At 65.2% G+C, this 43,148-nt stretch carries 30 protein-coding genes and 1 pseudogene; 10 read left to right on the plus strand and 21 right to left on the minus strand.

What is annotated here, in order from left to right; all coding sequences use genetic code 11:
* A pseudogene (locus tag V5A20_RS02480) lies at window positions 1-354 on the minus strand (hypothetical protein); the annotation flags it as partial.
* A gap of 466 nt (window positions 355-820) precedes the next feature.
* Between V5A20_RS02480 and V5A20_RS02485 the strand changes: the two are divergent.
* Complete coding sequence (locus tag V5A20_RS02485; protein WP_332326644.1) at window positions 821-4,549, plus strand: multifunctional oxoglutarate decarboxylase/oxoglutarate dehydrogenase thiamine pyrophosphate-binding subunit/dihydrolipoyllysine-residue succinyltransferase subunit; 3,729 nt, start codon at window positions 821-823, stop codon at window positions 4,547-4,549.
* Between the two features lie 180 nt (window positions 4,550-4,729).
* Here the strand turns inward: V5A20_RS02485 and rpsU are convergent, their stop codons facing one another.
* Window positions 4,730-4,942 (minus strand): 30S ribosomal protein S21, encoded by a 213-nt coding sequence (rpsU, locus tag V5A20_RS02490; RefSeq protein WP_013061703.1) that lies wholly within the window; start codon window positions 4,940-4,942, stop codon window positions 4,730-4,732.
* 133 nt (window positions 4,943-5,075) lie between these two features.
* On the opposite strand from rpsU, the gene rdgB reads away from it, so the two are divergent.
* Window positions 5,076-5,687 carry an RdgB/HAM1 family non-canonical purine NTP pyrophosphatase gene (gene rdgB / locus V5A20_RS02495; protein WP_332314667.1) on the plus strand — a complete coding sequence of 204 codons (612 nt, stop codon included), beginning with the start codon at window positions 5,076-5,078 and terminating at the stop codon, window positions 5,685-5,687.
* Between the two features lie 45 nt (window positions 5,688-5,732).
* A complete protein-coding gene (gene dtd / locus V5A20_RS02500) occupies window positions 5,733-6,185 on the plus strand; it encodes a D-aminoacyl-tRNA deacylase (RefSeq protein ID WP_332314666.1) in 453 nt (150 codons plus the stop codon).
* Window positions 6,186-6,217: 32 nt separating this feature from the next.
* Here dtd and V5A20_RS02505 read toward each other — a convergent pair whose 3' ends face one another.
* On the minus strand, window positions 6,218-7,696 hold the full coding sequence (locus V5A20_RS02505) for a glutamate synthase subunit beta (protein WP_332326645.1): 1,479 nt from the start codon (window positions 7,694-7,696) through the stop codon (window positions 6,218-6,220).
* A 158-nt stretch (window positions 7,697-7,854) separates the two neighbouring features.
* The gene (gltB, locus tag V5A20_RS02510) at window positions 7,855-12,426 is read right to left on the minus strand and encodes a glutamate synthase large subunit (protein ID WP_332326646.1); all 4,572 of its coding nucleotides are present in this window, start codon (window positions 12,424-12,426) and stop codon (window positions 7,855-7,857) included.
* Window positions 12,427-12,672: 246 nt separating this feature from the next.
* Between gltB and V5A20_RS02515 the strand changes: the two genes are divergently transcribed.
* From V5A20_RS02515 to V5A20_RS02525, 3 genes are all read left to right on the plus strand, one after another.
* The gene (locus V5A20_RS02515) at window positions 12,673-14,304 is read left to right on the plus strand and encodes an amidohydrolase (RefSeq protein WP_332314663.1); all 1,632 of its coding nucleotides are present in this window, start codon (window positions 12,673-12,675) and stop codon (window positions 14,302-14,304) included.
* A 118-nt stretch (window positions 14,305-14,422) separates the two neighbouring features.
* Entirely contained in the window at window positions 14,423-14,932 is a 510-nt protein-coding gene (gene moaC / locus V5A20_RS02520; RefSeq protein ID WP_332314662.1) for a cyclic pyranopterin monophosphate synthase MoaC, read from the plus strand.
* A 73-nt stretch (window positions 14,933-15,005) separates the two neighbouring features.
* The gene (locus V5A20_RS02525; protein WP_332314661.1) at window positions 15,006-15,608 is read left to right on the plus strand and encodes a hypothetical protein; all 603 of its coding nucleotides are present in this window, start codon (window positions 15,006-15,008) and stop codon (window positions 15,606-15,608) included.
* Between the two features lie 27 nt (window positions 15,609-15,635).
* Here V5A20_RS02525 and V5A20_RS02530 read toward each other — a convergent pair whose 3' ends face one another.
* From V5A20_RS02530 to uvrB, 7 genes are all read right to left on the minus strand, one after another.
* A complete protein-coding gene (locus tag V5A20_RS02530; protein WP_332314660.1) occupies window positions 15,636-16,586 on the minus strand; it encodes a hypothetical protein in 951 nt (316 codons plus the stop codon).
* Window positions 16,587-16,645: 59 nt separating this feature from the next.
* The gene (locus tag V5A20_RS02535) at window positions 16,646-17,113 is read right to left on the minus strand and encodes a hypothetical protein (RefSeq protein ID WP_332326647.1); all 468 of its coding nucleotides are present in this window, start codon (window positions 17,111-17,113) and stop codon (window positions 16,646-16,648) included.
* 72 nt (window positions 17,114-17,185) lie between these two features.
* Window positions 17,186-17,974 (minus strand): PspA/IM30 family protein, encoded by a 789-nt coding sequence (locus V5A20_RS02540; protein WP_332314658.1) that lies wholly within the window; start codon window positions 17,972-17,974, stop codon window positions 17,186-17,188.
* A gap of 67 nt (window positions 17,975-18,041) precedes the next feature.
* Window positions 18,042-19,409, minus strand: a complete 1,368-nt coding sequence (locus V5A20_RS02545; protein WP_332314657.1) for a thymidine phosphorylase — start codon at window positions 19,407-19,409, stop codon at window positions 18,042-18,044.
* 147 nt (window positions 19,410-19,556) lie between these two features.
* The gene (gene rpmE, locus V5A20_RS02550; protein ID WP_332314656.1) at window positions 19,557-19,811 is read right to left on the minus strand and encodes a 50S ribosomal protein L31; all 255 of its coding nucleotides are present in this window, start codon (window positions 19,809-19,811) and stop codon (window positions 19,557-19,559) included.
* 133 nt (window positions 19,812-19,944) lie between these two features.
* On the minus strand, window positions 19,945-22,401 hold the full coding sequence (locus tag V5A20_RS02555; RefSeq protein ID WP_332326648.1) for a glycoside hydrolase family 31 protein: 2,457 nt from the start codon (window positions 22,399-22,401) through the stop codon (window positions 19,945-19,947).
* A 230-nt stretch (window positions 22,402-22,631) separates the two neighbouring features.
* Window positions 22,632-24,707 carry an excinuclease ABC subunit UvrB gene (gene uvrB, locus V5A20_RS02560; RefSeq protein ID WP_332314654.1) on the minus strand — a complete coding sequence of 692 codons (2,076 nt, stop codon included), beginning with the start codon at window positions 24,705-24,707 and terminating at the stop codon, window positions 22,632-22,634.
* Window positions 24,708-25,033: 326 nt separating this feature from the next.
* On the opposite strand from uvrB, the gene V5A20_RS02565 reads away from it, so the two are divergent.
* The gene (locus tag V5A20_RS02565; RefSeq protein WP_332326649.1) at window positions 25,034-25,387 is read left to right on the plus strand and encodes a hypothetical protein; all 354 of its coding nucleotides are present in this window, start codon (window positions 25,034-25,036) and stop codon (window positions 25,385-25,387) included.
* A 19-nt stretch (window positions 25,388-25,406) separates the two neighbouring features.
* Here V5A20_RS02565 and V5A20_RS02570 read toward each other — a convergent pair whose 3' ends face one another.
* From V5A20_RS02570 to V5A20_RS02605, 8 genes are all read right to left on the minus strand, one after another.
* Window positions 25,407-27,242 (minus strand): FG-GAP repeat domain-containing protein, encoded by a 1,836-nt coding sequence (locus V5A20_RS02570; protein ID WP_332326650.1) that lies wholly within the window; start codon window positions 27,240-27,242, stop codon window positions 25,407-25,409.
* Between the two features lie 47 nt (window positions 27,243-27,289).
* On the minus strand, window positions 27,290-28,369 hold the full coding sequence (locus V5A20_RS02575; RefSeq protein ID WP_332314651.1) for a YncE family protein: 1,080 nt from the start codon (window positions 28,367-28,369) through the stop codon (window positions 27,290-27,292).
* Window positions 28,370-28,447: 78 nt separating this feature from the next.
* Entirely contained in the window at window positions 28,448-30,838 is a 2,391-nt protein-coding gene (locus V5A20_RS02580) for a choice-of-anchor B family protein (protein WP_332326651.1), read from the minus strand.
* A 244-nt stretch (window positions 30,839-31,082) separates the two neighbouring features.
* Window positions 31,083-31,928 (minus strand): acetyl-CoA carboxylase, carboxyltransferase subunit beta, encoded by an 846-nt coding sequence (accD, locus tag V5A20_RS02585; protein WP_332314649.1) that lies wholly within the window; start codon window positions 31,926-31,928, stop codon window positions 31,083-31,085.
* Between the two features lie 113 nt (window positions 31,929-32,041).
* Window positions 32,042-32,746, minus strand: coding sequence for a tRNA (adenosine(37)-N6)-threonylcarbamoyltransferase complex dimerization subunit type 1 TsaB (tsaB, locus tag V5A20_RS02590; RefSeq protein ID WP_332326652.1), 705 nt, complete (start codon window positions 32,744-32,746; stop codon window positions 32,042-32,044).
* Window positions 32,747-32,788: 42 nt separating this feature from the next.
* Entirely contained in the window at window positions 32,789-33,553 is a 765-nt protein-coding gene (locus tag V5A20_RS02595) for a 3-oxoacyl-ACP reductase (RefSeq protein WP_332314647.1), read from the minus strand.
* 206 nt (window positions 33,554-33,759) lie between these two features.
* Complete coding sequence (locus V5A20_RS02600) at window positions 33,760-34,365, minus strand: DUF1684 domain-containing protein (RefSeq protein ID WP_332326653.1); 606 nt, start codon at window positions 34,363-34,365, stop codon at window positions 33,760-33,762.
* A gap of 35 nt (window positions 34,366-34,400) precedes the next feature.
* The gene (locus V5A20_RS02605; RefSeq protein WP_332314645.1) at window positions 34,401-34,892 is read right to left on the minus strand and encodes a DUF411 domain-containing protein; all 492 of its coding nucleotides are present in this window, start codon (window positions 34,890-34,892) and stop codon (window positions 34,401-34,403) included.
* Between the two features lie 504 nt (window positions 34,893-35,396).
* On the opposite strand from V5A20_RS02605, the gene V5A20_RS02610 reads away from it, so the two are divergent.
* Window positions 35,397-37,520 (plus strand): elongation factor G, encoded by a 2,124-nt coding sequence (locus V5A20_RS02610; RefSeq protein ID WP_332314644.1) that lies wholly within the window; start codon window positions 35,397-35,399, stop codon window positions 37,518-37,520.
* An 8-nt stretch (window positions 37,521-37,528) separates the two neighbouring features.
* Here the strand turns inward: V5A20_RS02610 and V5A20_RS02615 are convergent, their stop codons facing one another.
* Complete coding sequence (locus V5A20_RS02615; protein ID WP_332314643.1) at window positions 37,529-39,043, minus strand: aminotransferase class V-fold PLP-dependent enzyme; 1,515 nt, start codon at window positions 39,041-39,043, stop codon at window positions 37,529-37,531.
* A 162-nt stretch (window positions 39,044-39,205) separates the two neighbouring features.
* Between V5A20_RS02615 and V5A20_RS02620 the strand changes: the two genes are divergently transcribed.
* On the plus strand, window positions 39,206-40,006 hold the full coding sequence (locus V5A20_RS02620) for a hypothetical protein (RefSeq protein ID WP_332314642.1): 801 nt from the start codon (window positions 39,206-39,208) through the stop codon (window positions 40,004-40,006).
* 45 nt (window positions 40,007-40,051) lie between these two features.
* Here the strand turns inward: V5A20_RS02620 and rpoN are convergent, their stop codons facing one another.
* On the minus strand, window positions 40,052-41,569 hold the full coding sequence (gene rpoN, locus V5A20_RS02625; protein ID WP_332314641.1) for an RNA polymerase factor sigma-54: 1,518 nt from the start codon (window positions 41,567-41,569) through the stop codon (window positions 40,052-40,054).
* 293 nt (window positions 41,570-41,862) lie between these two features.
* On the opposite strand from rpoN, the gene ruvB reads away from it, so the two are divergent.
* On the plus strand, window positions 41,863-42,897 hold the full coding sequence (ruvB, locus tag V5A20_RS02630) for a Holliday junction branch migration DNA helicase RuvB (RefSeq protein ID WP_332314640.1): 1,035 nt from the start codon (window positions 41,863-41,865) through the stop codon (window positions 42,895-42,897).
* Window positions 42,898-43,148: the final 251 nt, after the last annotated feature.

The raw sequence follows: 43,148 nt of genomic DNA on the forward strand, positions 1-43,148 counted from the left end.
GTCGTACGTCCCAAGCTGCCATTCCACGAGGCCAGCGTTGTTCAAATTATTGGCCGCCTGCTCCCTCGCCCCCGCTGTTTGGGCCTGCTGTGCCGCCTGAAGGAAAGTCTGACGTGCCTCTTGCAACGTCTCCTCGCGGTAGCACACCACACCAATGTTTCCAGTCATGGCCGCCGCGCGCTTGGGAATTCCTGCCTCACGATACGTGGCCCGGGCCTGCCGGTATGCCGCCTGCGCCGCCGCAAAGTCCTGCTCCTCTCGAAGGGAATCGCCAGCGGCCGCCAGGGAGTCGGCCCGTGCGTGGAGGGTTGCGCTGTCCAGCACCTGTCCCTGCGCCGGCCTGAGACAGAGCATTCCCACCGCCATTCCTATCCAGAAACAGAGGATGCCCTTCCAAACGCGACTTCGCATCGCAAGTAGGCCCAAGTCGATAACGGTGTCTATGCGAAGCGTACCAATGTGGTGATCCGCTTGCTATCTTGCAACCGGCCTCGGGCTGAACCAGGGCAATCGCATGAGCGCAAATCGTCGCTCCAAGCTTGACTTGGAGCCCATCTGACGAATGTAGAAGCCTCCCCAGGCAGTCGGATGGGTCCCACACGAGCGAAGCGACTGATGCAATAAATCAAGTTTGGGACGACAAACGAGAGTGCTTTTTTGTGCCTCCACTGCCAGAACGCAGATGTCTGAGCATCAGTCTGAAGCTGTTGGCTATTGATGCGATTGCCCTGCGGGCTGAACCCTCCCCACGGATCCATCGTTATGCACAGGTCCACCTGTCACTCGCACCATTCCTTATCAACCGACCCCTCGTTTCACCGTGAGCAGCCTCGGATTCAACACGGGCTACATCGAAGAGCTGTACAAAGAGTACCAGGAGGACCCCGACAGTGTCAGTGAGAGCTGGCGGGAGTTCTTCGCGGACTACGACCCGGACGCGTCGTTCGTCCCAGCCCCCCAGACGACCACCGGCGACGGGGAGGCCACCTCTCCTCCCGAACAGCCCCCCAAGCCCGAGCCGGAGGCCCGCGAGGCACCGCCCGAATCTCCCCCGCCCCGTCCGGACGCGGACGACGGCGTCGTGGAGCCCCTGCGCCCCGCCTCCGCCCCGGCGGTCGACGAGGACACGGCCGACGTGACGGCCATGACCGGTCCCTCGGCCAAGGTCGTCGAGAACATGGAGGACAGCCTCGGCATCCCGACAGCCACCTCCGCGCGGACGATTCCGGTGAAGCTGTTGGACGAGAATCGCACCCTTCTGAACGACTATCAGAAGCAGGTCGGGGGCGAGAAGGTCTCCTACACCCACATCATCGCCTACGCGATGGTGCAGGCAATGCAGGAATACCCCGACATGAACACCACTTTTCGGCGGAACGAGGACGGCACGCCGGAGCACGTCAAGCCCGACCAAATCAATCTCGGGCTCGCCATCGACGTGGAGCGACGGGGCGAGCGCACACTGCTGGTCCCCAACCTCAAGGACGCGGGCAGCCTCAACTTCGCCGAATTCCTCGGCACCTACAACAACGTCGTCGGCCGGGCCCTGGATGGGGATCTCAACCTGTCCGACTTTCAGGGCACCACGGCCACCCTTACCAACCCGGGCATGATCGGGACGTCGATGAGCGTGGCGCGCCTGATGCCCGGACAGGGGGTCATTATGGGGGCCGGGGCCATCGACTTCCCGCCCGAGTACCGCGGGTACGACCCCGAGGTCGCGAGCAAGGCTGGGGTCTCTCCGGTCATGACGTTGACCTCTACCTACGACCACCGCGTCATCCAGGGGGCCACCAGCGGGGCCTTCCTCAATCACATTGAGGAGCTCCTGATGGGCGACCACGACTTCTACCAGCGGATCTTCTCCGGCCTGGGCGTGCCCTACCAGCCGTTCCGGATGGCCACCGACTCCACGCCACAGCTCGGGCGGTCCCAGCCACAGGACGAGCTCGACATGACGGAGAAGCAGGCGGCGGTCCTACAGCTGATCCGCGCCTACCGGGTCCGCGGCCACCTGCAGGCCGACATCAACCCGCTCGGGTACGAGTGGCAATACCACGAGGAGCTCGACCCCGCCACCTACGGCCTTACGGTCTGGGACCTGGATCGGAAGTTTATCACCGGCGGCCTCGGGGGCGAAGACAAGCTTCCCCTGCGCGACATCCTGTCCATCCTGCGGAAGGCCTATACCAGCAAGGTCGGGACGGCCTTTATGCACATCTCCGACCCGGAGGAAAAGACGTGGATCCAAGACCGGATCGAGCCGATGCGGGACGCCGGTCCGCCGTCGGAGGACGAGCGCCATCGGATTGTGCAGAAGCTCAACGCGGCGGAGGCGTTCGAGCGCTTTCTGCACACCAAGTACGTCGGCCACAAACGCTTTTCCTTGGAGGGGTCGGAAACCATGATTCCCCTTATCGACACCCTCCTCTCCGACGCCGCCGACGCGGGCGTGAAGGACGTGGTGATGGGCATGGCCCACCGCGGCCGCCTCAACGTGCTGGCCAACATTATCGGCAAGCCCTACGAGGAGATCTTCTCCAAATTCGAGGGCAACATCGACCCGAACACGACCCAGGGCTCGGGCGACGTGAAGTACCACCTGGGGGCCGGGGGCCACGTGACCTCGCCCAACGGAAATGAGATTCGGGTGTCGCTGGCCTCGAACCCGAGCCACCTGGAGGCCGTCAACCCGGTCGTAGAAGGCATGTCCCGCGCCAAGCAGAACCTGTTGCGCGACGAGCACCCCGAGGCGGCAGAGGACGACTACCACGACGCCGTGATGCCGCTCCTGATTCACGGCGACGCCGGGTTTGCCGGACAGGGCGTGGTGGCGGAGACCCTGAACCTCAGTAAGCTGCGCGGCTACACCACCGGCGGCACCGTCCATCTGGTCATCAACAACCAGATCGGCTTCACGACGCCCCCGGGCGACGCGCGGAGCTCCACCTACGCGACCGACCTGGCCCGGGCCATCGAGGCGCCCATCTTCCACGTCAACGGCGACGACCCCGAAACCTGCGTCCGCATCGCGCGGCTGGCGTTCGAGTACCGCCAGCGCTTCAACAAGGACGTAGTCATCGACATGATGTGCTACCGCGTCCACGGGCACAACGAGGGCGACGAGCCCACCTTCACGCAGCCGCTGCTCTACGAGAAAATTGAGAAGAAGCGCTCCCCGCGCAAGCTCTACACCGAGATGCTGCTCCGCCGCGGCGAGATCGAGCCGGACGAGGCCGAGCAGATGCTCGACGACTACCGGGGCCGGCTGCAGGAAGCCTTCGAACGAACCAAAGACCTGGAGGAGAAGGACGCCGAGGAGGCCTTGGAAAAGCGGGTGCAACGCACGGCCGACGATCGTCTGCCCGACGTGGACACCACGGCCAAGCGCGAGCACCTGGAACGGGTCGTGGAAGTCCTCACGAATTTCCCCGACGACGTCAACGTGCACCGCAAGCTGGAGCGGCTGTTCGGAAAGCGCGACGACCTCTTCTACGATCAGGAGCGCATCGACTGGGCCTTCTCCGAAACCCTGGCGTTCGGGTCGCTTCTGCAGGAGGGCACGCGCGTTCGACTGAGCGGACAGGACTCGCGTCGCGCCACCTTCAGCCAGCGGCACGCCGTTCTCATTGACCAGGAGACCGGCGAGGAGTACACGCCGCTCAACAACCTGTCGGACGATCAGGAACGGCTCCTCATCTACGACAGCCTCCTCTCGGAGTACGCCGTGGCCGGGTTCGAATACGGCTACTCGGTGGTGGACAAGAATGCTCTGACCTGCTGGGAGGCCCAGTTTGGGGACTTCGCGAACGGGGCGGAGATCGTGTGGGACCAGTTCGTGAGTGCCGCCGAGGAGAAGTGGGGCCAGACCTCCGGCCTCGTGGCCCTGCTGCCCCACGCCTATGAAGGCCAGGGTCCCGAGCACTCCTCGGCCCGCCTGGAACGCTTCCTACAGCTCTGTGCGGAGCAGAACATGATTGTCGCCAACTTCTCCACGCCGGCCAACTACTTCCACGCCCTGCGCCGGCAGGTAAAGCGCGATGTCAAGAAGCCGCTCATCGTCATGACGCCCAAGAGCCTGCTGCGACATCCGCAGTGTGTCTCCACGCCCGATGAACTCGTGGATGGGGGCGTGCAGGAGCTCATTCCGGCCGACACGGATCCTGCAAGCACCACGCGCCACATCCTGTGCAGCGGCAAGGTGTACTACGACCTCGTGGGGGCACTCGACGAACACGATCGGCACGACGAAATTGCCGTCACGCGACTGGAGCAGTTTTATCCCTTCCCGGAGGCGGAGATGGAGAAGGAATTGGAGCGCTACGCCGAGGCCGACGAGACGGTATGGGTACAAGAGGAGCCCCAGAACATGGGGGCTTGGTCGTTCGTGCAGCCGCGCTTCCAGGAGCTTCTGGAGGGGATTCACGGGCCCTGCGAGCAGCGCATTCAGTACGTGGGCCGCTCCGCCAGCGCCAGTCCTGCCACCGGCTCGGCCAAGGTGCACGACCGAGAACAGGAACGGCTGGTTGAGGATGCCCTCGACCTCTAGCCCCCTGCGTTCAACTGCGAAGGTCCCACTCTCAGCGACGAAGGCCCCACTCGGCAGGGTGGGGCTTTTGGGTTGTGGGGGACGCTGCAGAGAAAAAGGGACGGACCCAGACGGGTCCGTCCCTGACAACGACGTCCGACGCCGTTTCATTGGCGTCGGCGGCCAAATGTGCGGCGCACTCTACTTGCGCTTCCGGTTGTCGCCGCGCTTCCGCTGGCGGTGACGCCGTCGGCGCGACCGCTTCTCTTCGAGCCGCTTCTCTTCCGAGGGCTTCATGTACGTCATGTTCTGCCGATACTCCTGCAGTACGCGGCTCCGGTTCACCTGACGCCGGAAACGCTTGAGCGCGCGATCGATGTCTTCATTGTTTCGGACTTTTACACCAACAGCCAAGGTAGATCCCTCCGTAGGGAGTTTGGTTCTGAAATAGAACGGACAGTGATTAAAATGCGCAGTGGAAACGCGACTGTGAGAGGCATGTTTCTTCTTCGCGTGCTGGTGTCAACCTGCCCAATTTGTTGCCCTCATGACAACCCCCTCTCCCCTGGTGCTGGCGACCGGAAACGCCGGCAAGGTCGACGAACTTCGCGCCCTGCTCAGCGATCTTAATCGGACGCTCCTTCCGGCCAGCGAACTCGACGTCCCCCTTACCGTGACCGAGGACGCCGAGACCCTCACGGGCAACGCCCGAAAGAAGGCCCGGGCGTACCACGACCATACCGGCCACGCCGCCCTCGCCGACGATACGGGACTGGAGGTGGCGGCGCTCGACGGAGGCCCCGGGGTTCACACCGCCCGGTTCGCCGGGGCCGACGCCACCCCCGAAGACAACAAGCAGAAACTGTTGACGGTCATGGACGGGGTGGACGACCGACGCGCTCGGTTTCGCACCGTGGTGGCCCTCCTCGACGCGGACGGGACCGCTCACACCTTCGAAGGCCGCTGTGAGGGCACCATCACGACTGCCCCTCACGGCGACGGGGGCTTCGGGTACGATCCGCTCTTCCGCCCGGACGGCTACGACCAGACGTTCGCGGAAATGCCAGCGGAGACCAAAAACGAGACGAGCCACCGCCGAGAGGCCCTCGACGCCCTCCGCGCCTTCCTCTCGCGCCAGACGCCCGAGCCGGGCCCCTAACCGTTCCTCTTCCTGCTTTCCTCCACACTTTGCGCCGAACCCTGTATGGTTGCCCTCGTCCAGCGCGTCTCCGATGCTGCCGTCGAGATCGACGGCGACCCCGTCGGCACCATCGGAAGCGGACTGCTCATCCTGCTCGGTGTGCACGAGGAGGACACCCGCACCGAAAGCACATGGTGCGCCAAAAAGTGCGCACGTCTGCGTGTTTTTCCCGACGCCGACGGCAAGATGGACGAGTCGCTCCTCGACACTGGGGGCGACGCCCTGGTGGTGCCCCAGTTCACGCTCTACGGCGACACGAGCGCGGGCAACCGTCCCTCATTTACCGAGGCCGCATCGCCCGATCGGGCCGACCGGCTGTACAACCACTTCGTCCAGGAGCTCGAAGGACACCTTGGACGAAGCGTCCCCACGGGGGAGTTTGGGGCCATGATGGACGTCCGGCTCACGAACGACGGGCCGGTGACCCTCTGGGTGGAGCGACGGGCGGACGGCTAACCTGCCCCCGACACGGAGGCGGCAACAGGCGATCACTGTCCGAGGGGCGGATTGGACGTTTGCAGACTCGCCGGGAGCTCCGTGGCACCGGTGAGATGGCGGTCGACCTGGCGAGCCACGTCGCGCCCCTCCCCGATGGCCCACACCACGAGCGACGCCCCCCTTCGGGCGTCCCCCGCGGCGAAGACGCCCTCCACATCCGTCATCAGGCGGTCGTCCGTCGCGAAGGTGCCGTCGTCGGCCCGCTCAACGCCAAGGGACGCAAAGGGATTGTTGTCCGGCCCCGTAAACCCAATCGCCACGAGCACGAGGTCGGCGGGGATGCGGAGATCCGGGTCACGCACTGTCTTGCCGGCACGACGGCCGTTCTCGTAGGCCCACTCCACCCGCTCGGCCTGAAGCTCATCCACCCGGCCGTCGCCGTCGAGGTCGACCAAGGCCTGCGTGTTGACCGCAAACTCCTCCGCACCCCCCTCTTCTTGGGCGTAGGTCTTGGTGTACACCTGGGCGGCCTCCGGCCAGGGATTGTCCGCCGCCCGCTCGTCGGAGCGCCGCTCGTTGATGCCGATCTGGACCACTTGGTTTGCGCCCTGTCGGTGCGCCGTCGCCACACAGTCCGCCCCCGTGTCCCCCCCGCCCAGAACCACGACGTTCTTGTGTTTCGCCGTCACGCCTTCAGGGCCTCCGGCTCCCTGTTGGCGGCGGTTTTCCTGCGGAAGGAAGGTCATGGCCGGCAGCACACCGTCGAGGTCGGTGCCCGGGACCGGCAGCGAGCGGGGCTCCTGTGCCCCCAGGGCGAGGCAGACCGCGTCGTGGCCCGCATGCACCCGCTCCGCTGCGAGATCCGTCCCCACTTCTGTGTCGGTCACAAACTGCACGCCCTCCTGCCCAAGCTGATCGACCCGTTGCTCCACACGACGCTTCGCAAATTTGAAGTCCGGAATGCCGTATGTCATGAGTCCGCCGACGGCCTCGTCCCGCTCGTAGACCGTCACCCGGTGCCCGGCCCGATTCAACTGCTGCGCGGCGGCGAGGCCGGCCGGCCCGCTCCCCACTACGGCCACCTGGAAGCCGGTCCGCTCGGTGGGCGGCTCCGGCTGGATCCAGCCCTCCTCCCACCCCTTGTCCACGATGGCCCGCTCGATGCTTTTGATGGCCACGGCATCGTCATTGACGGCCAGGACGCACGCGTCCTCGCAGGGGGCTGGGCACGTGTATCCCGTAAACTCCGGAAAGTTGTTCGTGGCGTGGAGCTGCTGTAGGGCCTCCTTCCAGTCGCTCCGGTGCACCAGATCGTTCCACTCCGGGATACGGTTGCCGATGGGACACCCGCTCATGCAGGTGGGCACACCGCAGTCGACGCACCGTTCCCCCTGATCCTGCAGGGCCTCGGGGCTCCACTCCGGCGCCCAGATCTCGTGGAAGTCGGCCGTGCGCTCCGTGGCCGGCCGCTTGCCGATGGGGTGGCGCGCGTGCTTCCGGTATCCGTCGGGGTGGTGCTCTCTGGGCATGGTACAGACTGGATCGGTGAGGAAATTTCCGCGCGTGGAGGCCAAATACGAAGTATCCTGCCGGCAATTCAGCGAAGCGTATTGCGTGATGCGTATTGCGCAAACAGTTCTCTGCTCTCGCAGCGCTGGATACGTAATACGAAATACGCAATACGCACTCAGGCAGCGATGGGAGCAGGCTCCTCTGGGGATGGCGGCACGGACACCCGGATATCCTCCCCTTCCTGCAAGTGCTTCTCCACCTGTCGGGCGAAGGCTTCGGGCATGACCTTGCGGAACTGGCCGACGGACGCCTCCCAGTCTTCCAGTACGCGACTCGCCTTGGCACTGCCCGTTTGATGCAGGTGCTTTTCCACGAGGCGGCGCACAAGCCGCCGGTCTCGCTCGTCGGTCAGCGCTTCGACCCGGACCATCTCGGGATTAACCGTTTCCGCAAAGGTGCCGTCCTCATCAAGCACGTAGGCCTCTCCGCCGCTCATTCCGGCCCCAAAGTTGCGCCCCGTGCGTCCGAGGACGACCACCACACCACCGGTCATGTACTCGCAGCCGTGGTCGCCCACGCCCTCCACGACCGCCTGCACGCCCGAATTGCGGACCGCGAAGCGCTCGCCTGCTTGGCCGTTGAAGTAGGCCTCCCCACGTGTCGCGCCGTAGAGAGCCACGTTGCCCAGGATGATGTTCTCGTCCGCCTGGAAGCCCGCGGTCTCAGGGGTGCGCAGGACAAGCCGTCCGCCGGACAGCCCTTTGCCTACGTAGTCATTGGCCTCTCCGACGAGCCGAAGGGTAATCCCCGAGGCCAAGAATGCCCCAAAGCTCTGTCCGGCGACGCCCTCAAAGTCCACCTCAATGGTGCCGTCCGGGAGCCCGTCGGGCCCGTACCGGCCGGTGACCTCGGAGCTGAGCATGGCCCCGACCGTCCGGTTGCTGTTGCGGATGTCGCGGGCAACCTGGACGGGGGTTTGGTGCTCGAGGGCCGGACGCGCTTCGTCGATGAGGGCGCGATCGAGCGTGTCGTCCAGCCCGTGGTCCTGCTCCGTCGTCTTCCGCGGATCGTCGTCGCTGGACGGGCGGTGCAAAATTGGCCCCAGGTCCAAGCGGCGGGCCTTCGGGTGGTCGGTGTCGCCCTGGCGGAGCAGATCGGTGCGGCCCACCATCTCGTCGACGGTGCGCACCCCAAGGTCCGCCATGATCTCACGCAGCTCCGCCGCCACGAAGTGCATGTAGCGCATCACGTGCTCGGGTTCGCCCACGAACTTCTCGCGCAGCTCCGGGTCCTGGGTGGCGATGCCGACCGAGCAGGTATTGCAGTGGCATTTGCGCAGCATGATGCAACCCAAGCACACGAGCGCCGCGGTGCCAAAGCCAAATTCCTCTCCGCCCAGCAGCGCCGCCACGGCCACATCGCGACCCGTTTTGAGGCCGCCGTCCACCCGGAGGCGAATGCGGGAGCGCAGGTCGTTTTCGAGAAGCACCTGCTGCGCCTCCGACACGCCCAGCTCCCACGGGAGCCCGGCTGACTTGATGGAGGTCTTCGGCGACGCTCCGGTCCCGCCAGACTGCCCACTGATGAGGAGGGCGTCGGCCTTCGCCTTGGACACGCCCGCGGCGATGACCCCAATCCCGGCCCCCGCGACGAGCTTCACATGCACGTCGGCGGCCGCATTCGCGCTCTTGAGGTCGTGGATGAGCTGGGCGAGATCCTCGATCGAATAGATGTCGTGGTGGGGCGGCGGCGAAATCAGAGACACCCCTGGGGTCGTGTAGCGGGTGTCGGCGATGAGCTCGTTGACCTTTTCCCCGGGCAGGTGGCCGCCCTCCCCCGGCTTCGAGCCCTGCGCCATCTTGATCTCAATGTCGTCGGCACTGTTGAGGTAGGTACTCGTGACCCCGAAGCGCCCGCTGGCCACCTGCTTGATCGCACACTCGCGCTCAGTGCCGAAGCGGTCGACCTGCTCGCCGCCCTCCCCGGTGCTGGCCCGCCCACCAATCCGGTTCATCGCGACGGCGAGCGTCTCGTGGGCCTCCGGGCTGAGAGAGCCAAACGACATGGAGGCCGTGAAGAAGCGCTGGACGATGGACTCGGCGGGCTCCACCTCGGAGAGCGGAATGGCCCCGTCGGGGTCCGTGTCGAAGTCGAGAAGGCCCCGGAGCGTCTGATGGCGGTTCGCCTGCTCGTTCACGAGGGCCGCAAACTGGTCGTAGCTCGCGCGGTCGTTTTGCCGCACCGCATGTTGGAGCCTGCCGATCGTCTGCGGGTTCCACTGATGGTGCTCCCCATCCCGCCGCCAGTAGAGCTCTCCGCCGCTCTCCAGATCCGTCGTGCCCGGCAGGGACTCCCCAAATGCCGTCCGGTGCCGGTCTCGGAGGTCGGCCTCCAGCTCTTCGATGCCCGCGCCCTCGATGCGAGAGGTAGTGCCGAAGAAGTACTCCTCCACAAACTCGGAATCGAGGCCCACCGCCTCGAAGACCTGCGCCCCCTTGTAGCTTTCGAGGGTAGAGATGCCCATTTTGGCCATCACCTTGAGGAGCCCTTGCTCAAGGGCGCCGACGTATCGCTCGAGGGCCGTCTCGGGATCCGGGACTGCGTCGCTGCGGCTCGCCCAATCGCGCACGGTGGCGTAGGCGAGGTAGGGGTGCACAGCGTCGGCCCCGTAGCCGAGCAGCGTGCAGACGTGGTGCACCGCACAGGGCTGGCCGCTCTCCAGCACGAGCGCCGCGTGCGTCCGGCGCCCCGCCCGAATCAGATCGTGATGCACGGCCCCCACGACGAGAAGGCTCGGCGCAGGACAGCGGTCTGGCCCTGTCGATCGGTCCGAGAGGTGGAGAATTTCGTAGCCCGCCTCCACGGCCTGGCGCGCGTCCCGCCGAATGCGTTCGATCGCCGCCGACAAGGCCGTCTCCGTCTCGAACGTCGTGTCAATCGTCGTCGATTGGATGCCGTTCGTGTCAATGTGGTGGAGGGCCTCCAGCTCCGCGTCGCCGAGGATGGGCGAATCAAGATGGACCTGCCGACAGTGGTCCGGTCCCTCCGTCAGCAGGTTCCCTTTGTGCCCGATGTGGCTTTCGAGCGAGGTGACCAACTCTTCGCGGATGTAGTCGAGCGGTGGGTTTGAGACCTGCGCGAAGAGCTGCTTGAAATAGGTAAAGAGCGTTTTGCTCTGGTCCGAGAGAACGGCGGGCGGGGTGTCGTTCCCCATCGCCCCCACTGGGTCTTTGCCGTCTTCCACCATCGGCTGCACGAGGCGGCGCACGTGCTCTCGCGTATAGCCAAAGGCCCGCTGCCGCCGGGGCAGGACTTCGGGATCGCCGTTCAGGGACAATGTCGTCTCCGGCACGGGCGTCCCCCGCGAGGTGTGAGCGGGAACGAGCGTCTGGAGCCGGACGCGCATCTCGTCGAGCCACCGCTCGTACTTTTCGTCGGTCAACCGCCCAAACACCTCGTCCTCCGGCACGATGCGCTCCGCCGCCGCGTCCGCGAGGAAAAGCTGGCCGGGCTGAAGGCGATTCTTCTGGGCCACCCGGCCGGGCGGCAGGTCTACCACCCCCGCTTCGCTGGCCATAACGAGCCGATCGTCGTGGGTCACCCAGTAGCGACACGGACGTAGGCCGTTGCGGTCGAGCACCGCCGCGACACTGTCCCCGTCGGTAAAGGCCGCAAGGAGCGGCCCGTCCCACGGCTCGATGAGGGTCGAGTGGTATTCGTACCAGGCGCGCCGCTCCGGGCTCATCCGGGCGTCTTTGGTCCACGCCTCCGGGATGAGCATCCGCAGGGCGTGGGGCAGGGAGCGGCCGCTCTCCACGAGGAGTTCAAGCACGTTGTCGAGCACCGCCGTGTCGCTCTGTGCCTCCGTGGTAATGGGCCGGATCCGCTCCAGGTCTTCCCCGAAGGCGTCGGTGCGGAGGTCCGCTTCGCGGGCCCGCATCCAATTCAGATTGCCGCGGAGCGTGTTGACCTCTCCATTGTGGACGACGGTGCGGTAGGGATGGGCAAGGCGCCATGCCCCCAATGTGTTCGTGGAGAAACGCGAGTGGACGAGGGCCAGGGTCGACCGCACCCGTTCGTCGGTCAACTCCGGATAGTAGGAGGCAACCTGCGCGTTGGTCAAGAGGCCCTTGTACACCACCCGCCGCCGGTCCAACGAGCACACGTAGAACGTTTCGCGATCCTCCAGGTCGCTGTCGGCCACCGCGTTCTCAAGAAGGCGGCGCAGGATGTAAAGCTGTGCGTCGAGCCTCTCCGGGGAGACGGGGTGGGTGGGCTGCACAAAGAGCTGCCACACGTCCGGCTCGGTGGCACGGGCCGTCGGCCCCAAGTCCGAGGCATCGGTCGGCACGGAGCGCCAGGCGACAGGGTCGAGTCCTTCGGCCCGCACCCGCTGATCGATAAAATCGCGAAGTGCTTCCTGTACGTGCCGGTCCCTCGGGAGAAAAAACTGGCCGACGCCGTAGGAGTCGGCGGTCCCGAGGCCGGACACGACGTCTTGATAGAATGCATGCGGCTTCTGGATCAAGAGGCCGGCCCCGTCGCCCGTGTTCTCTTCGGCCCCACGGGCCCCGCGGTGGTCGAGGCGTCGCAGCAGGCCGAGGGCCTGTTTCACCATTGCGTGGCTCTGCGTGCCGTTGAGGTCCATAAGGACCCCAACGCCGCAGTTGGATCGTTCCCGTCGCGGGCCTAGCGCCGCACGATCTGGGGAGGACACGAGAGATGGGGGTGGGAGGGGGGAGCCCATGTTCGTGGTGTGGGTCGTGCCGCAATGGAAACTGCAGGTTTAGACCGGACAGCCGCCCGGAATCGCCAGTTTTTCGGAGTCTGTGTAAAGGGACTCGTTATATCGATGAAGGACCCGTGAGTATCAAATTACAATTTTGTGCAAAGCGCTTCCGGTCACTACTTCTTTACGAAAAGCGCTTTTACAAAGGGGGACAAGTTCACGTCCTCACTCTGTAACGCCTTTTTATCTTCCTCCTCTCTTGGGATGACGTCTTCCGAGCTCCTCATTACGAACGCCACCGTGTATCCAGTCGACAGCGGACCAAGCCCCGCCACGGCCTTGGCCATCCGCGACGGGCGGTTCGTGGCGGTCGGGTCTCCCTCCGAAGCGTCGGCGGCCGTTCCTGCAGCACGCTGCGTTGATGCGGGGGGGCGCCCCATCGTCCCGGGCTTCATCGACGCACACGCCCATCTCCAGGAATTGGGGCTGGCCCTTCGTCGTGTCGATCTCACGAAGAGCTCTTCCCCGGATGCCGTGGTCGAGCGGCTCCAGACATACGTCGCCGAGCACGAGCTCTCCGCCCATGCCTGGCTGCGGGGACACGGTTGGGACCAGACCGGGTGGAGCCCCCCTCGCTTTCCCCACCGCAGGGCCCTGGACGCCGCATTCCCGGAGCGGCCCGTGTGGCTCACGCGTACGGACGTGCACGCGGGATGGGCCAACACAGCCGCCCTGGAGGCCACTGTGGGGCTCGACCGCCTCCACGAGATGAGCGACCCAGACGGGGGGCACATCCACCGCGACGAGACCGGTACGCCCACGGGGGTACTGATCGACGCTGCGATGGCTCTCGTTACAGACCCCCTTCCCTCCCCGAGCGATGTGGAACAAGGGCGGGCCCTCTCCACGGCTCTTCGCCACACTGCCCAACACGGCGTCACCAGCCTGCACGATGCGGGAGTCGGGCTTGCCACCCTCCGTCGCGTCCAGGCCCTTATCGAGGACGACCAGTTTCCCCTTCGGCTATACGCCATGATTAACGGACGCGGAGAGACATTCAAGCACTTCTGTGAACGGGGTCCATTTCACCATTCATCCGGGCGCCTCGACGTCGAGTCCGTGAAGTTTTTCGCCGACGGGGCGCTCGGCAGCCGCGGGGCCGCCCTACTCGAGGACTACGCCGACGCGCCGGGCAATCGCGGCTTTCTCCTCCACAAAGACGACGCGTTTCGGGAAAACGTGCGCGCAGCCCACGAGTGTGGGTTTCAGGTAAACACCCATGCCATCGGCGACCGGGCCAACCGGCAGGTGCTGAACGCGTACGAAGAGGTGACGCTGCAAAGTGCTCACCCGCTCCGCCGCCCCCGCATCGAGCACGCCCAGATTGTGGCCCCCGAGGACCGTCCCCGCTTCGGCCGCCTCGGCGCCATCGCCTCCGTGCAGCCGGCCTTCGCGCCGAGTGACCAAGACTGGGCCCCGGCGCGCCTCGGGCCGGACCGCATTGAGGACGCCTACGCGTGGCGGAGTTTGAGCGACGCCGGCGCTGCACTCGCCTTCGGGTCCGACGCCCCGGTCGAGCCCCTCGATCCCATTCGGGCCTTCCACGCTGCCGTCACGCGCCAGGACGCCAACGGGGCCCCGAGCGGAGGATGGCACCCCAGCGAGGGACTTGCCCGAAGCACAGCCCTTCGTGCCCACACGCAAGGCCCCGCCTACGCTGCGTTTCAGGAGGATGAGGTCGGATCCATATCCGTAGGCAAACGCGCCGACTTTGTGGTATTGTCTCAGGACCTCATGACCGTGCCGGCCGATCGCCTTCTCGACACGGAGGTCGTGGCGACGTATCTTGGGGGGACCCCGGTGCACAGGCAGACGAACTGGCCAGATGCACAATAGCGCGCCCCGGTCCTTCGTTTTGAAACCAAGCGGCCCCCTTCCGATTCGAAGGGGCGGAGATGATGTCCCCCGCTACCCGTCGCACGTTTACACTTACTCCCCTTTTGCCGACTGACCCATGGCTGACCCCTCTACGCTTACCCATCCCGACCCCGAAGGAGGCGTCCGCATGATGGACGTATCTCAGAAGTCGGATTCCGCTCGCACCGCCGTTGCTGCTGGACGGGTCCACCTCGGGGAAGAGGCGTTCCGACGCGTCCGGGAGCACGACATCGAAAAGGGTGATGTCCTGACCACCGCTCAGATCGCCGGGATCATGGGCGCCAAGCAGACCGATAAGCTCATCCCCCTCTGCCACGACGTCACCATCAACGGCGTGGAGGTCGACTTTACCTTCAGCGAGGAGGCGCAGGCGATCGACATCCGGGCCTTCACCAAGTCCTTCGGGGTAACGGGGGTGGAGATGGAGGCCCTCACGGCGGTCTCAGTGTCCGCACTCACGATCTACGACATGTGCAAGTCGGTCACCAAGGACATCCGCATCGGCGACGTGCACCTGCGCGCCAAGACCGGAGGGCAGAGCGGGAATTGGAAGAGCAACCCTGCCCCCACATCCTCCGACTCGTAGCCTTTCGCCCGGCTCGGTCCGCCTGCAGGTGCTCTTCCCCCTGCAGTCTCCTTCTGTCGCCTGCCGCCCCCCCATGTCTTCCGATGCCCCTGATGCCTCCCTCGACCGCGTCGCCCGCTTCACCTCGTTCGCCACGGTAGGCACCCTTGGCCTCACGCAGGACCTCACCCACGCCGTGCTCGACAGCATAGGCGACATGGAGGGGGCCGATCCCGAACTGGTCGCCGAAGAGACGCTCTGTCTCGTGGCCACGGCGACGGCCCGGGCCGCGGAGGTGGGGCTTGAGGACGAGCCCGACCGTGCGCCCACAATGATCGAGACGCTCCTCGACTTGCCCTTTACCTACCGAAACTATCTTCTTGGCAAGGCGATGGTGGCCGAGGAGCGCCCGGAGCTTTCGGAGGTGGCCGAGGACGTTCGCGCCCGGCTGCAGGACAAGCGGGCGTTCTATGCGACTCACCTGCCGGAGGGCCAGTTTCCGGGACCGCATGCCCTCGGGGACAAGATGGAGCTGTGGATGGGCCGGGTGAGTCCGCCGAAGCTGCCAGAGACCCCACAGGAACGCTTGGACGCGCTGGGGCTTGTGGATCCAACCGTCGCCCACCTCAAGCTCGTGCTCGCCTACGGGCGTCGGGGCGTGCCGCCCCTTGGGGCCGAAGCGGAATCGACGGGGTAGGACTGCCCCCCCCGCGCGACCGCGCCGCTACTCCCGGACCCCAGATTGCGACGGCCGTTGTGTCGTTGCGTCGTCGGAGTCGGACACAGACACGTCGTCCCGCTCAGGCAAATCGAGGGGCCCGTCCGTGGCTGCGTCCAATTCTGCATCGAGTGCATCGAGCTCTTCCGTCTCCTCCTCGTCGAGATAGTCGGCCGGCGCGGCAAATACATCTTCGATCTCACGAATGGAGCTCTGCGTCTCTTCCACCTCTTGGAGCAGGGTGTCGAGCTGCGCCGTTACCTCTTCAGGGTTCTGCAGCGTCCACGACTGCTCGTGGATGTACCGCACCACGTCCTCGATCGTACTGAGCTGCGCGCCGAGGATCTCTAGGTTCTCGTGGGCCTTGCGGAAGCGCGCCAGCCGACGCTCCAGCACTTTCAGCCGTCGCTGCTTCACGGCCCGCACCCGCTCGGCGTCGTCGGCCATGTCTTTCTTCAGCGCGTCAATGGACTCGAGGATCTGCACCTCCGTGGTGCTGTCCATGAAATCCCGGTATCGTTCTCGCTGGTGAAGCAGGTCGAGGTACGAGTCGAGGAGGCCATCGATCTTGTCGACGTGGCTCCCCAGAATGCCCTGCGAGGCGTAGCTGAGCTTCTGATAGTTCGCCTCGATCTGCTCCTTCAGCTTCCGCAGCTTGGCGTAGCGGCGCTGGCTCTGGTTGCGGAGCTGACTGAAAATCTCCCGCTGGGACGGCGCCTGGTGCTTTTCGGAGCGCTTTTCGGCACGCACGTACCGCTGAAACCGGTTGTGACGGGGCATTACCCCCAGGTATACGAGCTCGGCCCCGCCCCCGAGCAGAAGGAGAAGCTCCGGAAGCCACCCGGGCAGGATGCCAATCACCCCGAGGCCCGCCGCCACGGCCACGACCGTGATCAAAAACACCAGATTCCAGGTGTTGAACAGCGCCTCCTTTGTGTAATTGATGTCGTCCTCCATAGCGGTAGGATTGTGTTGTCCCCTGGCAAAAAAGGGGCGGGTGCGACCGAAGGGGGGCACTACGAAGACTCGTCGGCACGGAGATCGCCCATGCGACCAATGGTTTTGTCGGGCCCCTCCGCATGTGGCTCGTCCGCGCCGGACGACGATTCGTCGACGGAGGGGCCCTCGGGATCGGTCCCCAACATGTCGCCCTCCTCCGCCTTCATCCGGCGAACGAGCTGCTCGGCGCGCTCCTCGCGCAGGGCCTCGTCGGCGTCGCGCAGGTCGTCGTCTTCGACCGACGCCTCGTCGAGGGCCAGCTCAAAGCGCGCCTGGTCCTCCACCGTCGAGCGACGAAGCGAATCGACGAGGGACTCCGTCTCGTCTAGCAGTCGCATGGCGCCCTGTTGCATGCGCTGCACCACACGTTGCACCCCGCTCCCGCTCTGCTGCTTCAGTTGGTTGAGGGTCGCCTGGAGCCGCTTCTTGGCACGAAGGTGCTTCTTCTCCGTCTCTTTGAGGCGCTGGAATTCCTCATCGGTCATGGCAGTGTCGAATTTCGAGTGTCGAGTTGAGGCGTGCGAATTCGCGGTTCAACATTCACAACTCGAATTTGGCTACTCGGACTTGTTGCGCTGCTTGCCGATGGTTTTGGACGGCTCCTCGATCTCCTCATCCTGGGGAACGTCGATCGTCTCTTCCTCGGCGGACTCTTGTTGCGGCGCCCCCTCCTCTTCCGCCAGGCCCATCTCCGTTTTGAACTCGTCAACGACCTGCTGTGCCCGCAGCTCTTCGGCGTCCTCTTCAATCTGCAGGGCCTCCGTGTCCACCGAGTCAAGCGCCATCTCCATCCGGGCCTCGTTCTTGGCGGACTCCTGGTCGAGGCGACGCACCATTTCGTCGTGGGTCTGATCCAGGCCCGACACCTCAAACTGCTCCATCGTGTCGGCAATTTCGGCCTGCCACTGCGCCCGTTCGTGCTGCCGGAGCGCATCTTTGGCTTCCTGAATCTTCTGTTCCTTCTCGCGCATGAACGCCTTTTTCACTTTCAGGGCCTTCTCGTAGGCCCGCTCGGCCCCTTTGAGCTGTTCCTGGGTCCGCTCCAGGCTCTCCTTCTGATCCTCCAGCCGCTTCGCATATTTCTTGGCAATGTCCTCGCGGTCGGACTTGAGGGCGGTGCGGATGCGGTTGGAGAGCTGCTCCACACGGTCTTGAGTCTTTTCGACCTCCTTCTCGAGCATAATCTTGTTCGCCTTCACCGTGGCGATGTTTTCGTTCATCTCCGGCACCTGGTCGTTGAGCTCCCGGATGTTCTGCTCGAGGATTGTCCGTGGATCTTCCATCGCCGACACGGCACCGCCAAAGAGGGACTTGACTGCACGTGTAAATCGGGACCAAATAGACATGGCAGGGGAATCAGTGTCGAAGGATCGGCGAACGCACGCTTCATATACTTTGCACGGAGGCGGATTGTTACACCGGATCCGCGTGCGGTTCTGACAGGGACGTCCAGCCCTGCGTGTCGTAGCGGGCCTTCAGGGCTGGCGCAGTGGACGGCGGGGCATCGGCAAAGGCATAAGCGTCGCGGACGGCAGCCCGCACCGCGTCGAGGTCCGGGCTTCCGCTGGCGTGCAGCCGCGCCAGCACGGCGCCCGGCTCGACCGGATCGCCCGGCTTTTTGAGGCGGGTAAGGCCCGCGACGGGATCGACCGGCGCCGCCTTCGTCTGGCGTCCCGCCCCGAGTTCCACCGTTGCCTGCCCGACGGAAAGGGCGTCGAGGTCCGCCACGTACCCGTGTGCCCGCGGCGGGGCCGTGACCTCGGCCACCGGCGCGCTGTTGGGCCGGATCTCGGGGTCCTCAACGACGGACGGGTCGCCGCCCTGGGCCTCAACCAGGCGCCGAAATCGGTCGAGGGCGGCCCCGTTCTCGATCGCCTCTCGGGCCCGTGCCCGCCCCTCCTCGGGCGTCTCCGCCTCTCCCCCCAGGGCAATCATCTCGCCGGCCAGCCCGCGGACGATCTTCATGAGGGTCGTGTCGGCGTGCTCCCCGCGCAGACAGGCGATGGCCTCCCGGATTTCCGGCCAGTTGCCCACCGCCCGGCCTAGGGGAACGTCCATGTTCGTCATGACCGCCGCGACCGGCATGTCGTGCTCGGCCCCGATGGCGACCAACGTCTCGGCCAGGGTCCGCGCCTCGGCGTCCGTCTTCATAAACGCGCCCCGCCCGCACTTCACGTCGAGCACGAGGGCATCGTTGCCCTCCGCAAGCTTCTTGCTCATGATGGAGGCGGCGATGAGGGGAATCGAGTCGACCGTGGCCGTGACGTCGCGGAGGGCGTAGATTTTCTTGTCGGCCGGGGCCACCTCCCCGGTCTGCCCCGCAATGACGCCCCGCACGTCCGCCACCTGGCGCCGGTACTGGTCAACGCTCAGGTCGGTGCGGAAGTCGGGAATGGACTCGAGCTTGTCGATGGTGCCGCCGGTATGGCCGAGCCCACGCCCGCTGAGCTTGGCCACCGGCACGCCGCAACTGGCGACGAGCGGCACGAGGATCGGGGACACCTTGTCCCCCACCCCGCCCGTCGAGTGCTTCCCAACCTTGGTGCCGGGCACGTCCGAGAGATCGATGCGCGTGCCGGACGCCAGCATGGCCTCCGTGAGCGCCGCGGCCTCGCGCGCCGACAGGCCGTTGAGGTAGGCCGCCATCAGGAACGCGCTCATCTGATAGTCCGGCACCGCCCCTTCCGTATAGCCGTCGACGAGGGCCGTTAAATCGTCGTCCGATAGCGCGTCGCCATCGCGCTTGGTCGCGATCAAGGAAACGGGGTTCACATTGCTCATGCCGGTCGGGTGCGGTTGATGGGGGGACGCGGGGGCGGTGCCCGCCCAGAGATGACCGCCCGGACTTCGACCGCCTCTCCCTCGAAAAACGAAAAGGCCACCCGTTCGCACAGGTGACCTCCACTGGTAGAAAATGGGGACGACAACCTACTCGTCGGCGTCCTCCTCAGGCTCTTCGTCTTCTCCCTCGTCGTCCTCGTTCAGCCCATACCGGCGGTTAAACTTCTCGACGCGGCCCGCCGTGTCGACAAACTGGCGGCGGCCGGTGTAGAAGGGATGGTTGGTCGAGTCAACCTCGGTCTCGTGCGTGTCGTCCTCCATCGTGGACCGGGTCGTGATCTCGGAGCCGTCCGCGAGCTGGACGGTCACTTCGCTGTACTCGGGATGCAGGCCGTCTTTCATGGCGTTGCGGGCTGGATCAGTCGTGTATTCGCGGTTTTAGGAAGTCGAGTCAGCTACACGACGCGCATTGCTGGAAGTTTCGGGGTCCGGCCGTCGCGCCGCGTGAAGAAGCGGCGAGGGCCGGCCCGGTCGCTCAGAAGTGCCCGATGGGCCCCACATCGTCCACGACGAGTCGGTGCGACTCGTGGATTGGGCCCTGGAAGCGGATCGTGAGCACGTTTGCCTTCGGGTCGTAGCGCCACCCCTGTCCCGCTGCCGACGAGAGTCGCTCCGGCAACGGCGCGCCATTCACGTGCACCCGGGCTGGGGCCCGCGGCACCCGATGCACGTGGACACGGACCGTTCGCGCCTCGGGCTGTCCTCCGTAGGTGCCCACCGCGGCCCCTACCGACACCGACAGGTCTGCCGTGCCGTCGTCCTGCGGCCGAAGTTGCTGCGTGAGGTCGGTGACCGCGTACGCCCCGTCCTGGTAGTTGAGCGTCCGGCCGTCGTCCTCGTACAGCGAAAAGAAGCCGGCGCGGCCGGAGTCCGGATAGACCGCCAGGGCCAGCGTATCGGGCGGCTGCGCCTCCGTGTGCGGCGCCACGGGACGCATCGGCACAATGGCGCCCCCCTTCACGAAGAGCGGGATCTGGGCGAGCGGGGCGTCGACGGTGACGGTGCGCCCCCCTTCCACCGCCGCGTCCGTCCAGTAGTGGATCCAGGTGCCCTCCGGGAGTGGCACGGCACGGCTGCGGGCGCTGTCCCGCAGTACGGGGGCCACGAGGAGCGACTCGCCGAGCAGGTACGAATGCTCCACCTCGTGCAGTCGCTCGTCGGACGGGTCCGCGAAGAAGAGCGGGCGGGTGAGCGGGATCCCGGTGCGGTGGTTCTGCCAGGCGAGCGTGTAAAGATACGGCATGAGCCGGTAGCGCAGGCGCACCATCTCCCGCACGATGTTTTCCACTCCCTCCCCGTAGCGCCACGGCTCGGTCGGTGTGTCGCTGCCATGTGGGCGCATGGTGGGCGACAGGGCCCCCTGCTGCATCCACCGCGCATAGAGTTCCGGCGACGTCTTCCCCGTAAAGCCGCCAAGGTCCGACCCGTACAGGCCGAAGCCCGCGAGGCCGACGTTCAACTGAAACGGAATCTGCAGCCGGAACGCCTCAAAGCTCGACGCCACGTCGCCGCTCCAGAGGGTCGGGTTGTAGCGCTGCGTGCCGGCGGAGGCCGAGCGCGTCAGGTTGAAGACGCGCTGGTTGTCGCGCCAGTCGTGCCATCCGTTGAAGAGCGTCTGCGCCCAGAGGTGGTTGTAGACGTTGTGAACCTTGTTGCGAGGCCCGAGGTGGTGCTGCATGTCGGCGGGATGGCGCTCCGGCTCGCCCAGGTCCGTCCAGAAGCCCGCCATTTCCGACCCCATAAACGGCGGGTGCTGGCGCCACCACCAGTCCCGCACCGCGGGATCCGTCACGTCGAGCAGGGCCACGTCGCACGCGTCGCAGGACCACCAGTCGGCCATCACGTAGGGCGAGCCGTCCGGGCGCTGGCCCACAAAATTGCTGTCGAGCGCCGGTTCGAACAGACGCGACGGGCGGGTGATGTAGGACTCGGTGATGGTGACGGTCTTGACGCCCCGGTCACGCAGGTCCCCGATCATGTCGAAGGGCTCCGGGAACGCCTTTCGGTTCCACCGGAGGTCCCCCATGTGCTCGAACCAGTCGAGGTCGAGGATGACGGCGTCGACGGGAACCTGCTTGCGGCGCAGCGTGTCGACCACCCCGCGGGCCTGGGCCTCGGTTTCGTAGCCAAACTTCGACTGGATGTAGCCGAGGGACCACTTGGGCGGCATCGGCTGTCGGCCCGTGAGCCACGTGTACTGCCGGAGCTGCTCGGGGATGGACGCCTCCCCAACCACGTAGTATGTGATCTCGCCGCCGGGGGTCACGTACTTCATTCGCGTGGAGTCGGCCGCGCCGAGCATGAACCGGGCCGGATACGGGTTGTCGACGAACAGCCCATAGCCGCCCGTCGTGGTGAGGAACGGCACGTTGATCTTCATGGGCAGCTGCGGCTCGCTGTAGCCGTAGTGGGCCTGGTTCTGCATGCGCAGGGTATCGCCGCGGAGGCCGAACGGGACCCGTTCACCGGTGCCGTAGAGGCGGGTGTCGGGCGTAAGGGAAAACCGGATCGAGCGGGCCGTGTCACGAGCGACGAAGCCGGAGTCGACCTCGGCCACCAATTCCCTCCCCGCCCCGTCCGTAAACCGGAGCCGCAGGGGGCGCTTCTGCACCGCAACGGTCATCTGCGGAGAACGGACCCAGAGGGCATCCGGGCCCATGTGAACCGTTGGTTCAATCTCTGGCTCGGGCGACTGCACGACCGCGAAGGAGCTGTCAGGCGTCCGTCCGGGCGGCAACCAGTCGACCCGCACGACGGACGAGCGGTAGAACGTGATGTGCGCGGTCGCCCCCTCTCCTTCCACAACGACGCTCGCCCCGTCGGTTCGGTGGTCCATATACGCGCCGGGACGGACGCCCTGTGGGACGGCCGGCTGGGACAGGGCCGGGGCCCCGAGGACAAGGCTCGCGAGAAACCAGACAAGATGCTTCATCGGGGGGGACGACTGGACGTGAGGGAATGCCCCTCCACACCGACCTCAGTGTACACAACACACGCCACAGAGTGAAGCGCACCGACGTGTCGTGCTCCCGCCGTGGCAGAAGCCCGGTCGCAAACGATGCGAACCAGCGAAGGCCGAGTACGCCCGGTCTCCCGAGGGACGAGGACCTGAAGGTGAAGCTCGGGGGATCATACGGCCCCGATTCAACGGCCTCGATCGTTCTATTCTCCACCGCCTTCGAGCTCCGCCTCCAGTTCCTCGATGCTGTCCCGCAGCTCCGCGGCGCGCTCGAAGTCCAGGTTCTCAGCGGCCTCTTCCATTTCTTCTCGCATCTGCTCGACCAGGTCCCGCTTCTGGTCGTCCGACATGTACTCCACCACCGGATCGGCCACCTCGCTGGAGAGCTGGTCTGGGCTGCCGTAGTGGTGCCGGGAGCCGGAGTCCTCCCCGTCGCTCTTCTCGTCGGCGATGGCCGTGCCCATCTTGATCTCATCGGGCGACTTTTTGATGGGCTCGGGCGTAACGTCGTGCTCCTCGTTGTACTCGAGTTGCCGCTCCCGACGCCGCTTCGTCTCGTTGATCATCTTCTCCATGGCCTCCGTGATCTCGTCGGCGTAGAGGATAACCTGCCCGTCGACGTTGCGGGCGGCACGGCCGGCGGTCTGGATCAACGAGGTCTCCGACCGCAGAAAGCCCTGCTGATCGGCATCGAGGATGGCTACGAGCGACACCTCCGGAAGGTCGAGTCCCTCTCGAAGCAGGTTCACACCCACCAGCACGTCGTACTCCCCGAGACGGAGGCCCCGGATGATGTCCACGCGTTCGAGGGCGTCGATGTCGGAGTGCATCCAGCGCACGTCCACGCCGTAGCTGTCGAGGTAGTCGGCCAGGTCCTCCGTCATGCGCTTCGTGAGGGTCGTCACGAGCACGCGCTCGTCTCGCTCGGCCCGCTTGCGGATCTCCTCCATCAGATCGTCCACCTGGGTCTCGGTCGGGCGAACATCAATCTCCGGATCCGGGATCCCGGTGGGACGCACGACCTGCTCCACGAACACGCCGCCACTCTGCTCCAGCTCATAATCGGCGGGCGTGGCGCTCATGTAGATGGTCTGCGGCGTCAACTCCTCAAATTCCTCGAAGGTAAGGGGCCGGTTGTCGAGGGCTGACGGGAGTCGAAAGCCGTGCTCCACCAGCTTCAGCTTGCGCTGGCGGTCGCCGTTGTACATGGCCCGCACCTGCGGAATCGTAACGTGGCTCTCGTCCACCACCAGCAAAAAGTCGTCGGGGAAGTAGTCGAGCAGGCAGTACGGCCGTTCGCCCGGCTCGCGGCCCGTCAGGTGGCGGCTGTAGTTCTCGATGCCGGAGCAGTAGCCGACCTCCTGCATCATCTCGAGGTCGAACATCGTCCGCTGCTCGAGGCGTTGCGCCTCCACCATTTTGCCCTCCTCTCGGAGCACCGCCAGCCGCCAGCGCAATTCTTCCTTGATGTCCTCGATGGCCCGTTCCAGCCGATCTTCGGGCGTGACGAAAATCTGTGCCGGGTACAGCGTGAACTGGGGCACCTCTTCCAGCTCCCGTCCACTCTCCGGCTCAAACAGGGCCAGGCGGTCGATCTCATCGCCCCAAAACTCGATTCGGAGGGCGATTTCCTCCCGGTAGGCCGGGAAAATATCCACCACGTCGCCCCGAACGCGGAAGGTCCCCGGCGTAAATTCGATGTCGTTGCGCTCGTAAAACAGGTCGATAAAGCGACGCAGCAGGTCGTTGCGCTCCACCTCCAGCCCCCGCTCCAGTGGCAGAATTTCTTTTCGAAACTCCGCCGGCGAGCCGAGGCCGTAGATGCAGGAGACGCTGGCCACCACAATCACGTCGTCCCGCCCGCTGATGAGCTCGGAGGTGGCCCGGAGCCGAAGCCGCTCGATGCGGTCATTAATGGCCACGTCCTTCTCGATGTAGGTATCATTCGGGACGATGTACGACTCCGGCTGGTAGTAATCGTAGTACGAGATGAAGTACTCGACGGCATTCTCCGGGAAGAACTGCTTCAGCTCCCCGTAGAGTTGGGCCGCCAGGGTCTTGTTGTGGCTCATGACGAGGGTGGGCTTGTTCACCTCCTCAATCACGTTCGCCACGCTGAAGGTTTTGCCCGTCCCGGTGGCCCCCAGTAGGGTCTGGTGCTCATCGCCCCTGCGCACCCCGTCCACGAGCTCTCGGATCGCCTGGGGCTGATCCCCCATGGGCTCGAAGTCGGATTCGAGCTGAAACTGATCCGTGCGGTCGTCGAGGACCTCGGTCATGTTCGTAGCGCGTCTGTTTTGAGAGCACCATAGAGAAGTTCTTGAATCCGCTCGCGTCGGTTGGGTTGCGACTCCGTTGTGGAAAATGTCCCCGTCGTCATTGCCCCCGCTCAGATTGCCGGGCGCGGAGCCCAAAGGGATTTCAATGAAGGATGACGGCACGTTCCAGAACTCATCGCTGAATCTTGACTGGGTTCTGACACAAGGGGGTAAGCAGACCCTTATTTTTTGGAAGCGGTTCCAGTTGGCTCAAGGCCAACAGGTTGGCACCTCCGGTCGGACTCGTCTTCATCATCCTACTCTCGTCCAACATGCTTACATCGACGGTGTCTTCTCAGTCTGGCGAGGCCTCTTCCACTTCCAGTGACTCGTTTTCGCCCGCACGGTTGCCCCTCGACGATCCCCCGTCGGATCTCGAAGAGGCCGTTGACCAGTTGCGGGGTCGGCCCGACGAGGAGCTGCGACGCGCCCACAAGCACCACCGGCGCGCCCTGAAGGCTCTGCAGGAGGGGGCGTACGAGGCCCTTTCTGACGATACGCGGGAGCGGCTCACGCACCAGTTTCGCTCCGGCCTTCACGCTTTGAACAAGGCATTGGACGAGCCGCAAGCGCCCGAGGCAGACGCGGATGAACCCTCATCCTCGTTTTCGTTTCGAGACGTGCTTACGGGACTCTGGTAGCGGGGGCCGTCGTGCTCTCTTACTGGCCGCCTCCGGACGGGGGCTGGAAGAGCACAAGCCCGCCGCGTTTGCCCCCCACGACGAGGTCCGGCAGCCCATTTCCACTCAGGTCGCCCACGGCGGGGGTGGCATTTCGGGGAATGCCGTCAAGGTCGATCGGGGTGGCCGCCGCAAAGTCTGGGGGATCGCTCCTGCCCTGGTTGCGGAGCAGGAGCAGGCCGTCGTCCGTTCCGACGAGCAGGTCCAGACGCCCCTCGCCGGTCGCGTCATAAAGCGTGGGGGCAACTCGCCCGTCCAGCTCCGCGAGGACAGTCCCCTCCGACGCGAAGTCCGGATCCGTCTCCGTTCCCGTGTTGCGGTACAGCGTGAGGATGCCACTCGACGTTCCTGTCACAAGGTCCAGGACTCCGTTGCCGGTCACATCGCCCAGGGCAGGGACCACGTTGCTTCCGCCCGACAGCTTGTCCAGGGCACCGTGGGCCGCATCGAAGGTCCCGTCCCCCTCATTCTCGTGGTAGGAGAGGCCTCCTTGCCAGGTCCCGAGGATAAGGTCGTCGGACCCATCGCCGTTCAGATCACCGAGGGCCGGAGCGTAGTGGTACGCGTCCGGCAGGTCCAGCGGTGATCTTTTTTGAAGCCGGCCCGCCTCATCGGTCGGCGTCAGTGGGTACACGAGAGAGGTCTCCCCCTTCCCGGGGTCGATTTTGTTCGCCACGAGCACGTCGGTCCGCCCATCGCCCTGAATGTCCCCGAGTGCCACGGTGCTCTCACTCCCCACGTCGAGCCCCCCGGCGAACTGGCGTGTCCGGAGCTGATATCCGTCCGCCGTGTGCTCGTAAAAGTAAAAGTTGTCGGCAAGGCTCGTGTTGGAATCGTTGGAGCCCCCGAGCACCCCGACAAACAGATCCGGACGTCCGTTGCCCGACCAGTCGGTGAAGGCAGGGGCGTTGTACCCGCTGGTCAGGAGCGGATTCGATGTCGGAAAGCGCTCCGGCTCGCCGCTCAGGACGGGATTCCCGCAGGATCCGGTGTTCTCGATCAGGAGGAGCCCGGGCTCGAAGAAGTCGCCCCAAAACAGATCGGAGTCGCCGTCGTCGTCCACATCGGCGAAGGTGAGCGTGTTGGCCCCGTGGAGGGACGGGCCGCTCTTTTGCCCCGTCTCCCCGACAATTTTGATGCCCTCGAACCTGTCCGTCACGTGGGCAAACTGAGGCATGCCCTCCGTTTTGGTCGACTCATAGTGCGTGATGGTCCCGTCGAGTCGCCCCAGAAAGAGGTCCAGCCGGCCATCGCAGCCGAGATCGGTGACGTTCGGGATGTTCTGGCGGTCCGAAAAGATCGGCTCGCCTTCGACCGTGCGCAGGGTATCGGCGTGCAGTTCGAACGCCGGCGCCGTGGACGTGCCCACGTTTCGGTAGGCGCGGAGGTGACTGTAGGGCTCCTCGGTCAACAGATCGGGCACCCCGTCCTGATCGAGGTCCGCAAACCGGTACCACTCCCCGATCTCAAGGTCCCGGTAGTGGTCGGTGCGCCAGACGAGGCGCGAGGAGTCTCCCTCGGTGACGTGCTCGAAGAAGGCAAGCTGGCCGGGGCGCTCCTGTACGAAGAGATCCGAATCGTCGTCCCCGTCGACGTCGACGAACTGGGGACGCGGCGTGTTGAAGCCGCCGTAAAACGGATGCGGAATGGAGGCTCCTTCCGCGTTGATCACTTCGAGGGACGGCGACACCACACGCTGGTAGTCGTCCGGGAACGAGGCCGATGGGGCCTCCGACGACACCGACTGCGAAGACCCGGCACAGCCCACCAGGAGAATCCCAGCGAGGCCGACAACAAAGGCGAGAACACGTCGCATCAAATACACAGGGCTGTCACGTCAGCGGAGCGAGGGGGCCCGGACTGCTAGGAGCCGACGGCCTGTGCCCCACCAAGGGTCCCGATGCCGGTGGGATAGGTCCCCACCTCGATCACCTTCACGATCTCGTTGGTTTGCGTGTCAATCACCGTCACCGTGCCCGCGTCGGGGTTCTCGCCGCGGGGCTCGTAGGTGCCCTCCCGGTTGTTGTTCGACACGAAGAGATGCCGCCCGTCGGCCGAAAGCACCGTGCCGTGGGGCTGCGCGAGGCCATCGCCCCGAATGGTCGCCTGCACCGATGCGTTGTCGACGTCAACGACACTGATGGAGTGGGACATCTTGTTGGGCACGTAGGCCAGGCCGCTCTGCCGGCCAATGACGGGATGCCATGGCTGACGCCCCACAGTGAGGGTATCAGTCACCGAGAGGGCGGGGGCCTCACTCGCATCGAACACCAGGAGCTGCCCCGTTTTCTGCCCCCCCGCGATGAGGGTCGAGCCATCGGCCGTCGCCGCAAACTGGACCGGCGTCTGGGTCGTCCCGTCCAGCCGGGTCAGCTGCGTTTCTCGCGTGTCCGTGTCCACGCCCATCAGCTGGTTGGTGCCCAGGCTCGCGATGAAGGCATGCTCCCCATTCGGCGTCACGGCCAGGGGGTGAGGCCGCGGAAAGAAGGTGCCGACCCGTTCTATGACCCTCATGTTGGACCGCTGGATCATGCCCAAACTCTTCGGGGGATTCACGGCACTCATCGAGCGGCCCGCATACAACACGTCCTTCGATGGGTCAAGGGCCAACAGCCCCGGCACTTCGAAGTCATCAAGGCGCGCGACGACTTCGTTTTGCCGGTTCATCTTGAGGATCGTGTTTGCCCCGATCAGACTCACGTACCAGTGACTCCCGTCGGGCTCGGCCACGACGTGATGCGGCTTCGCATTCTCCGAGAACCCCTGATCCTTGAGGTCAACGGTCGTCTCGACGGCCATCGCCTCCATGTCGATCACCGAGACGGTGGCCTCTCCCTGATTGCACACGTACAGCTTCGGGCTCTGCGCCTGCCCCCACGCCGGAAGCGCAATGCTCAGGAGCACACCGACGAGGAGAACCGAAAGGAAACGACGCACAATCATGCGTGGAAACGTTGGTTCAGCAGAATCAGGCCGATAGGATCCGCCCGTCGTGTCCTCTCGCGGGCGCTGCTGGTCTCGTTACAGCTCCTGCTGTGACTCCTCCAGTACGAACAGGCCTTCGCCGATGCTCGACACGATGATAATACCGCTCTCGAAGTACGGATAGTTGCTCCAAGAGCCCTGAAAGCCAGCCTCATTTTCGTCGTACGGCTGCGTGTCGAAGTGGGCAACCTCTTCCGGATTTTCCCGATCACTGATGTCGAGGATGCGCAGCCCGCTCTTGTAGTTGGACTGGTACATCGTCGACCCCTTCACGTACAGGTTGTGATCGATGGACTTCTCCGGAAGACTGAGCTGGTTGACGAGCTTCGGGTTGTCGAGATCCTGCAGGTCCCACACTAGCGTACGGGTGTTTTCGGCCTTCCCCTGCGCCTCGTCCAGCTCGTCGTTCTGGTAGAAGTAGCGCTGCTCCTCGTCAAACCAGCCCTGGTGGACGTAGCCGTAGTCCGGGTACGAGGCCGTCGAGAGGGCCACGGTGCTGTCCTTGTCCGTCACATCCGCGACGCTGATGGCCGTCTCGTTGAGTCCAATGCAGATTTCTCGCCCCTGGTACTCGGCGTCCGGCCCCTCATAGACGACGCACTGGGCGTCGTGGGTGTAGCCGGTGCCGGAGCGGCCCGTGGACGGATCGGCGAAGCATCCCTCAAAGGTCGGGTTCAGCGGGTCCTCGATGTCAATCATGTGGAGCCCGCCGCCGCAGGTCTCTCCTCCCCCACTGCTGCCTACGGCGTAGGCGTAACCCGTCTGCTCATTAATCACAACATTGTGGACACTGTTGACCCGGTCGTAAAGGACGTCGTGGTCGAAGGTGACAGGCATCTGCTCCGCGTTCACGTCCCGCAGACGCGTGAGGTCGAATACCTGCATGCCGTGGTCCTTGGCGTTGTCAGCCACCACGAATGCATGGTCCTTGTACACCTTTACGTCCCGCCAGGAATTGATGCGGGCCCCGTCCGTGAGCGGCAGTTCGCCCACGTACTGCGGGTTGGTGGGGTCGCTCACGTCCACAAAGGCGGTCCCGTCGGTGCGGCCCACGAGCGCGTACTCTGTGCCCGTCTCCGGGTCCGTCCAGCCCCAAATGTCGTTCAGGCTGATCCCGCGCTCGCCCCCAATGGCCTGAATGGGGAGAAAGGACTTCATGTCGACGCCCTCACAGGAGAACTGGGCAACGGTGCCGTCCGAGCAGTCTCGTTCCTCTCCCGTCATGGCGCTGAGGACCTGCCCCGTGGAGGGGGCGATGGGGGCCGTCTGCGTCCACTCGCCGGACGCGATGGAGTAGAGCCCCATCGTACCGGCCCCGTGGTCGTCCCCCGGCAGTCCCGCCGCCAGCACAGATTTGCTGCCCGCAAGCGTGGCGCCCAGCCCATTGCCCGTTTCTGCCTCTTGATGCGTCACCCGCGTCGCGCCGGTCCAAGAGTTGTCGGCATGGCCGTAGCGGTACAGCGCTCCAGTCTGATCCGAGGCACCCGGGGCGCCCACCCAGAGGTCGGCCCCGTCGTAGGCGAAAGAGGTGCCGAACAGATGACGCGACGCACCATCAAAGGGAAGAAGCCGCCCATCCACGGCCCAACGCTCCGCCTCCGCGTCGAACGAGAGGGCGTATGCCAGGCCCGTCGCATCGTAGGCACGGGGGGCCCCAACGAGCACCTGGTCCCCAGCGGCCTCGATCGCAGACCCAAATCGGGCACTGCCGCTCAGTTCTCCGGGCGTGATGGTCTGGAGTTCCGCCCAGCCTTCCGCGCCGTCGTGAAAGGCGACGACGGCACCTCCGTCATGCTGCGGGGCCGTGGCCAGCAGGTGATCGCCCGACGCGAGCAGGGCACTCGCAAACCCTGCGTCCGCCCCCACCTCCTCGCTCCGGAGCGTCGCAGTTTCTTGCCAGGACCCATCCTGTCGCCCAAAGACATGCACTGCACCCGTCGCGACAGTGTCCTGCTCCGTCATCGACACGGTCGCGGAGGTCCCCACGAACAGACGGTCGTCGTGCAGCACCACGCTCTGCCCAAAGTCCGAGGTGCTATCGGCCACGGTGAGGCGTGCGCTCTGCGTCCAGCCGTCTTCCCCCGGTTCAAACACGTAGACGGCATTCGCCGACGGGGCGCCGACGGCGACCTGACGGCCGGAGGCGTCAAGGGCCGCGCCGAAGCTGTCCCCGACGTCTCCGTCATCGGCCTCGAAGAAAGCGGATTCGGACCAGGCGTCGCCGTCCTCTTCGTAGACGTAGACCCGACCGGGAGTGTGGATGTTCTGGGATTCACCGACGTACACGCGATCGGCCTCCACGTCGAGGGCACGGCTAAAGCCGTTGAGTTGCGCGCTCGACGCAGTCGGAGTCGTCTGGGCGGAGGCAGGCAGCCCCCACGCCACGAGACAGAATGCGAGCGTAAGGAAAGAGGAGATTCGTTTCATGGGGGTTGGGGAAAGTGTCCGCAGGATTGCAAAGCGAGAGTTAACGCGAGACAGCATCCTATGATAACTGTCCGCACTGAAGGGGTTTCGGACGCATTGATGGAATTTCCACGCCTTCGTAAAGAGCCCCGACCTGCCGGGGCCCCGGGGGGGAGCTGCTGATCTTTCGGGATTCGCCCGCCGAAGGGGGCACGGCCACTGGCAGGACGCGAACGATCCACGACCGCCGCGGGGCCCCTTAGACTTACTCCATCAAAAGGTTGAGCAGCCGGATAATGCGGCGGCGGAGGCGACGCCGGTCCACAATCATGTCCACGAACCCGTGCTCCTGCAAGAACTCCGACTTCTGGAAGCCCTCCGGCAGGTCGGACCCGATCGTCTCGCGGATCACCCGTGGCCCGGCAAACCCAATCAGTGCGTCGGGCTCAGCAATGTGGATGTCACCAAGCATCGCGAAGGAGGCCGAGACGCCGCCCGTGGTGGGATGCGTCAGGATGGAGATGAACGGCAGTCCCGCCTCGTCCAGCCGCGTGACATGTGCGCTCGTTTTGGCCATCTGCATGAGGCTAAGGGCTCCCTCCATCATGCGGGCCCCGCCGCTCTGGGCAATGGTAATGAGAGGCATCCCCTCCGTGTAGGCGCGCTTGATCGCCCGCGCCACCGTCTCTCCGACGACCGAGCCCATCGATCCCCCGATGAAACTAAAATCCATCCCCGCCATCGACACAGGGTGCCCCCCAATGGCCCCAGTGGCGGCCTGCACGGCCTCGTTTTGCTCGGTCTCCTCCATCGCGCTCTCCAGCCGCTGGCTGTAGGGCTTGCGGTCCTCAAAATTGAGGGCGTCCACAGACCGGAGGTCGGTATCGTGCAGGTCGTAGTCGCCGTCGTCGAACAGGAACCCGAAATACTGGTGGCTGTCCATCCCAAAGTGGTACCCCGAGCCGGGAAACACGAGCAGGTTTTCCTCCAACTCGCGCCGATTGGTAATTTCGCCGGTCTCCGGGCACTTCACCCACTGCCCCTCCGGCATTTCATTTTGCTCTTCGCGGGTGGTGCGGATGCCGGCCTTCTCGCGCCGAAACCAGGGCATGGGCAGGAAGAGGGAACAGGTGCGGAGTGACGAATGCGAACCAGTGGGGCGCCGATTTGAGACGTCGCCCCGGCAGAAGATCAGAAACGACGCCCGCAAAGTCCAAACGAAGCTCAGTCGAAGGGGGACGGCGCTGGGGTCGCATGCACGTCTTTCACGTACAACGGTTCGACCGTCGTCACGTCGTCGGGCCCGTACGCGTCGACGCGCTGGTGACCGCACCGGGCCACCCAGCCCGCAGAGGGCGACACCTCGTCGGCGGAGAGCATCCTGCAAGAAAACGCGTCGTCGGAAAAGGCGTCTCGCCCCTTCGGCGCCCCGTCTCCGACGAGCCACAGCTGCCCGTCTACGGTCCCCAGCCAGCCGGGAAGGGCCTCCACCGGAAGCGCCGTCGTGGGCGCGTGCTCGGCCACCCCAGTCGTTGTCTGCCGGAACGCACCGGCGTACACCTCGTCCCGGCGGGCATCGAGCAGCGCGCACACCACGTCCCCGGGCGCGGCGACCGGACGCAACTGGGCGGCGTACGCCTCCAGCGTCGGCACCCCGACGAGGGCTGCGTCCGCGGACAGCGCCCACCCTTTTGCCGTGCTCACCCCAATCCGGAGGCCGGTGTACGAGCCCGGCCCCATCGACACCGCCACGGCATCCAGGGCCCCCGGCGACACGTCGGCGTGGCCGAGCGCCTCCTCGACGAGAGGGCTCAGGCGCTCGGCGTGCACACGGGGGCGGTGCAGATGGGCCTCGGCGACCACCACATCATCGTCCAGGACGGCCACGCCGCAGGTAGAGGTGGCGGTTTCGAGGGCGAGAAGCGTCACGTGCGGGAGGGGGAGGTCAACAAGAAGAATACAGGCGCCGAGCTACTTCATGACAAGGCCGCCGTCCACGACTAGGTTCTGCCCCGTGACGGCCCGGGCCCAGGGGGAGGCAAAGAAGAGCACCGCGTCGGCGACTTCCTCCGGAGTCGTCACCGTGCCCCGCGGGGTGTTTTGCCGGATGGCATCAAACACCGCGTCCGACGTCGCAGCGCTGGCGTCCGTCTCATCGAGCAGGCCGCCCGACACCAGGTTCACGGTAATGCCGTCCGCCCCAAGCTCAGAGGCCATATTGCGCGTGAATCCGAGGAGGGCCGCCTTGCCGGTGGTGTAGTCGTGATATGGGACCGCCGGGTTCTGTACGAGGTTGGAGCTGATGCCCACGAAGCGGCCTTCGCCCGCCGCCCGCATGCCGGGGAGGCAGGCCTGGAGCAGGTGAAGCGCTCCTTTGACCGACCCGTCCAGTTGCGTCTGGTAGTCTTCCCACTCGATGGTGTCGGCGGTCTCCCGGGCCTCTGCGTCGAATTGGTAGTCCACGAGGGCATTGTGAACCGCGGTCGTGACCGGGGCCCCAAAATGGTCTGCGGCGGTGTCGACCAAGGCCTGGACGGCGTCCGGATCGCGCACATCAGCCTGGACGGGCAGGGCGCGGTCGCCAATGTCGGCGGCGACGGCCTCGGCCCGGGCGGGGCTCTGATAGTAGTTGACGACAACCCGGGCCCCTTCTCGCCCGAAGGCCCGAGCGATGGCGGCGCCGAGCCCGCGGCTGGCCCCAGTAATCACGACAATTTGCGAGTCAAGAGCACGCATGAGAGACTGGCTTCTTGGTGTGTGGGGAATCGAAGCCAGACGGTACCGCGCTCATGCACCCCTCCTCGGGCAGGGCCGAGGCACTTCCTGCGCCGGTGCAAGCCGGATCAGGTTCGAAGGGTATTTCTCAGCCCGTGTTCTGTGCGCGACGGGTACCCCTGGCCATCCCCGAAAGGTATTCCCTCCCGCTCGGAGATGCAATGTGCTCACCCGCCAAAGCTGGGCTGCTTTTCGCCCGCCGGCACGGGCACAGCGACTCGGTTCTGAGGGGGCGGCAGCGGACAGGCGAAATCCGGATTGTAAGCGCAGGTGGGGTTGTACGAGCGATTGAAGTCGACCACGACCGAATCCGAATCCGTCGACATCAGATCGACGTATCGCCCGCCCCTGTACGTGGCGTGTCGGTTCGTGGAGTCGGCAAACGGGATCCAGAGTCGACCGCGGGGCGTGTCGCCTTCGCCCCGAAACACCACCAGCTTCTCGGGCCCCTCCGGAAGCGGCACCGTGACCTCTCCCACCCGCTGCTGAGGACGCAGGTCGCCGGTGCTCTCAGGGATCATGACCGTGTCGGGCGTCTCGAATCGCCGGAGCGGGACTGTGTATCGGTAGGCCGGGTCCACCTCATAAAAATTGAGTCCCTGAAAGGCCTCTCTCCGGCCCGGAGGCAGCACGCTCTCCTTGTCTCGCATCTCCATGTCCCGCGCCACGCGGTTCTGCACAACGACCTGTTCGTAGTCTTCCGACGACGGGTTTGCGCCGCACGCCAGGAACAGGCCCGCCATACAAAGGAGAAGCAGAAGGCGAGTGCGCATCGTGCACGGGTCTTAAAATACAAGGAAGACACCGCCTATCGTCCGTACTCGGCAAACACGGTCGTCTCTCCCGACGGGGTAAACGTCACGACCTTATACGGCTCCACCCGATTGCCCCGCTCCATGCCCGGCGAGCCCACCGGCATGCCCGGCACGCTAAGGCCACGGACATCGGGGGCATCTCGGAGAAGCTGCTTCACGTCCTGCGCCGGCACGTGTCCCTCCACCACATAATTGCCCACGACGGCGGTGTGGCAGGCCGCGAGCGACTCCGGCAGCCCCACCTGATTCTTCACCGGCTTCATGCGCAGCTTCGACTCCACCTCCACCGGAAAGCCCTCTTCCTTCATATGGGTGACCCACTCGGAGCAGCACTGACACGAGGGGCTCTTGTATACCGTCAGCGTCGGCAGGTCCGTCGACGCCGCCGGGCCAAACTGCAGGTAGGCCCCCACCCCGAGCGCAGCGAGGAGAATGCCGACCCCGAAGGCCTTAAAGTGAGTCTGATACGAGGCAAACGAAGCCATGAGAACAGGAAGACTGTCTGTGAACGATAGGGAATTCCAGAACCCAGTCCTGCAATCCGTGTTTCGCGCTGGGGGCCCACTGGGCCTGTGACCGGAGACCGTGCCCCTGGCGTCCTCTGCTCGGAATCAGGCAAAAGATCCTTTTCGTCTCGGGTCCTGATCTTGACTCCTCGTTTTCTTTTTCTGAACTTAACTGTCCCTGCAAACCTGGTTGACGGGCTGTCTACAGTCCCGAACCGCACGATCTCGCCCCGAGGGCACTTCTTGCTCGGGCGTTGCGCCCCTAGCCCAGAACGGCTTCTGCACCCGCTTGGGCGCTCCCCGGGGCATGATCGCGCCCTTGCTCGGCCCCTGCTCCAAGACTTGCTTGGGGGCCGTCCGAGCACTTCGCCCACAGTGTCTCAGCTTCGCACCCATCCACCGTACAGGGTCTGAGCCCCTCCCCTCAGTGGTCGTTCTCGCCCGGCACCTCTCCCTGACATTCCCGCAGAGCCCCTCAGTCCAATGACCGTTTCCGACCCCCAACAGATCCGCAATGTTGCCCTGGTCGGCCACCAGGGCAGTGGCAAAACGGCACTGACCGAAGCCATCCTCTACACGAGCGGCGCAATCTCTCGCGTCGGCACTGTGTCGGACGGCACGACGCAGAGCGACCACCACGAGAGTGAGAAGGAACGGCAGATGTCGATCTTCTCGACGCTGCTACATGCCGCGTGGGACGACAAGAAAATCAACATCCTCGACACCCCCGGCTACCCCGACTTTGCAAGCGAGGTGATCGCTTCGATGCGGGTGGCCGACACCGCGCTGTACGTGATGGACGCCCGGTCCGGGGTGGAGGTGGGGACGGAGATGGCCTGGTCCTACGGCGAGCAGACGGAAACGCCCTCCCTGTTTGTCCTCAACCACATCGACCAGGCGAGCGCCGATTTTCGGAGCATTGTCGACGAGATTGAGGACCGCTTCGGGCGGGGCGCCGCGGTGGTGCAGCTGCCCGCCGGAGAGGGCACCCGCACCCTGGTCGACGTGTTGCGCATGCGACAGCTTTACTACCCGGAGGGGGAGACGGAGCCGGAGGTGCAGCCGATCGACAACGCCTTCGAGGACGAGGCGCGCGAACTCCACGAGACGCTCGTCGAGGACATCGCCGCCAGTGACGACACCCTCATGGAGACCTACTTCGAGCAGGGCGAGTTGACGGACGACCAGATGCGAAACGGCCTGCGGAAGGCCATGATCGACCGGGAGCTCTATCCCGTTTTCGTGACGAGCGCGACAGAAATGGTGGGCGTCTCTCGGCTGTTGGACTTCATCGGATCGGTCTGTCCGTCCCCCGCCAGCCGGCGGGTCAAGACCGAGAGCGGCCCGAACCTGACGGCCGACCCCGACGACGCACCGGTCGCGTTCGTCTACCGCACGATGGCCCAGGAGCATGTCGGCGAGTACTCGTATGTGCGTGTGGTGGACGGGACCCTGCAGTCGGGACAGGACCTGGAAAACGCCCGTACCGGCGCCACCGAGCGCATCGGACAGATCTACGAACTGAACGGGGAGGCGCGCAACCACGTCCCTCGCCTCATCGCCGGCGACCTCGGCGCGCTCGTGAAGCTGGAAGACACCAATACGAACGACACGCTCCGCGTCCCGGACTCCGACGTCGTCATCCCGTCCATCCAGTTCCCTGATCCGCGCTACCGCATGGCCGTGCAGCCAGTTCAGGAGGGGCAGGAGGACAAGCTTGCTCGAGGTCTCCACCAGATCACCGACGAGGACCCCTCGCTCGTCTTCCACCACGACGCGCTGCTCAACCAGCTCACGCTAAGCGGCGTGGGCGAGATGCACCTCCAGATCGCCAAGGCGCGCCTCGAACGGGAGGCCGGGGTGGAGGTCACGTTCGTGGAGCCCCGCATCTCGTACCGCGAGGCCATCCAACACCGGGCGACCGCCGAGTACCGACACAAGAAGCAGTCCGGGGGGGCCGGCGAGTTTGCCGACATCTCGATGCTGGTCGAACCCTACGACGGAGAATTCGACCCGCCGGACGCCATCGATGTGCGCGGAGAAGACGTCGTCGAGACCGAATGGGGCGCCGAGATCCACTTCATCGACGCGATTGTCGGGGGCATCATCGACATGAACACATTCTTCTCCTCCATCAAGAAAGGGGTTCTCAACACCATGAAGGAAGGGCCCGTGGCGGGCTTTCCCGTCGGCAACGTGCGGGTTGTCATTTACGACGGCGGCATGCACCCGGTCGACTCGAACGAGGCGGCCTTCAAGCGGGCCGCCTTCCAGTGCTTCCGGCGCGCGTTCCAAGAGGCCGGCCCGGTGCTCTTGGAGCCCATCCACGAGGTCCTCATTACCACGCCGGACGACTACACGGGCGACATCATCAGCGACCTCAATACGCGACGGGGGCGTGTGCAGGGCATCGACACGCAGGGGCCGCTGCAGAAAATCAGCGCCGAGGTGCCGGAGGCGGAGCTGCACCAGTATTCCACCACGCTGCGCTCACTCACCCAGGGCCGGGGGCTGCACCATACGAAGTTCAGCCACTACGCAGAACTGCCAGGGCACGTGCAGGCCGAGGTCGTTGAGACGACAGCGGCGGCGACGTCAGGCGGATGAGGCGGGGACTATTCCACAGACCGGAGCCACGCGTCGACCTCGCCTTGTAGCGAGAAGGCCTCCTCGGGCGGATGCTCGAAGGAGCGATGGACCCAGTCGCCACTGCCATCGAGGCGGGGACGGTACTGGGTGCGGTACCAGTCGGGCCGTGCTGCGAGGTCGGACAGCGCCTCGACGGCCGCGTCGACATCCTCTGTTGTGTTGTACAGCCCGAAGGACGCCCGCACCATGCCCGGCTGCGTCTCGGGCCCGCACTCTGCACCGTTCGCGGCCTCCTCGGCCTCCCCCGTCCGGCCCAATAGCTCCCGCACGAAGGGCTGGGCGCAGAAGCATTCGTTCCGCACGGCCACCCCAAAGTGGTCGTTCAGGGCCGCGGCGACCAGGCCGTGCGGCAGGCCGGCGAGGTTGAAGGCGATCACCCCAATCCGGTCGGCCACCTCTAGGCGGTGCGACCCGTAGATCGTGAGGCCGTCGATCGCGGCGAAGCGCTCCAGCGCGTACTGGGTCAGTTCGCGCTCGTCCTCCGCCACGAGGTCCATGCCGATGCGGCCCAGCAGTTGGAGCGTGGCGGCGAGCCGCAGGGCCCCCGGCAGGTTGGGCGTGCCCGCCTCCTCCCGCTCGGGCAGTGCGTCCGTGATCTCGTAGTGCCCCGTCTCGACCCGCTCCACGATGCCGCCGCCCACCACCTGCGGCTCCAACCCCTCGAAAAGCGATTTCCGCGCGACGATCACCCCGGGGCTGCCGGGCGCGTAAATCTTGTGCCCGCTCATGCAGACGACATCGAGCGCCTCAGACCCATCTCGTCCCTGCACGCTGATCGGCACGTGGGCCGCCGACTGCGCCGCGTCGACCACGCACAGGGCCCCGGCCGCGTGGGCGTGGCGTGCCACCTCGTGGACCGGGTTGACGATGCCCGTCACGTTGGAGGCCGCCGTGATGGCCACGTAGTTGAGCCGGTCGGCGTGCGCGTCGATGGCGGCCCGCAACGCATCGAGGTCTACCCGCCCGGCCTCGCCGTCCGGATCGTGTTCCAGCGGCACGTGCACCACCTCGCCTACGTGCTTCCGATGCGGCAGGTCGTTGGCATGGTGCTCCATCAGGGTGGTAATGACCACGTCGCGCTCGGGGCGCCGCTCGGCCAGCACGCGGGCCATGCGGTTGAGGCCGCCCGTAACACCGCTGCCCGCAAAGAGGGTCGTGTAGTCGTCGGGCGCGTCCACGAAGCGTCCCACAATCTCGTGGGCCTGCTCGTAGAGATGCGTCATGATGCGGGCCCCGGCGTGCAGCGTCGAGTGCGTGTTCGCGTAATGCCGGAGGGCGCGACGAACGATGTCGTCGGCCACGGTACAACGGAGCGTCGACGCGGCACTGTCGAGGTAGGTGCGCGGGGCCGTGGTGCCGTCGGCGAGCGGGTACTCGGTGTCGAGGCCATCAAAGGCGCGGCTCAGCGCGTCCAACTGGGACCGCCGTGCGGACCGAGACCCACGCGATTCAATTTGGGAGGTGGGAGCAGAGTCAAGCATGGCAGGGAGGCGGCAGCGACAAGAGGACCGGGGCGTTTGGTTGAATTCCATGCGATAATGTAGGAACTGAGAACGAGAGATGCAGTCCACCCGTCGAGAGACATGCCCATTTCAAAGACGTCTCTCCACGTCGCCGTGCCTTCTTCTCCCTATCGTCGTCCCATGCGCGATCTTGCCGTCTTGTTGATCTCAATCGTCGGGGCGAGTGTGCTTGCCGCCCCGGCCCAGGCCCAGACCATCTGGTCCCGCCCGTACCAGCCCAACCAGGTCGCCCTGGAGGCCGTCGTCCCGGAGCTTCCGGACGATGATGCATCCGTGACATCGGGCGCCGCCTTCCTGACCGCCACTCGGTCCCTAAACGAAAACGTAGAGCTGGCGGCCGAGCTGCCCGTGGCCCGGTACGACACGGACGCGACCTCCTCCGCGGCGGTGGGCAACCCGTACGTGGGCGTCGGGCTGAGTAGCTCTTCCCGACCGATCCTGCTGGAGCTTGGGGTCCGGATCCCTGTGGTCCCCGACAATGAAGCGCTGCGGGCCGGCCAAGAGGCCGACCTGGGGCGCACCGCCGCCTTTCGGGACGAGAACATATCGACCTCCGCCCTTCTCAACGGCCGCGTGCCGCTCGGGCGCCGCGCGTCCCTCCGCCTTCGCTCCGGCCTCACCTTCGCGTCCGCCGATCAGGGCCCCACCGACGACCGAGAGCAGCGGTGGCGCCTTCCGTACAGTGCCCAGCTCTGGTGGGAGGGCGAGCGGTTCATGACGGGGCTGAGCGTGGAGGGACGTCCGCTCCTCTCTGGGTCGGCCCCGTCCCAGACCACCCACCACGCGGTTCTTTCGCTCATGCTGGACGGTGCCCGGGCCCAGCCCGGACTCTTCGTGGGGACCGGCCTCGACCCGCTCGTTCAAGACGGCCAGTTCGTAGCGGTGGCCGGCCTCACGATGTCGGTCTCGTACGACCGGTAAAGGGACCTTCGGGGGCACGGCGCGTCGTGACGCCCCGCTCCACCCTCACGATTCGCTGCCCTCTTTTTCGTCGTCGAGGACAATCTCCCGGCGCAGGCGCGCGACAGGGATGCCGAGCTGTTTTCGGTACTTCGAGACTGTACGGCGGGCAATCTTGAACCCCTTCTCTTCGAGGGCGTCGGCCAGGGCCTGATCGGACATCGGATCGGTCTTGTCCTCCGCGTCTACGATCCGCTGGAGCTCGGCCTTCACTTCCTTGTTGGAGACCTCCTCCCCGTCCACCGTCTCCAGTCCCTCGGAGAAAAAGTACTTGAGCTCGTAGACGCCCCACTCGGTCTGCACGTACTTGCCATTCACCACGCGGCTCACCGTGGAGATGTCCATGTCAATGATCTCGGCCACGTCCTTCAGGATCATGGGCTTGAGGTGGCCCTCTCCGTACCGGAAGAAGTCCTCCTGGATCTGCACGATGGCGTCCATCACCAGGTACATCGTGTGGCGTCGCTGGTTAATGGAGTCGATGAACCACTGTGCGGAGCTGAACTTGTCCTTCAGGAACTCTTCGGTCTCCTCATCAACCTCGTCCACGTCGTCGGACTTCTTCTGCGCCTTCAGCTTTTCGAGCATCGTGCGATAGTGACGCGAGACGTGCAGGTCCGGAGCGTTGCGGCCGTTGAGGGTAATCACGAACTCGCCGTCCACGTACCGCACCGAAAAGTCGGGCGTAATGTAATTGGTTTGCTCCGAGAACTCGCCCTCCCCGGGCTTGGGGTCGAGGCGCTGCCGGATGAGGTCGAAGGCCGTTTTGAGCTCCCGCTCGTTGACGTCGAGCCGCTTCTGGAGCTTGTCGAAATGCTTCTTGGTGAACTTCTCGTATTCGTCCTCCAGCATGGCGATGGCCGTGTCGCGCCCATCAACGTCATCGGGCATGCGGTGAAGCTGGAGCAGGAGGCACTCCTGCAAGTCCCGCGCGGCAATGCCGGCCGGGTCGAGCGATTGCACCTCCCGGAGCACTGCCTCCACGTCCTCTGCTTCAATCTCGATGCCGTGGTTAAACAGAATGTCGTCCAGGATCGAGTCGATCTCCCGCTTCAGGTATCCGTCCTCGTCGATCGAGCCGATGATCTGGTCGGCGATGATGCGCTCAGTCTCATCGAGGTCCAAGAACGAGATCTGACCCTGAAGCTGCTCGGGCAACGACTGGTCCGCGGGCATGGGCCGGTCTCGATCCTCATCGTCCCCCTGGTAGCCGGGGTTGGCATTGTAGCCGTACATGTCGTCGGTGTTGTTGAGGAGGTCCTCCACGTCGAAGTCCTCCTCCTCGTCCTCCGTCTCCAGCTCGTTCTCCATCTCCTCGGCCGTGGCGTCGAGCTCATCTTCCTCTCGCTGCTCCTCTTCGCCAAGCCCTTCTTCGAGCAGAGGGTTCTCTTCGAGCTCCTCTTCGATGCGCCGCTCCAGGTCAAAGGTGTCCAGTTGCAGCAGCTTGATATACTGAATCTGCTGCGGGGAGAGCTTCTGCTGAAGGTCCTGTTCCTGCTTGAGTTCGAGGATATTGCTGCTCATGCGACTGTCGGGGAGGCCGGACTGGTGTGACGAACGCGAAGTGCCGTCCAGAGAGCACGCAAGGGCGTCTGCAGTGGGCTCTCACTTCCGGACTGTGTGATGAGGCAAAATTCATTCCTCTATTTCCAAGTGCTCTTACAGAGCGGGCCGACAGAAGTTTGAAGCGGCCGGTCCTCCTCGCGCTCTTCGGTCCGCGGAGGCCGGAAGACACAAGGGACACACATGAAACCCTCTCCTCTCAACAGCCGTCCCGTAGGTCCCGGTGCTTCCTTTATCGATCCCCCGTTCCGTTCATGAGCAGTCCCCGCTCCGACGCCCTCAAGGCCGACGCCGAACCGTCGGAAACCGACGTCGAAAAGCTGCTGCGCCCGCAGTCGCTCGACGAGTTCGTCGGCCAGGAGAAGATAAAGCAAAACCTCAATGTGTTCATGACGGCGGCGCTGCAGCGCGGGGAGACGCTCGACCACGTCCTGCTCTCCGGGCCCCCGGGGCTCGGCAAGACCACGCTCGCCCACATCATCGCCAACGAGATGGGCGCCCGCATTCGCACCTCCAGCGGGCCCGTTCTCGAAAAGCCGGCCGACATCGCGGGGGTGCTCACGAACCTGGAGGAGGGCGACCTCTTGTTCATCGACGAGATTCATCGCCTGAGCTCCGTCGTCGAGGAGTACCTCTACTCCGCGATGGAGGACTACCGCATCGACATTGTGATCGACCAGGGCCCGAACGCCCGCACGGTGCAGATCGACCTGCCGCCCTTCACGATGGTCGGGGCGACGACGCGGAAGGGGCTTCTCACCGCGCCGCTCCGCGCCCGCTTCGGGATCGACTTTCGCTACGACTACTACACCGCGGACCTCTTGCAGAAGATCACCGAGCGCTCCGCCCGGCTCCTGCAGGTGGAGACGACCGCGGATGGGGCCTACGAGATTGCGCGGCGCAGCCGGGGAACGCCTCGCGTGGCCAACCGCCTGTTGCGCCGCACGCGCGACTTTGCGGAGGTCGAGGGCGATGGCGAAATTACAAAGGCCATTGCCGACCGCGCCCTCAACGCCCTCGACGTGGACGAAGAGGGCCTCGACGACATGGACACGCGCATCCTGCTCACCCTCATCGACAACTTCGACGGGGGCCCCACGGGCCTAAAGAACCTGGCCGTGTCGGTCGGCGAGGAGTCCGGCACCCTCGAAGAAGTGTACGAGCCGTACCTCATCCAGGAGGGCTTCATGGAGCGCACCCCGCAGGGCCGGGTTGCCCTCCAGCGGGCGTACAATCATTTCGATCGGTCCTCCGCCCCCGCCGACCAGGACCTCTTCGACCAGGAATAGCAGGGCCGCCGTCGCCACGCACCTCGCGTCTCCCACTCGTCCCCGACGGCGGCGCAGGGGGCAGTGCGGCGGGCAGTCGCGAATTGCGAGTGCCCGCTCCGGAGAGCCCATCCGGGATGCGAAGGGCGATTCGGACGAAAAGACTCAACGGGGGCGTGACTTTTGTGGAAACGCCTGGTACGGCCGACCACATCCGGAACCGCACTTTTCGGCCGGACTACCACACCACGGACTTTTCGCCCTGTTGCCCC

The sequence above is a fragment of the Salinibacter sp. genome, assembly GCF_036626415.1.
GTDB lineage: Bacteria > Bacteroidota > Rhodothermia > Rhodothermales > Salinibacteraceae > Salinibacter.

Bases quoted from the DNA above. Each gene is read 5' to 3' on its own strand.
- rdgB (WP_332314667.1), top strand. From the start codon at position 5,076: ATGACAACCCCCTCTCCCCTGGTGCTGGCGACCGGAAACGCCGGCAAG.
- dtd (WP_332314666.1), top strand. From the start codon at position 5,733: ATGGTTGCCCTCGTCCAGCGCGTCTCCGATGCTGCCGTCGAGATCGAC.
- V5A20_RS02505 (WP_332326645.1), bottom strand. From the start codon at position 7,696: ATGCCCAGAGAGCACCACCCCGACGGATACCGGAAGCACGCGCGCCAC.
- gltB (WP_332326646.1), bottom strand. From the start codon at position 12,426: ATGGGCTCCCCCCTCCCACCCCCATCTCTCGTGTCCTCCCCAGATCGT.
- V5A20_RS02515 (WP_332314663.1), top strand. From the start codon at position 12,673: ATGACGTCTTCCGAGCTCCTCATTACGAACGCCACCGTGTATCCAGTC.
- moaC (WP_332314662.1), top strand. From the start codon at position 14,423: ATGGCTGACCCCTCTACGCTTACCCATCCCGACCCCGAAGGAGGCGTC.
- V5A20_RS02525 (WP_332314661.1), top strand. From the start codon at position 15,006: ATGTCTTCCGATGCCCCTGATGCCTCCCTCGACCGCGTCGCCCGCTTC.
- V5A20_RS02530 (WP_332314660.1), bottom strand. From the start codon at position 16,586: ATGGAGGACGACATCAATTACACAAAGGAGGCGCTGTTCAACACCTGG.
- V5A20_RS02535 (WP_332326647.1), bottom strand. From the start codon at position 17,113: ATGACCGATGAGGAATTCCAGCGCCTCAAAGAGACGGAGAAGAAGCAC.
- V5A20_RS02540 (WP_332314658.1), bottom strand. From the start codon at position 17,974: ATGTCTATTTGGTCCCGATTTACACGTGCAGTCAAGTCCCTCTTTGGC.
- V5A20_RS02545 (WP_332314657.1), bottom strand. From the start codon at position 19,409: ATGAGCAATGTGAACCCCGTTTCCTTGATCGCGACCAAGCGCGATGGC.
- rpmE (WP_332314656.1), bottom strand. From the start codon at position 19,811: ATGAAAGACGGCCTGCATCCCGAGTACAGCGAAGTGACCGTCCAGCTC.
- V5A20_RS02555 (WP_332326648.1), bottom strand. From the start codon at position 22,401: ATGAAGCATCTTGTCTGGTTTCTCGCGAGCCTTGTCCTCGGGGCCCCG.
- uvrB (WP_332314654.1), bottom strand. From the start codon at position 24,707: ATGACCGAGGTCCTCGACGACCGCACGGATCAGTTTCAGCTCGAATCC.
- V5A20_RS02570 (WP_332326650.1), bottom strand. From the start codon at position 27,242: ATGCGACGTGTTCTCGCCTTTGTTGTCGGCCTCGCTGGGATTCTCCTG.
- V5A20_RS02575 (WP_332314651.1), bottom strand. From the start codon at position 28,369: ATGATTGTGCGTCGTTTCCTTTCGGTTCTCCTCGTCGGTGTGCTCCTG.
- V5A20_RS02580 (WP_332326651.1), bottom strand. From the start codon at position 30,838: ATGAAACGAATCTCCTCTTTCCTTACGCTCGCATTCTGTCTCGTGGCG.
- accD (WP_332314649.1), bottom strand. From the start codon at position 31,928: ATGCCCTGGTTTCGGCGCGAGAAGGCCGGCATCCGCACCACCCGCGAA.
- V5A20_RS02595 (WP_332314647.1), bottom strand. From the start codon at position 33,553: ATGCGTGCTCTTGACTCGCAAATTGTCGTGATTACTGGGGCCAGCCGC.
- V5A20_RS02600 (WP_332326653.1), bottom strand. From the start codon at position 34,365: ATGCGCACTCGCCTTCTGCTTCTCCTTTGTATGGCGGGCCTGTTCCTG.
- V5A20_RS02605 (WP_332314645.1), bottom strand. From the start codon at position 34,892: ATGGCTTCGTTTGCCTCGTATCAGACTCACTTTAAGGCCTTCGGGGTC.
- V5A20_RS02610 (WP_332314644.1), top strand. From the start codon at position 35,397: ATGACCGTTTCCGACCCCCAACAGATCCGCAATGTTGCCCTGGTCGGC.
- V5A20_RS02615 (WP_332314643.1), bottom strand. From the start codon at position 39,043: ATGCTTGACTCTGCTCCCACCTCCCAAATTGAATCGCGTGGGTCTCGG.
- V5A20_RS02620 (WP_332314642.1), top strand. From the start codon at position 39,206: ATGCGCGATCTTGCCGTCTTGTTGATCTCAATCGTCGGGGCGAGTGTG.
- rpoN (WP_332314641.1), bottom strand. From the start codon at position 41,569: ATGAGCAGCAATATCCTCGAACTCAAGCAGGAACAGGACCTTCAGCAG.
- ruvB (WP_332314640.1), top strand. From the start codon at position 41,863: ATGAGCAGTCCCCGCTCCGACGCCCTCAAGGCCGACGCCGAACCGTCG.